Below are 47,795 nucleotides of genomic sequence, written 5' to 3' on the forward strand. Positions count from 1 at the left end.
CTGGCGTTCGCAGCGAACGGCGATTCATCATCCTTGGCTGGCCTCGATCAACATCTGGCCGACTTAGGCGGATATTTCCGGCGCACGTCCCATATAATGGCTGGCTCGTCCAGCCAGCAGGACGCGGCGCCACATCGCGGGATCACATCTCAGCGCGACAGGCCCCAGCCGCCGCAACCACTCGCGACCCGGGCCATGGCAACCCAGCCCAGCCCTCTCCAAGCGCAACGGGCCGCACCACCGCAACCACCCACGACCGCGGCCATGGCAACCCCAGCGCAACGACCCGGATCGGCGGGAGAGCCGACTCAGATATGGCCGGCCGCAGCGAGCTCGGCGACGAGCAACTGGATCGCCGGAGCGCAACGAAACGAATCGGCCGGCGTGAACCACGCGATCTCGCCGATCTCGGCAGAAGCGACCGGCGCCCCCGCGAACACGCCCCCCATGAAGCAGACCAGCCGCACCGACGTGCCGGGCGGACGGTTGTGGGCAGGGGCCACAATCTCCGTGTAGAGGGTGAGATCGGCAGGGTTCAGGACGAGCCCGACCTCCTCGCGTACCTCGCGGGCGGCGGCCTCGGCGTAGGTCTCGCCGGGCTCGGGCTTGCCGCCGGGCAGGTAGAAAGCGTCGGTGTAGTGGGGGCGCACGACCAGGACCCGCCGGTCCCGGACGCAGACCCACGCCGTCGCGATGATCGTGCTCGTCACCGGACGAGCCTATGGTCCGCGACTAGCATGTGGACTTTCGGGGAGGGAGGCCAGTGACGGGACCGGTATCGGATCCGTGGACGCTGGCCGTGCACGGCCGCGAGCGGGACGGGGAACGGGGATTCGAGCCGTTCGGGACGGCCGTGGCGATCTCGCCGAGGCGGGCGCTGACCTGCGCGCACGTCGTCGCGGGCCGGAGCGAGGTGTGGGTCTCGTTCCCCCGGGTGACCACCCTGTGGAAGGTGCGGCAGCAGGTCGAGCGGGTCGAGTACGACCCGGACGAGCCCGGAATCGCCGACGTGGCGGTGCTGCACTTCGCGGAGGACCTGCCGGCCGCGGTGGAGCCGGCCCGGTTGCGGGCGCCGGAGCCGGAGGCGCTGCTCGGGCTACGGTGGTGGGCGTTCGGCTTCCCGGCCAGCAGCCTGCCGCACGGCAACGAGGCGCAGGGCGTGGTGGGCGCCCGGCTGGCGCACGGCTGGGTGCGGCTGGACACCGATTCGCCGTACCCGGTGGAGCAGGGGTTCAGCGGCGGCGGGCTCTGGGTGCCGGACTACGGCGTGGTGGGCATTGTGGGCCGGGCGCGGATCACCGGCGACCGGCGCGGTGACGCGCAGGCGCTGACGATCGCGCAGGCCGACGTGTTCCTGCCCGGCGAGAAGCTGCGCGTGCTGGTCGACTGGACCGCGGCGGACGCGGGGCCGGTGGCGATGTCGTCCTGGGGCTGGGAGCTGGCGACCGACCGGGAGGCGGGCCGGCACTGGGTGCCGCGCGGGCGCGGGGTGACGACCGAGGCCGAGCGCGGATACCGGTTCCGGGGGCGGGCGGCGGCGCTGCGCGAGATCGTGGCGTGGCTGGAACGAAAAACACCCGACCGGCGCGTGCTCGTGGTGACCGGGTCGCCGGGGGTGGGCAAGTCGGCGGTGCTGGGCCGCATCGTGACGACGGCGGACGCGAAGCTCCGGGCCCGGCTGCCCGCCGGGGACGTGGCGGTGCGGGCGTCGCTGGGCTCGGTGGCCTGTGCGGTGCACGCGAAGGGCAAGACCGCGCTCGAGGTGGCCAAGGAGATCGCCACCGCGGCGTCGATTCCGCTGCCGCAGGAGCCCGAGGAGGTCGCGGTCGCCGTCCGCGAGCAACTGAGCGCCGGAAACAAACGGTTCAACGTCGTGATCGACGCGCTCGACGAGGCCGACACCGCCGAGGAGGCCCGCCTGATCCTCAGCAAGGTCGTGCTGCCCCTGGTGCAGACGTGCGCGGAAAAGGGCGTGCAGGTGGTGCTGGGCACGCGCCGCAACGACTCGCGGGGCAGCCTGCTGGCCGGGCTGGCCGGCGAGACCAAGGTCATCGACCTCGACGAGGGCCGCTACTCCGAGCTGGACGACCTGCGGGCGTACGCGTCGGCGACACTGCGGCTGATCGGCGACGAGCGGCCGGGAAACCCGTACGAGGACGAGGCCGTGGCCGACCCGGTGGCCCGCCGGATAGCCGAGCTCGCCGAAGGGAACTTCCTGGTCGCCGGCCTGGAGGCGCGCCGGCGCGGGATGTACGACACGACCGCGGCCGGCCCGGCGAGCGTGACCCTGACGCCGTCGGTCGACGCCGCGCTGGACGCGTTCGTGGCCCGGCTCGCGCCGGTCGGCGGCATGCCGGCCCGCGAGGTGCTGACCGCGCTCGCCTACGCCGAGGCGCCGGGCTGGACCACCGCGCTGTGGAAGGCGGCCGCCGAGGCGCTCGGCGGCCGGATCGCCGAGCCGGCGCTCGACCGGTTCGCCCGCTCGGCCGCCGCCAACTTCCTGGTGGAGACGTCGCAGGAGGGGCACGAGTCGGTGTTCCGCCTGTTCCACCAGGCGCTCAACGACGCCCTGCTGCGCCCGCGCGGCCCGGGCGGCGCCCGCGCCGACGAGCGCGCCCTGGTCGGCGCGTTCCTCGAGCTGGGCCACGAGCACGGCTGGTCGGCAGCCCCGCCCTACCTGCTGCGCTCGCTCGCCGGCCACGCGGGCCGGGCCGGCCTGATCGACGACCTGCTCGCCGACGACGACTTCCTGCTGCATGCCGACCTGCTGCGGCTCATCCCGGCCGCGGCCGAGGCCACGCGCGAACGCGAGCGCGCGCACCTGCTGCGGCTCACCCCGCAGGCGGTCGCCGCGCCGGCTCCGGAGCGGGCCGCGCTGCTCAACGTCGTGCAGGCGCTGCAGTTGCTGCCGCCGGCCATCGCCCACCCGGCCATGCCGTACCGGGCGCGCTGGGCGCACACCGCGCCGCGCGTCGAGCACGCCGCGCTGGAGGGGCACACCGACTGGGTCAACAGCGTGTGCGCGGTGAAGGGCTTGCTGGCCTCCGCCGGGGACGACGCCACGATCCGGCTGTGGAACCCGCTGACCGGCCACGAGCAGGCCGTGCTGACCGGCCATGCCGGACCGGTGAACAGCGTCTGCGCGGTGCGCGGCATGCTCGCCTCGGGCGGCAACGACGGCACGGTACGCCTGTGGAACCCGGCCACCGGCCGCCAGCAGAAGCTGCTCCGCGCGCACACCGGCCCGGTCACCGCGGTCTGCGCGGTCAAGGGCCTGCTCGCCTCGGCCGGCGGCAACACCGTGCGGATCTGGGATCCGGGCACCGGCCACGAGATCGCGGTGCTGACCGGCCACACCGATTGGGTCAAGGCGATCTGCGCGGTCAAGTTGCGCGGCCGCGAGCTGGTGGTGACCGCCAGCAAGGACCTGACCGTGCGGCTGTGGGATCCGGAGACCGGCGCCCAGGAGACGATCCTCGAGGAGGACGCCGCCTGGATGACCACGCTGCGGTCGGTCACCGTCGACGGCCGGTCGCTGCTGGCGGCGTCCACGATCGACGGCACCGTGCGCCTGTGGGATCCGGCGAGCGGCCAGGAGCAGGCGGTGCTGCGCGGGCACACCGGCCCGGTGAACGCGATCTGCGCGATCCGGGGCCGGCTGGCCACCGCGTCCAACGACACCACCGTACGGATCTGGGACCCGCACACCGGCCGGCAGGAGGCGATCCTCGAGGGCCACGCCGACTGGGTGAGCAGCGTCTGCGCCGTCGACGGCATGCTGGCCTCGGCCGGCGGCGACCGGATCGTGCGGTTGTGGGATCCGGCCACCGGCCACCGGCACGCGGCGGCCGAGGCACACGGCGAGCAGGTGCGGGCGGTCTGCCCGGCCGGGACCGGCCTGCTCGCCTCGGCCGGCGAGGACGGCATCGTGCGGCTGTCGCACCTGGCCGACGGGGCCGCGCGGCACGAGTTGCGCGGTCACCACGCCGGCGGGGTCAACGCGCTCGGCACGGTCCCGGTGCGCGGGCAGGCGCGGCTCGCCTCGGCCGGCGACGACGGCACCGTCCGGCTGTGGGAGCCGTCGAGCGGCCGTCCGCTGATCGTGCTGCGCGGTCACACCGACCGGGTGCGCGCGGTCGCGGCCGTGGTGACCAACGGGCGGGTGCTGCTGGCCTCCGGCGGCGACGACCAGACGGTACGGCTCTGGGATCCGGCCACCGGCCACCAGCAGGCGGTCCTCAAGGGACACAACGGCACGGTCAACGCGGTGACCGCGATCGGCGTGGCCGGCCGGGTGATGATCGCCTCCGGCGGCGACGACCGGACCGTACGCCTCTGGGATCTCGCCCCCGGCCGCCGCCCGCGCGTGCTCGCCGGCCACGCCGGCCCGGTCACCGCGGTCCGCGCGATCAACGGCCTGCTCGCCACCGCCGGCGACGAGACCGTGCGCCTGTGGAACCCGGAGTCCGGCCTGCTGGAGGCGGTTCTCGAGGGGCACACCGGCCCGGTCACCAGCCTCGCCGCGGTCGACGGCATGCTCGCGTCGGCCGGCGCCGACGGCACGGTCCGGCTCTGGGACACCCGCACCGCCCGGGCCACCACCATCCCCATCCACTTCCCGGTCAGCTCCTGCGCGGCCGTCGGCGGCGGCCTCGCCGTCGGGGGCACGGCCGGCCTCCTGGTGCTGGAGATCGCCCCGGCGTGACGACCTTCAACGAGTTCGTGGTCAAGGTGCACAGCCGGTGCAACCTGGCCTGCGACTACTGCTACGTCTACGAGTCGCCGGGCCAGTCGTGGCGCGACCAGCCCCGGGTGATGACCGACGAGACGTTCGCCGGTGTGTGCCGCCGGATCGCCGCGCATCGCGACGGGCCGGTCAGCCTGGTCTTCCACGGCGGGGAGCCGCTGCTGGCGGGCACGGCCCGGATCGAGCGCTTCGCCACGCTCGCCCGCGAGATCATCGGACCGGTGCGGCTGCGCCTGCAGACGAACGGAACCCTGGTCACCGCGGCGTTCGCCGCGGCCTGCGCGCGGCAGGGCATCCGGGTCGCCGTCAGCTTGGATGGTGGTCGCGCCGCCAACGACAAGCATCGGGTACGGGTGGGTGGCGGGTCGAGCTTTTCCCGCGTACGGGAAGGGATAGCCCTCCTGACCGCCCAGCGCGACGTCTTCGCGGGTTTGCTGTGCGTGGTGGACACGTCGAACGATCCCGTGCGGACCTACGAGGCGCTGGTCGGGCACCGGCCGCCGAGCGTGGACTTCCTGCTGCCGCACGCGAACTGGGCCGCGCCGCCGCCGCGACCGGGCACCTACGGGGACTGGCTGGTGGCGGTCTTCGAGCGCTGGTATCGCGCGCCGGCGCGGGAGACGCGGGTGCGGCTCTTCGACGACATCGTGACGCTGGTGCTGGGCGGGAGCGTGGCCTCGGAGAACGTCGGGCTGGCGCCGGTCCGGGTGGCGGTCTTCGAGACCGACGGGTCGCTGGAGCAGGTGGACGCGCTGAAGACGGCCTATCCGGGGGCGGCCGCGCTGCCGACCGACGACCTGGACGCGGCGCTGCGCTGGCCCGCGGTGGTGGCGCGGCAGATCGGGGCGGCGGCGCTGGCTCCGGAATGCCTGCGCTGCCCGGTGCGCGACGTGTGCGGCGGCGGGAATTACGTGCATCGCTACCACCCGGCGCGCGGCTTCCGGTCGCCCTCGGTCTACTGCGCCGACCTGCTGAAACTCGTCACACACATCGCGGCGGCGGTGCGCGCAGACGTGGCCCGGCTCAGCGCCTCACCCGGCGCCCGGTGAGCGCCTCGCCCGGCCTCTCCTTCGGCGCGTCTCCCGGCTCCCCGTGAGCGCCTCGCCCGGCCGAGCCCGCTCGGGTCAGTCGAGCACGATGACCGGGGTGCCGGGGCCGATGTGGTCGAGCAGGGTCTGCTGGGCGGCGGCGGGCAGGCGGACGCAGCCGTTGGAGACGCTGCGGCCGAAGGCGGACCGGCGATACCAGGCGTGGATGCCGGTGTGCGCGTCGCGCAGGCCCGGCGCGACGGCGTCCCGGTCGTCCGGCACCGCGCCGAGCACCAGGGCGTCCTTGCCGGCGTAGACCGCGCCGTGGGTACCGGTGCGGCCGAGCACGAAGGTGCGGCCCAGCGGGGTCGGCGTCCGGGTGCTGCCGATCGCCACGGTCCAGCTTCCTTCGCGTACGCCATCTCGCAGCCACGTCAGCTCGTGCGTGCCGCGCCGCACGATGAGCTGGTCGCGCAGCGGCCGCGAATGCCATCCGCTCGCCGGCAGCCAGCCGATGCGGCGGTTGGCCGACGGCAGTAGCACGGCCACCCAGCCCGGGCGGCGCGCCACGATCGGGACCGTGACCTCGACGCCGCGGATGTCCGGGGGCAGGAAGGCTCGGGGCCGGCCGCCCGGGGCGTCGTAGAGGGGCAGCTCCCTGGGGGCGTGCAGCCCTTCGGTGAGCGGCGTGGGGTCCGTTTGGCCGGGGTCCGCCGGGAACCCGCCGGGGACGTGCCGGTAGGTGATGGTGGGCAGCGTCTTCGGCGCCTTCACCGGCTTTATCGGCGCTTTCACCGGTTCGGCCGGCTTCTTGGTCTCCATCGGCGCCGCGGCCGGGGGTGCCACCGGGGCGGCCGCCGGGGCCGCTTCCCGGGACGCCGCCCGGCTCAGGCCCGCGATCACGCAGAACGACAGCACCAGCGCGCACACCGGAGCCGTCCGTCGGGTGCGGGCCAGGCTCACCCGCATACCTTAGGCACCGAGCGGGTGATCACGTGGCATTTCGCCGTCGCGCGGCAGCGGGTGATCGTGGCTGGCGCGTCGTAAGTCCCGCAGGGCCGGCCACTCCGCGGCCACGATCGAGAAGATCGCCGAGTCGCGGAGCCGGCCGTCCTCGCCCGGCGCCCACGAGCGGGACCAGCTGCGCAACACCCCCTCGAAGCGGGCGCCGGCCCGCTCGATGGCGGCGCGGGAGCGGGCGTTGCGGGCGTCGGTCTTGAGGTCGACCCGGGCGACGTGCCACTGCTCGAAGGCGAGCCCGAACAGCAGGCGCTTCGCCTCGGCGTTCACTCCGGTGCCCTGCGCCGAGGCGGCAAGCCAGGTGAAGCCGACCTCGACGGCGCAGAGCTCGTCCCGGTCGTCCCACAGCCGGGGGTTCCAGTAGGCGGTCGCCCCGACCGGCCGCCCCCGGAAGATCTGCGCAAAGGGCATCAGCGCGCCGGCCGCGGCCCGGGCCAGCTGGGCGTCGATGTAGTCGCCGACCTCGCCCGCCCGCGGCACCCAGGTGAATCCGTACGAGTCGCGGTCCTCCTCGGCGGCAACGGCGAGGCCGGCCGCGTGCCGATGCTCCAGCGGCTCCAGCCGGACCAGCGAGCCGTGGAGGACGGGCGCGGAAAGGCCGGCAGGGAAGGGCATGGCGAGACTCCGTTCACGGCCTACGGCCGGGTCCAGTCGAAGGTGCGTTTGACCGCTCGCTGCCAATTCTCGTACTCGCTCGTGCGCACCTCCGGGTCCATCGTGGGCAGCCACTGCGCGGCCCGGTGCCAGTTCTGGCGCAGCCCCTCCAGGTCGGGCCAGTAGTCGACGGCGAGCCCGGCCGCGTACGCCGCGCCCAGCGAGACCGTCTCGGCCGCGAGCGGCCGCACCACCGGCACGTCCAGCACGTCGGCGAGGAACTGCATGAGCAGGTGGTCGGCCGTCATCCCGCCGTCCACCCGCAGCGTCGTGAGGTCGAGCCCGGAGTCGGCGTTCATCGCGTCGACGACCTCGCGGGTCTGCCAGGCGGTGGCCTCCAGCACCGCGCGCGCCAGGTGGCCCTTGGTGATGTACGAGGTCAGCCCGACGATCACCCCGCGCGCCTCGCTGCGCCAGTACGGGGCGTACAGGCCGGAGAAGGCCGGGACGATGTAGCAGCCGCCGTTGTCGGCGACCGTGCGCGCCAGCGTCTCGATCTCGGGGGCGGTGGCGATCAGCTCGAGCTGGTCGCGGAACCATTGGACCAGCGAGCCGGTGATCGCGATGGAGCCTTCGAGGGCGTACGCGGTCGGCCCGCCGGCGATCTGGTAGGCCACCGTGCTGAGCAGCCCGTGTGTCGAGCGCACCAGCTCGTCGCCGGTGTTCAGCAGCAGGAAGCTCCCGGTCCCGTACGTGCATTTGGCCTCGCCCGGCGTGAAGCAGGTCTGCCCGAACAGCGCGGCCTGCTGGTCGCCGAGCGCGGCCCCGATCCGTACCCCCGGAAAGGCCGCCACGGCGGTGCCGAACACGCCGATCGAGGGCCGCACCTCGGGGAGCATCGCCCGGGGCACGCCGAAGAAGGCGAGCGCCGCCGGCGACCAGTCGAGGGTGTGCACGTCGAGCAGCATCGTCCGGCTGGCGTTGGTCACGTCGGTGACGTGCAGGCCGCCGGTGAGCTTCCAGATCAGCCAGGTCTCCATGGTGCCGAAGAGGATCTCGCCGCGCTCGGCGCGCTCGCGCAGCGCCGGGTCGCGGTCGAGCATCCAGCGCACTCGCGGGCCCGAGAAGTATGTGGCCATCGGCAGCGCGGAATCGTGCTCGACCGCGGCCGCCCCGGCGGAATCCGACAGCGTCCGCACCAGGGAGTCGGTGCGGGTGTCCTGCCAGACGATCGCGTGGCCGACCGGCGCGCCGGTGTCGCGCTCCCACAGCAGGGTGGTCTCGCGCTGGTTGGCGATGCCGACCGCGGCCACCTGCGCCTCGGTGATGCCGGCCCGGCGCAGCGCCTCGGGCCCGAGCCGTTCCACGTGGCGCCAGATCTCGGCGGCGTCGTGCTCGACCCAGCCGGGCTTCGGGTAGTACTGCTTGTGCTCCTGCTGGGCCAGGGAGACGAGCCGGCCGCGGCGATCGAACACGATGCACCGGGTCGAGGTGGTGCCCTGGTCGATGGCCACGACGTAGCGCTCGGTCATGATCCCCCTATCGGGTCAGCTCCCGCGAGATGGCGCGGGCCGCGTCCCGGACGTAGCCCACGAGGTGCTGGTGCGGGCGGTAATGGCTGTCGCAGATCCGCTCGACCAGGCCGCTGATGCCGATGGCGCCGACGACCAGGCCGCCGTACCCGCGGATCGGCGCGGCCACCGACGCGATGCCGGGGGTCATCTCCTCGGCCTCGAGGCTCCAGCCGTTGTCGCGCACCTGCTGGAGCTCGGCCGCGAGGGCCGCGGGCGTGCGGATGGTGCGGCGGGTGAATCGGTCGAGCTCCGTCGCGGGCACGGCGCCGGCCGCCCGGTACGCGAGGAGCACCTTGCCCAGCGCGGTGGCGTGCATCGGCAGCAGGGCGCCGACGTCGAGGGTCTGGAACGTGTCGTCCGGGCGGAACACGTGGTGGATGATCTGCACCTGTCCGTCGAGGACCGTGCCGATGCGCACGGCCTCGCCGCTACGCGCCGCGAGCGGGTCGGCCCAGTTGATCGCATGCGAGCGCAGCTCGTTGACGTCGAGGTGGCTGGTGGCCAGCCGCAGCAAGCCGGTGCCGAGCCCGTACCGGCCGGAGGCGCGGTCCTGCTCGACAAATCCGACATGTTGCAGAGTACGAAGAATGCCGTGCGCGGTGCCCTTGGCCAGGTCCAGCGAGCGGGCGATCTCGCCCAGCGCCAGGCGCCCCGACCCGCCCGCGAGCAGGCGCAGGACCGCCGCGGCCCGCTCGATGGACTGCACTGTTCCGGGCACGTTTCCGACTCTATGTCAGGGCGTGAACGCCGACCGTGGTCGAAATTCGACAATGCCGAACGCCGGTCATTGCCCGTGTCCTGCCCGCTACCTAGCGTCCGGTGAATCGGCCCGTCCGGTGAAACGAACAAGGAGGGCACATGGCAGAACGGCTGAAGATCCCGGGCTTGCTGGGCGAACTGCTCGCCGAGTTTGCCGGGACCATGATCCTCATCCTCTTCGGCGTCGGCGTCGTCGCGCAGGTCGTCGCGGGCGGCCTCGGCGACCACGACAGCATCGCCTGGGCCTGGGGCTTCGGCGTGGTGTTCGGCGTCTACGTGGCGGCCCGGCTCAGCGGCGCCCACCTCAACCCCGCGGTCACCATCGCGTTCGCGGCCTTCAAAGGCTTCAGCTGGCGCAAGGTGATCCCGTACTCGCTGGCGCAGATCCTCGGGGCGTTCGTCGCCGCCCTGCTGGTGCGCTGGAACTACAACGACGTCCTGCTCGCGAAGGACCCGGCCCTGACCATCAAGACGCAGTTCGTGTTCTCGACGCTGCCCGGCAACGGGTCGCTGCCGGTCAGCCACGGGAGCGCGTTCCTCGACCAGATCATCGGCACCGCCATCCTGCTGTTCCTGATCTTCGCCGTCGTGGACACGCTGAACACGGCGCCCGGGGCGAACATGGCGCCGTTCATCATCGGCCTGATCGTGGTGGCGATCGGCATGGCGTGGGGCACCAACGCCGGGTACGCGATCAACCCGGCCCGCGACCTCGGACCGCGACTCGCCAGCTTCCTGACCGGCTACGGTGGCGCCTGGCGGGACCAGACCGGGTATCTCTACTGGTGGATACCGATCGTCGCACCGATCATCGGTGGCGTGCTCGGCGCCGGCCTGTACCAGGTGCTGGTCGCGCGGTTCCTGCCCGCCGAGGGGCTGCCGGAGCCGGGCCGGGTTCCGTCGCCCGATGACAAGGACAACTTGGAGGCAACCCGTGGCTGACTTCGTCGGCGCAGTCGACCAGGGCACGACCAGCACCCGTTTCATGATCTTCGATCACGGCGGCAACGAGGTGGCCCGCCACCAGCTCGAGCACGAGCAGATCCTGCCGCAGGCCGGCTGGGTCGAGCACAACCCGGTCGAGATCCTGGACCGGACGATCACCGTCATCCGCACCGCCATGCAGAACGCGAAGTTGCAGGCGTCGGACCTGGCCGCGCTGGGCGTCACCAACCAGCGCGAGACCGCGGTGGTCTGGGATCGCACCAGCGGGCGGCCCTACTACAACGCGATCGTCTGGCAGGACACCCGCACCGACCGGATAGCGTCCGCGCTCGACCGCGACGGCCGCGGCGACGTGATCCGGCGCAAGGCCGGCCTGCCGCCGGCCACGTACTTCTCCGGCGGCAAGATCCAATGGATCCTCGAGAACGTCGACGGCGTCCGGGAGGCGGCCGAGCGCGGCGACGCCATCTTCGGCAACACCGACAGCTGGCTGTTGTGGAACATGACCGGCGGCGTCGACGGCGGCCACCACATCACCGACGTCACCAACGCCAGCCGCACGATGCTGATGAACCTGGAGACTCTCGACTGGGACGACGAGCTGCTCGGCTTCTTCGGGATCCCGCGCTCGATGCTTCCCGAGATCCGGCCCTCGTCCGACCCCAACACGTACGGCGTCGCGCGCTGGCCCGGGACGCTGGGCGGGGAGGTGCCGCTCACCGGCGACCTGGGCGACCAGCAGGCGGCCACGGTCGGGCAGGTCTGTTTCGCGCCCGGCGAGGCCAAGAACACGTACGGCACCGGCAACTTCATGCTGCTCAACACCGGCACCGAGCTGGTCCGGTCGGAGAACGGCCTGCTCACGACCGTCTGCTACCGGTTCGGCGAGGCGGCGCCGGTCTACGCCCTGGAGGGCTCGATCGCGGTGACCGGCTCGGCCGTGCAGTGGCTGCGCGACCAGCTCCACGTGATCCACTCGGCGGCCGAGAGCGAGACGCTCGCGGCGACCGTCCCCGACAACGGCGGCGTGTACTTCGTTCCGGCGTTCTCCGGCCTGTTCGCGCCGTACTGGCGCTCCGACGCCCGCGGCGCGATCGTCGGCCTGTCCCGCTTCAACACCGGCGCGCACATCGCTCGCGCCACCCTCGAGGCGATCTGCTACCAGAGCCGCGACGTGGTCGACGCGATGGCGCAGGACTCCGGCGTCACGCTGGACGTGCTCAAGGTCGACGGCGGCATCACTCAGAACGCGCTTTGCATGCAGCTTCAGGCGGACGTGCTCGGCGTGCCGGTCAGCCGCCCGGTGGTGGCCGAGACGACCGCGCTGGGCGCCGCGTACGCGGCCGGCCTCGCGGTCGGCTTCTGGAAGAACACCGACGAGTTGCGCGAGAACTGGAACGAGTCGCAGCGCTGGGAGCCGACGTGGACGGATGAACAACGCTCCGAGGGGTATGCCCGGTGGAAGAAGGCGGTGCAGCGGACTCTCGATTGGGTGGACGTGGACTGATGACTGCTCTTTCCCCGGAATATCGGGACTCGGCGCTGGCCGCGCTGGCCGGCGCCGAGCTCGACGTCCTGGTCGTGGGCGGCGGCGTGGTGGGCGCGGGCTGCGCCCTCGACGCCACCACCCGCGGCCTGTCCACCGGCCTGGTCGAGGCGCGCGACTTCGCCGCGGGCACATCCAGCCGATCCAGCAAGCTCATCCACGGCGGCCTGCGCTACCTCGAGATGCTCGATTTCGCGCTGGTCCGCGAGGCGCTACGGGAGCGCGGCCTGCTGCTGACCCGGCTGGCGCCCCATCTCGTCCGGCCGGTGCGGTTCCTCTACCCGCTGCGGCACCGGGCCTGGGAGCGGATCTACGCGGGCGCCGGGGTCACGCTCTACGACACCATGGCGCTCAACGGCGGGCTCCCCCGCCATCGCAACCTCACGCTGCGCGGCGCGCTGCGCGAGTGCCCGGCGCTAAAGAAGGACGCGCTGGTCGGCGCCCTGCAGTACTACGACGCCCAGGTCGACGACGCGCGACACACCATGTTCCTGGCCCGCACCGCGGCCGCGTACGGCGCGCAGGTCGCGTCCCGCGCCGAGGTCGTCGGCTTCCTGCGCGAGGGCGAGCGGGTCACCGGCGTACGCGTGCACGACCTCGAGCACGACCGCACCTTCGAGGTACGCGCCCAGCAGGTGATCAACGCGACCGGGGTGTGGACCGACGACACCCAGGCGCTGGTGGGCGAGCGCGGCCAGTTCCACGTCCGCGCCTCCAAGGGCATCCACCTGGTCGTGCCGCGGGACCGCATCCAGTCCAAGACCGGGATCATATTGCGTACGGAGAAGAGCGTGCTCTTCGTGATCCCGTGGGGCCGGCACTGGATCATCGGCACCACCGACACCGACTGGAACCTCGACAAGGCGCACCCGGCCGCGTCCAGCACCGACATCGACTACCTGCTCGAACACGTCAACTCGGTGCTGTCCACCCCGCTCTCGCGCGCCGACGTGCAGGGTGTGTACGCCGGGCTGCGGCCGCTGCTGTCCGGCGAGTCGGAGTCCACGTCACAGTTGTCGCGCGAGCACACCGTGGGCAGCCCGGTGCCCGGCCTGGTCGTGGTCGCGGGCGGCAAGTACACGACGTACCGGGTGATGGCCCGCGACGCCGTGGACGCCTGCGTGCACGGGCTGGGGCGCTCGGTCCCGGCGTCCTGCACCCAGGGCGTGCCGTTGCTCGGCGCGGACGGCTACACCGCGCTGTGGAACCGCCGCCGGGTCCTGGCCACCGAGTCCGGCCTGCACGTGGCCCGGGTCGAGCACCTGCTCTCCCGGTACGGGTCCCTGGTCACCGAGGTCCTCGATCTGATCGAGGCCGACCCGTCGCTGGCCGGCCCGCTCGACGGCGCCGAGGACTACCTGCGGGCCGAGATCGTGTACGCGGCGAGCCACGAGGGCGCCCGCCACCTGGAGGATCTGCTCACCCGGCGCACCCGGATCTCGATCGAGACGTTCGACCGGGGCGTGGCCGCCGCGCCGGTGGCCGCCGCGCTGGCCTCCGGCGTGCTGGGCTGGACCGACGAGCAGACCGCCCGCGAGGTCGAGAACTACCGCCTGCGGGTCGAGGCCGAGCGCCGCTCCCAGGATCAGCCCGACGACGAGACCGCCGACGCCGCCCGCCTGGGCGCCCCCGAGGTGGTCCCGCTCAGCGGTCGCTGACCGGCGCCCGAGGACGCGGAAGGCCGGCGCCCGAGGACGCGGAAGGCCGGCGGCAGGCAGCCGCCGGCCCTCCCGGCCGTTGCCGAGGTCTTGGCCGACCGGCCGTCGCTCAGGGTTGGCCGGCCGGCGTCGCTCAAGGGTTGGCCGGCCGGCCGTCGCTCAGCGCTTGGCCACCCAGCGCACCCGGCGGGTGCGCCACACGGCGACCAGGCCGAACAGGATCAGCGCGACGCCGATCACGGCGATCGCGAAGACCGGCGCGCCGGTGATCGGCAGGCCGCCGCCCTGGCCGCCGTTGTTCCCGTGCGACCCGCCGGCGGTGCCGCCCGGGGACGGGCTCGCCGACGGCGGCTTCGTGATGGCCGGCACCCGGTCGGCGCCGCCGTTGAACGCGTCCTTCTCGTCGGTCGTCCGGGCCACCTCGGTCAGCGACTTCTGCACGGTCGACGGCAGCGCCGGGTACTGCTGCGTGAAGTCGTTGTCGTTCAGCGGCTTCACCTTCACCGGCTGGGTGAAGTCCACGCCGCCGGCGGTGACCACGAACCCGTCCGGCGTCGTGTAGGTGACGCTGTTCAGCTCCTTCAGGTACTTGTTGTAGACGTCCTTCGGGTCCCACGGCTTGATCGCCTCGAGCGTGTCGACGTTGTTGCTGTCGATCCCGAAGTCCTCGGCCGTGCCGTTCTTGGCCATCCGCTGGCGGTACCACTCGGCCGCGACCCGGCTGATGTAGACCCGGCGCAGGTCGACGTACTCCGGCGACTCGTTCACCAGGCGGGTCAACTCCGGCACGATCACCGCGCGGTAGATCTCGCTGGCCTGTTTCGAGTCGCCCGGGCACGTGAAGTCGCTGCCCGGCATCTGGAAGTCGGCGCCCTCGCTCTTCACCTCGAGCGGCGCGTCCAGGATGTAGAGCTCCGACCCCGACTCGCGCACCGTGGCCTGCTTGGGCACGATCCAGTCCCGCTTGCAGAACTTCTCGAGGCCGGCCGCCTGCATCCGGGCCCAGAACTCCTTGCCGATCGGCTGGTTGGGGTCGAGCAGTTTGGTGCCCGACTCCTTGAGCGTCAGGTCCGACTCGAGCAGGACCCGGCCGGCGTCGGTCTGCGCCAGGTCGGCGTCGATGATCCGATCCGGTTCGTCCGGGTTCAGGTTCACCCAGAATTTCGACGGCTGGACCGTCATCCAGACATTCATTGCCGTGTACGCGTCATAGATCGCGCCCGCCCCGTCGGTGGACGGTTTGCCCGGCGTCGTCGGCGCCTTGAACGAGTACGTGTTGCCGGTGGCCCCGTCGGACACGTATCTCAGCTGCACCGCGGAGAAGTCGATGCCGCCCGGCCGTCCGGGTCCGGTGATCCGCTGCGCCGACCGGCCGACACCGCTCTCGATGTTCTCCGGGATGTTGATCCGCCCCGGCGCCCCGTTGGCCTTGAGCTGCTTGAGCGCCAGCGGCTTGTACCCGGTCTTCGCGTTGTTGGCCCGGTCGCGGATCGCCTTTATCTCGTCCGCCGAGTCGCCCGGCCGGCCGTTCCACTGCCACGAGTAGGTGAACTTCTCGCGGAGGCCGAGCGCGCGCAACTTGGGATCACACTTGTTGGCGCACGGCTCCAACTCGGAGAATCCCTCGACGATCGGCGAGGCCCGCGGCGCCTGGTACGACACCCGGCCGGTCGCCGGGTCGAACACGATCCGCTGCGACTTGCCGTTCATCTGGTCGATCAGCCGCTCCTCCGAGTGCGCGACGCTGTCGCTGTACCCGATGATGTACGTGCCGTCCCGCAGCTTCGCGATCGCGTAATTCGACCCGCTCGCGTTCTTGAACAGCTTGTCGGTGGTGCCGCGCGGCTTGTTCTGTTGCAGCCACAGCCGCGCTTTCTGCAGATTGCGGCTCAGCTCGTTGCAGCCGTAGACGACTTGCCCGTCGGCCGTGACCGGCGGGCACCCCGGATCCACCGCCGACAATGCGGCGACGGCCCGGCCGGCGAGCGCCGGGTCGGCCGGCAGCCCGCCGACCAGCGCCCAGAGCAGCAGCAGGACCGCCGCCAGGCGCCCCCACACGGCGGTCCTGGTGGTTCTTTCCATCGATTCCGTCGTCCCTTCTACCCGCGCCGCGAAGTAGCCCCCCGGCCGCGCGGAGTATCGGTTTCGAAGGCCCCGGCACGCGGGGCCTCTCATGCGTGGTCATCAATGCCACGCGGACTCGACGGATCCTAGATGGTCGTTTTCGCCGGGGTCATCCCCTACGACGTTCCGGACATTTCACTCGAAGTCCGAATAAGTGCCGTCGGCAAGCTCGTAGTACAGAGCGTCCCAGTACGTATCGGTCCGGTCCGTCGCCGGGTCGATCCCGGCGATCCCGTCCCGCACCCGCTGAGCCACGTCCGCGCAGGTCTCTAGGTCCCCGTGGGTCAGCTCCCGCTCGTGCTCCAGCACCAGCCGCACCGACCCGCCGAACTGCTCGATGCTCGAGTTCACGAAGTTCGGCGGCAGCCCGTCCGGTCGCGCGAGCTGAACCTCCCCTGTGGCCGAATCGAGACAAAACTCCCCGGCGAACAGCCCCGTCCCGTACCCGAACCGCAGCACCCGCCCGATCCCCGCCACCTCCGCCTCGGCCAGTTCCGGCCCCAGCACGAAGTTGACGCTCTCGTCCAGCTTCAGCATCGCGTCGGGCAACCCGGCGGCGAGAAACCGGTCGCGCAACTCCCCCGGCAACGACTCCCACCCCGGCACTTCTTCGACAGGCGCAGACATGCCGGCCATCCTAGGGCGATGGTGGTCGCGCCTCGGGCCCCCATGACCGACGCTGGGCGCGTTCCACTCGGCGCAGACCCTTCTCCGGCGTCCACTATTTGGCGATTGGGCTCACCATGCGGACGCACCGGGACTGGCGGGAGTCCCGCGTCCCAATTCGCTGGACAGGCCGCCCACTTCCCGAGACGAACGCCCGAAATATCCCTCTAAGTCAGCCAGTCGTTGATCAACGTCCCGCAGCGATGATGAGTATCCGTTCGGTGCAGGCGCGAACTTATCAAGATCGAGAACGGCGTGGCGCGGCGCAGGAACGGGGCAGCGCGGGGTGGGGCGCGCAGGCACACGGCGGGGTCGGCGCGGTGCGCGCGGCGCGGAAGCGGGGCGGTGCGCGCGGCGCGGAAGCGGGGCGGTGCGCGCGGCGCGGAAGCGGGGCGGTGCGCGCGGCGCGGAAGCGGGGCGGTGCCGGCGCGGAAGCGGTGCGGTGCGTACGCGCGGCGCGGGTCAGATCTCGCCGATCAGGTCGGCCACCGAGTTGACGATGCGGGACGGGCGGAACGGGTACTTCTCCGCCTCGGCGCGCGTGCTGATCCCGGTCAGCACCAGGATCGTCTCGAGGCCGGCCTCCAGGCCGCAGAGCACGTCGGTGTCCATCCGGTCGCCGATCATCGCGGTGCTCTCGCTGTGCGCCTCGATGGTGTTCAGCGCCGAGCGCATCATCATCGGGTTGGGCTTGCCGACGAAGTACGGCTCGACGCCGGTCGCCTTGGAGATCATCGCCGCCACCGAGCCGGCGGCGGGGAGCGCGCCCTCGTTGGACGGGCCGGTGGCGTCGGGGTTGGTGCAGATGAACCGGGCGCCGCCGTCGATCAGGCGGGTCGCCTTGGTGATCTGCTCGAAGCTGTACGTCCGGGTCTCGCCGAGCACCACATAGTCGGGGTTGAAGTCGGTCAGCACGTAGCCGGCCGCGTGCATGGCCGTGGTCAACCCGGCTTCGCCGATCACGTACGCCGTGCCGCCCGGCCGCTGGTCGGCGAGGAACTGGGCGGTGGCCAGCGCGGCCGTCCAGATCGACTGCTCGGGCACGTCGAAGCCCATCCGGTTGAGGCGGGCCTGCAGGTCGCGCGGGGTGTAGATGGAGTTGTTGGTGAGGATGAGGAAGGGCTTGCCGGACGCCTTCATCCGGTTGACGAACTCGGGCGCGCCCGGAACGGGCACACCCTCGTGGACGAGGACCCCGTCCATGTCGGTGAGCCAGCTCTCGATGGCCTTTCGCTTCTGGGGTTCATTCTGGGGTTTTCCGCCGCGGGTGGGCTCAGTCATGATGATGCCGCTCCTCGTCGCTGGGGTGCCGGACAGCAGCCGCCGGGGCAGTCGTCCCAGATCGGGAGCGTACCGAGTCGCCGTCGCGGCTGCCCGGCGGTGCGCTCCAGGACCAACTCGCGCACCAGGGCGACGAAGCGCGGGTCGGTGCCGGGGGTGGCCGCGCGGGCGTACCCGAGACCCAGTTTTTCCGCCGTCTCGGCGGCCTCGTTGTCGAGGTCCCAGAGGACCTCGAGGTGGTCGGAGACGAAGCCGATCGGGCTCACCACGACGTCGGTGACGCCCTCCTTGGCGAGGATGGCCAGGTGATCGTTGATGTCCGGCTCGAGCCACGGCACCTGCGGCGGTCCGGAGCGGCTCTGCCAGACGAGGTCCCACGGCAGGTCCGCGGCGGCCTCGGCGGCCACCAGGCGGGCGGTCTCGTCGAGCTGCGCGGTATATCTGCCCCCGGACGGGCCGGCCGTCTCGGCCATCGACACCGGGATCGAATGCGCGGTGAAGACCAGCCGCGTCGTTTGCCGCCGGCTGGGATCCAAGCTTTCCAGGGCTTCGCGTACGGCCGACACGTGCGGCCCGACGAAGCCGGGGTGGTCGTGGAACTGCCGCAGCTTGGAGATCACCGGCGCGCCGGGGCCGACCTTGGCCCGGGCGCGCGCGATGTCCTCCCAGTACTGCTTGCACGACGAGTACCCGCCGTACGCGCTGGTGGCGAAGCCCAACGCGTGGGTGACGCCGTCGTCGCGCATCCGGGCGACGGTGTCCTCGAGCATCGGGTGCCAGTTCCGGTTGCCCCAGTACGCCGGCAGGTCGATGCCGTTCGCCGCGAAGTCGGCCCCCACCGCGGCCAGCAGGTCGCGGCACTGCTGGTTGATCGGCGACACGCCCCCGAAGTGCATGTAGTGCTCGGCGACCTCGGCCAGCCGCTCCTCCGGGACGCCGCGCCCGCGCACCACGTTGCGCAGGAACGGCATCACGTCGCCGGGCTTCTCGGGGCCGCCGAAGGACAGCAGGACGAACGCGTCGTAGACCACCCGTCCATACTGCACCGGCTCAGGTGCCGACCGCGTGGAAGCCCCCGTCCACGTGGATCACCTCACCCGACGTGGCCGGGAACCAGTCGGAGAGCAGCGCGCACACGGCGCGGGCGGCGGGCTCGGCGTCGTCGAGGTCCCAGCCGAGCGGGGAGCGCTCGACCCAGGCCTCCTCGAACTTCTCGAAGCCGGGGATCGACTTGGCCGCCATGGTGCGCAGCGGGCCGGCCGAGACCAGGTTGCTGCGGATGCCCTGGGGGCCCAAGTGCAGCGCCAGGTAGCGCGAGGCGGACTCGAGGCCGGCCTTGGCCACGCCCATCCAGTCGTAGACCGGCCAGGCCAGGGTGGCGTCGAAGGTCAGGCCCACGATGCTGCCGCCGTCCGGCATCAGCGGCAGGCAGGCGGTGGCCAGCGACTTGTACGAGAACGTGGAGACCTGCAGCGCCTTGGCGACGTCCTCCCAGCCGGCGTTGAGGAACTCGCCGCCGAGCACGCTCTGCGGGCCGAACGCGATCGAGTGCACGATGCCGTCGAGGCCGTCGACGTGCTTGCGGACGTGGTCGGGCAGCGAGGCCAGCTGCTCCTCGTCGGTGACGTCGAGCTCGATCACCGGGGCCGGCTTGGGCAGGCGCTTGGCGATCCGCTCGACCAGCGACATCCGGCCGTAGCCGGTCAGCACGATCTCGGCGCCGTTCTCCTGGGCCACCTTGGCCACCGAGAAGGCTATGGAGGCGTCGGTGATGACGCCGGTGACCAGAAGTCGCTTGCCGTCGAGTAATCCAGACACGAAGTTTGTGCTCCTATAACAGTTAATGCCCCATGCCGAGTCCGCCGTCGACCGGGATCACCGCGCCGTTGATGTAGGCGGCGGCGTCCGAGGCGAGGAAGGTCACCGCGGCCGCCACCTCGTCCGTCGTGGCCAGCCGGCCCGCCGGGACGGCCTTGATGATCTCTGCCCGGCGGTCGTCGGACAAGACCGCCGTCATCTCCGTGTCGATGAACCCGGGCGCCACCACGTTCGCCGTGATGTTGCGGCTGCCCAGCTCCCGAGTGATGCTGCGGGCGATGCCGACCAGGCCGGCCTTGCTCGCGGCGTAGTTCACCTGACCGGGGCCGCCGTACAGGCCGACCACCGACGAGATGAAGATCATCCGGCCCCACCGGGCGCGCAGCATCTTGGCGCTGGCCCGCTTGGCGACCCGGAACGAGCCCTTGAGGTTGGTGTCGACGACCCGCTCGAACTGCTCGTCGCTCATCCGCAGCAGCAGCGTGTCGTCGGTGATGCCGGCGTTGGCCACCAGCACCTCGACCGGGCCCAGGTCCTTCTCGATCTGGGTGAAGGCGGCGTCGACCTGAGCGGAGTCGGTGATGTCGCACCGCACGCCGTACAGTCCCTCGGGCGCGCCGCTGCCGCGATGCGTCACCGCGATCCGGTCGCCCTGCTTCGCGAACGCCTGGGCGATCGCCAGGCCGATCCCCCGGTTTCCTCCGGTCACCAATACCGTGCGAGCCACGACGAAACGCTCCTCATACCCAGGTAGGGGGTGCCGGTTGGCACCACGGGGTCACGACGGCACGCCAGCATCGCCGTAACCTGCCGGGGTGGAGACTATCCGCCCGGCGACGAGGCGCAACGCTACCGGGCCGCTGCGCCGTCTGCTCTGGCAGCGGGAGGTGCCGCGGCCCGCGCCGGCGCGTCGTTTCTGGGCGTACCTGGGGCTGCTCGCCCTGCTGGGCCTGGTCGGTTTGGGCTTCGCCGCCGCGGAGTACCTCGAGAACAACCGCGAGCTGCCCGGGATCGTGATCGCGATCATCGCGGCCGGCTCGGTGCTGCCGGTCGCGGTGTGCGCGCGCTGGCCGGTGATGGCGTGGCGGATCGCGGCCCCGATGATGTTCCTCGGGGTGATCAACGCGGCGCCGGCCGAGCCCTGGCCGTGGAACCCGGTGCAGATCCTGGGCTTCCTGGTCGTCCTCGGCCGCCTCACGTTCACCCAGGATCCGGGCGTGGCGGCGGGGGCGACCCTGGTCAGCCTCGTCCCGGTCTTCCTGTACCCGAAGAGCGCGAACGCCGGCGGCGCCGCGGTCCTGCTGATCGCGATCGCGACGGTCGGCAACATCGTCTACCGGTTGCGGCGTACCCGGGAACGGGTCGCCGAGCAGGAGGAGCTCACCGAGGCCGAGCGGGCCAAGCGCTCGGTGCTGGAGGAACGGGCCCGGATCGCCCGCGAGATGCACGACGTGGTGGCCCACCACATGTCGATGATCGCGGTCCGCGCCGAGACCGCTCCCTACCGCGTCACCGACCTGCCCGCGAGCGCCCAGGAGGAGCTGGCCACCATCGCGACGGCGGCCCGGGCGGCGCTGACCGACATGCGCCGGCTGCTGGGGGCGCTGCGGGCCGAGGACGGCGAGGCGCCCACCATGCCGCAGCCGGGCGTGGCCGACCTCGACGACCTGGTCACGACCGCGCGGGCGGCCGGGGTCGACGTCACGCTCACCGCCGTGGACCTGGCCGGCGTGCCCGGGACGGTGGGCCTGGCGGCGTACCGGATCATGCAGGAAGCCCTGGCCAACGCGGCGCGGCACGCGCCCGGCGGCCCGGTGACCATCGACGCTCGCGGCTTTGCCGACCGGCTGGAGCTCACCGTGCGCAACAAGCGCACCGGGCCGTCGGCGCCGGGCGGCGGGCATGGTCTGATCGGGATGCGCGAGCGGGCCGCGCTGCTCGGCGGGGAGCTGACCGCCGGGCCCGACGGATCCGACTTCGTGGTGCAAGCGACATTGCCGTTCGGGAAGGCCTCAGCATGATCAAGATCCTGATCGCGGACGACCAGGCGATGGTCCGCGAGGGGTTCGGCGCGCTGCTCGCCGCCCAGCCCGACATGCTCGTGGTGGGCGACGCGCCCGACGGCGAGGCCGCGGTGGCCAAGTCGCGCTCGCTCAATCCCGACGTCGTGCTGATGGACATCCGGATGCCGGTGCTGGACGGCATCGAGGCGACCCGGCGGCTGGCCGGCGGTCCCAAGATCCTCATCCTCACCACGTTCGACCTCGACGACTACGTCTACGAGGCGTTGCGCGCGGGCGCCAGCGGCTTCCTGCTCAAGGACGCGCCCTCCGCCGACCTGATCAATGCGGTGCGGGTGGTCGCGGCCGGCGAGGCGCTGCTCGCGCCGTCGGTGACCCGGCGGCTGATCGCCGAGTTCGCCTCCCGCAAGGGCGCCCGGCCCCGGCCGGCCGCGCTGAACGCGCTGACGCCGCGCGAGACCGACGTGCTGCGGCTGATCGCGCGCGGCCTGTCCAACCAGGAGATCGCCGACGAGCTCGTGGTGGCCGAGCAGACCGTCAAGAGTCACGTCGGCCGCATCCTGACCAAATTCGACCTGCGCGACCGGGCCCAGGCGGTGGTCTTCGCGTACGAGACGGGCCTCGTCGTACCCGGGTAGGGGTTGGCAATGGGCTCCGCGGGGTGAGGATCGCGGGGGTTTCGCGGCCGGACCGTGCGGCTCATGCGAATCCTCCCGGCCTTCCTCGCCCTGTCCCTGCTCGCGCCGATCCCGGTCGTTCCCGTGGTCACGAACGCGCCGGCCGAGACTCACCTGCCCGCCTTCGCCGAGGCGTACCGCGAGACCGCGGTGCGCATGCTGGCCACCGGCTGCCCGTACGCGACGTGGGCCGCGCAGGGCCGGCGGTTCCTGTTCTTCGACCCGGCCGGCGACGGCCGGGCCGCCGAGGTGTTCGGCGATCTCGGCCGCGCGTCGCGGATCGCGATCCTGGTGCCGGGCGTGGACACCACCCTCGTCGACTTCGACCGGGGGCTCGGCGGGGTCGCGCGGCGGGCGCCCGGCGTGCAGGGCCGCACCCTCTATCAGCAGCTCAGCAAGCGCGACCGGGACGTCGCGGTGATCTCCTGGCTCGGCTACGACCCGCCCGAGGGCATCGGGCTGGCCGCCGCCACCGAGGGGCGCGCCCAGGACGGCGCCGGGCATCTGGTCACGTTCGTGCGGGACGTGCTGCGGCAGCGGCCCGGCGCGACGGTCACCCTGATCGGGCACAGCTACGGCTCGATCGTGGCCGGGCTCGCCGCCCGGCACCTGCCCGAGGTGCGCGACGTGGTCGCCCTCGGCGCGCCCGGCATCGGCGCCGCCCACGCCGCCGACCTCGGCGGGGCCCGGGTCTGGTCGGCGCTCGCGCCGCACGACTGGATCCGCCGCATCCCGCAGGTGCGGGTGCTCGGCCTCGGGCTCGGCCGGCGCCCCTCCTCGCCCGCCTTCGGCGCCACCGCGCTGCCGACCGACGGTGTGGCCGGACACGACTACTACCTGGTCGAGGGCAGTGCCACCCTCCGGGCGGTCACCGACATCGTCCTCTCGGGTGGTCCTCGCCACGAGGGGGACACCCGCGTTTCTTAAGTTGGCTTTAAGGGGTACAGTTCCGGACGGCTCGAGAACCGCCGAGGCCTTGCCCGGCAACGGTTTCCGAGAGACGTCGGCCCCTTGACTCCGGGAGGTGATCGCTGTGCGAGATAGCGATCCTCCTAGTCGTGGCCGGGTCTCGCGTCAGCGCGCCTGACCGCTGACGCCTTTCCGCCCCGCATCCCCGGTCCGCCGACCCCTCGGCGCGGCCGGCTCTCGTCGTGTGCGCCGCGACGCCGGGATGCGCGGGCGCCGGCCGCGACGTGACCTGAGCAAGCGCTTGCCCCCACGCCAGTTCACGAGAGCGGAGTCCGCCGTGAAGAACTTCGTCGCGCCCCTGAGCTTCACCCTCGCCGCCGCCTGGGTGATCGTGCTGTTCGTCCTGGTGCACAGCAACCCGTGACCCGCCCGCCCGTCAGGGCAGGCGGGACGTCCACACGAGACTCAGTGCCGCCGCCACGAGGCCGAACAGCAGCGCGGCCCCGGCGTACCACTGGGTCACCTCGCGTGGCTCGACGCGATGGCCGATCGAGCTGCCCATGTCCTCGTACACCTTCTTGAGCTCGCCGATCGACGCCGCCTCGTAGAAGAAGCCCTTCGTCTGCTCGGCCAGCTGCTGCAGCGACAACCGGTCCACCGGCACCCGCTGCAGGTTGCCGCGGATGTCCACCACGCCGGTGTCGGTGCCGAACGCGATCGTCGACACCGGCACGTTGGCCTGCGCGGCGGCGCTCCCGGCGTCCTCGATCGACCGGCCCGACGTCCGATATCCGTCGGAGAGCAGCACGATCCGGGCCGGCGGGGCGCCGTCGGCGCCGTCGGCGGGCACCGTGCGGATCGCGTCCAGCGACGTGAAAACGGCCTCGCCGGTCGCGGTCGCCTCGGCGAGCGTCAGCCCGTTGATCCCGGAGAGCACGGCCGAGCGGTCCTTGGTCGGCGAGACCAGCACGTTCGCCGACTTCGCGAACGACACCAGGCCCAGGTTGTAGCTCGGCGGCAGCTCGTCGACGAACGCCTTCGCCGCCTCCTGCGCCGCCTCGATCCGGGTCGGCGCCACGTCGTCGGCCTCCATCGACAGCGACACGTCGATGGCCAGCATGACGGTGGCCCGCTCGAGCGGCTCCTCCCGGTCGACCGACGGGCGGGCCAGCGCGGCGCCCAGGATGAACAGGCTGAGCAGGAACGCGGTCGCCGACACGTGCCGGCGCCAGCCCAGGCCCTTGGGCGCGATCGCGCGCAGCAGGTTGACGTTGGTGAAGCGCATCGCGTACGTCTTGCGGCGGAACTGCCGCCAGACGTAGACGCCGGCCATCGCGAGGACGGGCAGCAGCACGAGCAGCCACCACGGCTCCAGGAAGCGGATCATCGCGTCGTCCCCCGGGTGCGTGCGTGTCGCTGGGCGGCCACGAATCGGACCATGTCCAGCAGCCAGTCGGTGTCGGTGCGCAGGCGCAGGTGTGCGGCGCCGGCCGAGCGCAGGGCGCGGGCGATGGCGCCGCGCTGTTCGGCCGCCGCGTCGGCGTAGCGGCTGCGCAGTTTGGCGTCGGAGGTCTGCACCTCGTGCAGCTCGCCGGTCTCCGGGTCGGCGAGGGCCAGCACGCCCACGTCCGGAAGCTCCAGCTCGCGCGGGTCGACGACCTCGATCGCGAGCACGTCGTGCCGGACGCGGAGCTTGCGCAGCGGGCGCTCCCAGCCCTCGACCGGCGCCATGAAGTCGGAGATGACGCAGGCCACGCCCCGGCGGCGGGGCGGCCGGTTCAGCATGTCGATCAGCTCGCCGAGGTCGGCGCGTCCGGGCCGGATGTGGGTGCGGGCGATCGAGCGCAGCAGGCCCTGGGCCTCCTTGCGGCCCGGCCGGGCCGGCAGGCGGAAGACCGGCGGGTGCTCGGGCTGGGCGTCCTTCTTGCGGGTCTTTTTCGGTACGCCGGAGCCGGTGCCGACAACCGCACCGATCCGGTTGCCGCCGCGCACGGTCAGATGGGCCATCGCCGTGGCGGCCGCGATCACCAGGTCGCTCTTGAGCCAATGCGCCGTGCCGAACTCGAGGCTGGCCGACAGGTCGACCGCCAGCCAGGTCTCCAGCTCGCGGTCGGCGACCGTCCGGCGCACGTGCGGAAGCGTGGTGCGGGCGGTGACCGGCCAGTCCATCCGGCGCACGTCGTCGCCGGCGCGATACTCCCGGGACTCGCCGGCCTCGCTGCCCGGACCGGGCAGCAGGCCCACGTAGTCGCCCTGCAGCAGCCCGTCGAGTTTGCGGGTGACCAGCAGCTGCAGCCGCCCAAGGACGGCCTCGGCCCGGGCCGCCCCCTCGAGCGTCTCGGCGCCCGCGCCCAGCCCGCCGGCCGGCCCGGCCCCCGCGAGCGGCCCGCCCGCCGGCCCGGCGCCGGCGAGCGGGTCTAGTGCTGGCCGGGCCATGCGGGACCTGCTTGCGGGCCGGCGCCCACCCCGGCCGGCTGGTTGCCGTTGGGCGACGTGCCCTGGCGGGACGCCACCGACGGCATCGGGACGCTCTGCATGATGCGGGCGACGATGTGGTCGGCCGGGATGTCGTCGGCCAGCGCGTCGTACGACAGCACCAGGCGGTGCCGCAGGATGTCGGGCGCGATGTCCTGCAGGTCCTGCGGCAGCGCGTAGTCGCGGCCGCGCAGCAGCGCCAGCGCCCGGGTGGCCCGGACGATGCCGAGCGAGGCGCGCGGGCTGGCGCCGTACTGGATGAGCTGGGCGACGTCGGGCATGCCGTGCTGCGCCGGCGCACGGGTGGCCAGCACCAGCCGGACCGTGTAGTCGACCAGCGCGTTGTGCACGAAGACCTGGTCGGCGCGGCGCTGGAGGCCGAGCAGATCCTCCGGGGCGAAGACCTGCTTGGGCTCCGGCGGGCTCACCCCCATCCGGTAGACGATCTCGCGCTCCTCGGCGTCGGTCGGGTAGCCGACCAGGATCTTCATCAGGAAGCGGTCGCGCTGCGCCTCGGGCAGCGGATAGACGCCCTCCTGCTCGATCGGGTTCTGCGTCGCCATGACCAGGAACGGGTCGGGCACCTCGTGGGTCTGGCCGCCGATCGACACCTGGTGCTCGGCCATCACCTCGAGCAGCGCCGACTGCACCTTGGCCGGCGCGCGGTTGATCTCGTCGGCGAGCAGGAAGTTGACGAACACCGGGCCCAGCTCGACGTCGAACTTCTCGGACGTCTGACGATAGATCCGGGTGCCGACGATGTCGGCCGGGACCAGGTCGGGCGTGAACTGGACGCGGGAGAACGTGCCGCCGACGACCTTGGCGAGGGTCTCGACCGCCAGCGTCTTGGCCACCCCCGGGACGCCCTCGAGCAGGCAGTGGCCGCGCGCGAGCAGCGCCACGAACATCCGCTCGACCATCCGGTCCTGCCCCACGATGACGCGCTTGACCTCGAACATGGCCCGCTCGAGCTGCGTCGCGTCCTGGGCGGGAGGCACCGGGGCGCCTCCGGAACTCGGCTCGTTCTCGGGCGTGAGCGGCTGGGCCACCGGTCCTCCACAGCGGTCGGCAAAAGCAGCTTATGACGAACAAGACTTACACGACGCACCTGAAAGCGCGCTTGGTGTCCCCGCATAACGCGCTGACCACGGCACCCACCATGGTCCGCTCGTGTCGATCTTTCTGCGCAATGTGCGGAACTTGGCACCGACAGCGGGAGGATGCGGAATCGCGTGAAGCGTGTAACATCTGTCCCGTCGCCGGGCGACTTCCCCCGTGGTCGCCCGGCGGCGAGCCTAGGGAGCCCCTGTCCGCGGAGTGCGCGGACGGGGGCTCGCCTTATTTCTGCTCCGGGGGCCGAGCCCCCGGAAACCCCGCGGTGTCGTGGGGACGCTCTGTGCATCGGCGCCTGCACCCGCCCGAGACCCGGCCCTCCCCAGCAGGGCGTGGGACTCTCTGCGCGTGGCGTGCCTATTGTTGGGCGGTGATCGAGGAGCTTCCGGCGCAGTGCTCGGCCAAAGGGTGTCGTGCGGGGGCCGTCTGGGCGCTGCGGTGGAACAACCCGAAGCTGCACGCGCCCGACTACCGCAAGACCTGGCTGGCCTGTGACCAGCACCGGGAATCGCTCGGGGGCTTTCTCGAGGTGCGTGGTTTCCTTCGGGAAGTGACGCCCTTCGGTGCGATCTCTTAGGCTTCACGATGTGACTACGCCGTCCGGGCACGCAGTCGACGCCCTCGAACCCTGGCCCGACACCGTCGCCTGGCGGCCCGTGTCGCCCAAGCTGATCACTGTGGAGCTGATCGCCCGCGCCATCTGGGTGGTCGTGCTGCTGGCCGGGCTGGGCATCGGGTGGGCGCTCGCGCCGTACTGGATGTGGCCGGTCGGCATGGCGCTCGTCGTGGCGTACGCGATCTGGCGCTCGTTCGTCACGGTCCGGGCCGTCCGCGCCTGGGGCTATGCCGAACGCGACCAGGACCTGCTGGTGCGGCACGGGCTGCTGGTCCGGCGGCTGTCGATCGTGCCGTACGCGCGGATGCAGTTCGTCGATGTGACCGCCGGGCCGCTCGAACGCGCGTTCGGCCTGGCCACCGTGCAGCTGCACACGGCCTCGGCGGCCAGCGACGCCAAGGTGCCCGGCCTGCCGCCCGAGGAGGCGTCCCGGCTGCGCGACCGCCTCACCACCCTCGGCGAGGACCGGGCAGAGGGCCTGTGACCACGACACCCGCACCGGAGGGGCACGGCACGTCCGGGTTCTCCGCGCCGCCGGAGGAAGGTCCAGCCGCCGCCGGTGGCGCAGCGCCGCCCGGGCTCTCCGCGCCGTCCGAAAGACCAGCCGCCGGCAACGGCACGGCGGAGCCGCGGCGGCGACTTCATCCGCTCAGCCCGATCCTGCACGGGGCGAAGAGCATCGCCGTCGTCGTGGCGGCGCTCTCCTGGCAGACCCTGTCCCAGGTCGGGCTCGAGCGGTTCGCGCTGGTCGTGGTGGTGCTCGCGCTCGGCGTCGTGGTCTTCTCGGTGGTCAACTGGCTCACCACGGGCTATCACGTGGTCGGGCGCGAGCTGCGCATCTCCGACGGGCTGATCTGGCGCCGCAACCGGGCCATCCCGCTCGAGCGCCTCCAGGCCGTCGAGCTGCGCCGGCCGCTGCTGGCCCAGCTCACCGGCCTCGCCGAGCTGCGCCTCGAGGTCGTCGGCGGGAGCAAGACCGAGGCCCCGCTGGCCTACCTGACGGTCCGGGACGCCGCCGCGCTCCGGGAAAGGCTGCTGGCGCTCGCCGGGCGTACGCGTGCGGGGGAAGCGCAAGAAACCGCCGGGCCGCAAGCCGCGGCCGCCGCCCTGGAACGCGCCCTGGTCCGCGTCTCGAACCGCGACCTGGTGATCAGCCAGCTCCTCACCCCGCAGGCGTTCTTCCTGCCGGTCGGCGTGGCGTTCGTGGTGCTCCAGTTCGTGATGGAGGCCCAGTGGACCTTCATCGGGATCGCCAGCACCTTCACCGCCATGGCCGGCGTGCTGCTGCAGCCGGTGCGGCGGGTCCTGCAGGACTGGGACTTCCGGCTCGCGCGGGATCCGGGCGGACGGCTCGTGGTGCGCTACGGGCTGCTGGAGACCCGCAGCCAGATCGTGCCGCTGCACCGGGTGCAGTCGGTCGGCGTGACCTGGCCGCTGCTGTGGCGCGGGCAGCGGTGGATGCACCTGCGGCTCGACATCGCCGGGTACGCCGGCGAGCAGGGCTCGGACAGCAAGCGGTCGGATCGGCTGCTGCCGGTCGGGGAGTTCGAGACCGCGCGCGGGCTGGTCTGGGAGGTGCTGCCCGGGGTCGACCTGGCGACGCTGGCGACCACCCCGCCGCCGAAGCGGGCCCGGTGGCTGCACCCCTTCGAGCTGCGCTATCTCGGGGCCGGGCTGGCGCCGGAGGTGTTCGTGTCCCGGTGGGGCCTGCTGACGCGGGAGATGAGCGTGGTGCCGTACGCGCGGCTGCAGAGCGTGCGGGTGATCCAGGGACCGTTGCAGCGCCGGCTGGGCCTGGCGACCGTGTACGCGGACACCGCCGGCGGGCGGTCCGGGCAGGCCCGCGACCGGGATCTCGCGGAGGCGTGGGCGCTGGCCGAGCAACTCGCGGTGCGGGCCCGGCTGGCGCGGTCGTTCACCGCGCCGCCGGCCTCGCCCGAGCCCGAGACGTTCTGGCAGCGGCCGGTGCAGCCTTAAGCTCTTGGCATGGAGCTTCCGGAGTTCGCGCCCGGGATGAACGCCCGGGTGGAATTGACCGTCACCGACGCCGACACGGCCCAGGCCCTCGGCTCGGGCGACGTGCCCGTGCTGGGCACGCCGCGGGTCCTAGCGCTCGCCGAGGCCGCCACCGTCGCCTGCACCGCGCGGCAGATGCCGGGCGGCGTGACCACCGTCGGCGTCCGGGCCGAGGTCGAGCACCGGGCGCCGACTCCGGTGGGCCGGCACGTGACCGCGCTGGCCACGCTCGCCAAAGTGGACGGCCGCAAGCTGCTGTTCGAGGTCGTGGTCCGCGACGGCGAGGAGTTGGTCGCCGAGGTCCGCGTCGAGCGCATGATCCTCGACCGCCAGCGCTTCATCCAGAAAGCGTTGAGCTGAGCTGAGCTGAGCTGACTGGCTCCGCTTCGCTCCGCGGGCGGTTAGACGGGAGGTTAGGCCAGCGCTCCCCAGCGGGCGACCAGCTCCTCGTTTGTCGGCATCGCGGTCGCGCCGCCCTGGCGCTCGCAGACCAGGCCGGCCACCGCCAGCGCGAAGCGCACGTTGCGGCGCCAGCCGGCCAGGTCGGCCGGAACGCCCTCGGCCAGCAGCCGGCGCACCAGCGCCCCCATCACCGAGTCGCCCGCGCCGGTCGCGTCGATCGCCGCCACGCTCGGCGCCGGAAGCATCTCGGCCCCATCCCCGGTGGCGACGTAGGCGCCCCGCGACCCGCAGGTCACCACCACCGCCTTGGCGCCCAGCTCGCGGATCCGCTCGGCCGCGGCCGGGGGCTCGGAACCCTCGTAGAGCACCGCGGCGTCCGCCGAGCTCAGCTTGACCAGGTCGGCGGTGGCGAAGAACTCCTCCACCAGCTCGCGCAGGTTCTGCACCGCCTTGGCGTCCGGCAGCAGCGTGGGCCGCACGTTGGGGTCGAAGACCTTGATCGGCCCCGCGGCCGCCCAGGCCGCCCGCGCCGCCGTGCGGAACGGCTCCCGCAGCAGGCAGATCGACCCCGCGTAGATCACCTCGGCGTTCCGCAGGCCGTCCCGGTCGAGATCGCCGGCCTCGAGCAACGCGTACGAGGGCGGCTCGCCGTAGAACGTGAACGTCGGCTCCGCCCCCACGAACGTCGTCACCGCCAGCGTGGTCGGGACCGGCACCCGCTTGACCCCGCTCAGCCCCACTCCCGCCTCGCGCAGGAAAGCCGCCAGCCGATCGCCGAGGACGTCGTCGCTCAGCGTGCCGACATATCGCACGTCCCCGCCGAGCCGGGTGGCGGCGACCGCCACGTTCAGCGGCGCTCCGCCGATCGCCTGGCGATAGATCAGCTCCCCATCCAGATCCGCTTCGAGCAGATCGACCAGCGCTTCCCCGAGCACCACCGCGTAACCCATGGCCTCAGCCTTCCGTCCACGGCCGTTCCGCGCCAGTAGCCATGCGGCAGCTCACCCGGCGTCGGGCCCCACGGCGATGATCTTGGGGGTCCTGCCCTGCTCGCGGCGGGAGAATGGCGGTAACGTCGGGGGCGGATCGACTAGCGGGAGGCTACCCATGGCTGAGCAGGGGCAGAAGCAGGCTGCGGCAAAGACCGAGTCGCACGACCCGGATTTCCCGGAGGCGTTTCTGCAGTTCATGCGTGCCGGGTGGCGGGAGGATCCGCTCGAGGTCGCCGCGCTGCCGGAGGCGCCGAACTACGAGAAGCGGCGTTCGCAGCTGTCGGAGGCGTTCCCGGGCGAGACGCTGATCATCCCGAGCGGGAACGAGAAGGTCCGGGCGAACGACACGGACTACACGTTCCGGCCGGGCAGCGACTTCGTGTACCTGACGGGCGACCGCGACCCGGACAGCGTGCTGGTGCTGCGGCCGACCGGGTCGGGGCACGACGCGACGCTGTACACGAGGCAGCGCAACTCGAAGGACACCGACGCGTTCTTCCGCAGCCGCAACGGCGAGCTGTGGATCGGGCGGACCCACACCCTGCGCGAGAAGGCGACGGAGCTCGGCCTGCAGACGGCGCCGCTGGGCGAGCTGGGCGCGGTGCTGGCGGGGTCGGCGCCGGGGCGGACCCGGGTGCTGCGCGGGTTCGACGCGAACGTGGATCGGGCGATCCTGCAGTACGAGCCGGACCGGGAGAAGCCGCGCGACCGGGAGCTGGCCTGGGTGCTCTCGGAGCTGAAGCTGGTCAAGGACGAGTGGGAGATCGCCCAGCTGCAGGCCGCGATCGACGCGACGGTGCGCGGCTTCGAGGACGTGGCGCGGGTGTTGCCGGCCGACCGCGGGGTCAAGGAGCGGCTGCTCGAGGGCGTTTTCGCGCTGCGGGCGAGGCACGACGGCAACGACGTGGGCTACGGCTCGATCGTGGGCGCGGGGGCGCACGCGACGATCCTGCACTGGGTGCGCAACACCGGGGTCACCACGCCGGGCGAGCTGCTGCTGATGGACATGGGCGTCGAGGGCGACAACTTCTACACCGCCGACGTGACGCGGACGGTTCCGGTGAGCGGGACGTTCACCCCACTGCAGAAGCAGGTGTACGACATCGTGCACGCGTCGCAGCAGGCCGGCATGGACGCGATCAAGCCCGGGGTGAAGTTCCGCGACGTGCACAAGACGTGCATGCGGGTGCTGGCCGAGGGGCTGCACGACCTCGGGCTGCTGCCGGTGAGCGTCGACGAGGCGATGGACGAGAAGAGCACGGTGTACCGGCGGTGGACGCTGCACGGGTTCGGGCACATGCTCGGGATCGACGTGCACGACTGCTCGAACGCGCGCAACGAGAACTACCGCGGCGGGGCGCTGGCCGAGGGGTACGTCCTGACGGTGGAGCCGGGTCTCTACTTCCAGCCCGAGGACGACCTGGTGCCCGCGGAACTGCGCGGCGTCGGCGTGCGGATCGAGGACGACGTGCTGGTCACGGCGGACGGGTGCCGCAACCTGTCGGCGGGGCTGCCGCGATCGTCGGCGGAGGTCGAGGCGTGGCTGGCGGCGCAGCGCGAGGCCGGGCCGCGCCTGCCCGGGTGAGCCGTCGTGCCGGGTGAGCCAGGGGCGGGGTGGTGCACGAGTCGAGCGCCGCGCCGTTCGTGCTACGAGGCGTGGGCGTAGTCGGCGACGGACCAGCATTCGTCGCCGGCGGGGCCCTCGTCGCTCACGTTGATGACGACCTTGACCGGGTGGCCGTCCGTGCCGTCGAAGGTGGTGGTCACCTTGCCCCCGTCGTCGGTGGCGGTCTGGGCCATCTCGCGCAGCCCGGCCAGGGTCGGCACGTCGATCTCCTCGCCGTCCTGGCCGGTCACCGGGCCGAGGTCGACGTCGGAGCTCGCGGACGGCTGGACCGAGGCGCCGATCCGCTCGGCCCTGGTGACCGCGCCCGACTGGACGGTCACGTGGTAGCGGCCCAGCGGCGACGCGTCGTCGCAGCCGTGGGTCAGCGTGAAGGTGTACGCCGCCGGCTCGGTGAATGGCGGCGCCGACTCGACGACCGCCGCGGCGGGGGCCGAGGCGGACGCGGACGAGCCGTTCCAGGTGGGGCTCGCCGAGTGCGACGAGCATCCAGCGACGAACGCCACGAGCGCCACACCGCCGACGCCCCGAGCCAGACCGCCGAGTCGCACCACTGCCTCCACCCACACCACACCGAACACGAGCACGGAACGCGACAACGCTTCCCGCCGAAGGCAAGCACCGCAGCGAAGGCGAGGGAAGTTTCCCGCGCGGCGCAATGTAGCGCAGGCGCGCACGTGCCCCAGCGCCGGAGCCAGCCCAGCGGGTGGGTCAGAGGTCGGCGACGAAGACCGCCACCGAGCGGGCCGGCACGGTCAGCACGCCCTCCGATGCGGTGGCCGTGCGCAGGAGCGGGTCGGCCGAGGCGGTCTGGTCGGGATGGGTGTAGAGGGCGACCCCGGCCAGCTCGGGCGCCGACTGGACGGTCGGCTCCTCCCGCACGTTGAAGACGACCACCACGCGTCGCCAGCGGGGGTCGAGGCCCGTCCCGTCCAGGCACATCACGATCACGCCGGGTGTCTCGGCCGGGCCGCCGAGCGGGAAGGTCAGGCGGCGCTGCACCTCCTCGCCGGTCGGGAGGCCGAAGACCGGCGAGGAGCGCCGCACGCGGAGCAGCTCGCGGTACCGCTCGGCCGTCATGGCGATCAGCTCGGGCGAGGGCACCAGCGCCGGATCGGCGAGCAGCGGCGCCGCCCACGGCCATTGACCCTCGTTGTCGTGGGCCGGCGGCAGGCCCACCCCGAAGCCGTTGCCGTGCTCGGGATTCCAGCGGATCTGGTTGAACCAGTCGCCGGAGTTGAACGAGTTGCGGTCGAGCGATTTCGACCGGAGGCGCTCGCTGCCCAGCGCCAGGAAGCCGACGCCCTGGCCGAGGACGACCAGCGACAGGGCGAGGATCTGCATGCGGGCGCGATCCACCGGCGCGATGTTGCGGGGCAGCTTGAAGGCGAGCGCGTCGTACAGGATCTCGTTGTCGTGCGCGTCGACGTAGTTGACCGTCTCGCCGGGCGAGAGGGCGTAGCCGCTGGGCGAGCCGTTGTAGTCGATCTGGGCGCCGCTGTGCTCGGCCCCGGTGTGGGTGACGAAACGGTACGTCGACAGGCCGCCCGCCAGCCCCACCTTGATCTGGTCGTGCAGCCAGAGCGGGGTGCGCGAGCCGAGCCCGCTCGCGAAGCCCTGCGTCGTCGGGTCGGGCCCGTGCGAGCCTCCGCCGCGGGCCGCGTCGCGCAGGCGGTCGTTGAACGTGCCGATGCCGGTGCCGGCCATGTTGACCTGGGTGGCCTGGGTGAAGCGGGCGTCGTACGCCACCTCGCCGAAGTTCCAGCCCTCGCCGTACAGGTAGATGTCGCGGCCGTTCTCGAGGTGGTCGAGCGCGACCCGCACCTCGAGGATGTTGGCCCGCGGGTGGTGGCCCATCAGGTCGAAGCGGAAACCGTCGACCCGGTAGTCGCGCGCCCACGTGACGATCGAGTCGACGACGAGCCGGCCCATCATCATGTGCTCGGTGGCCGTGTTGGGGCAGCACGTCGACTCGGCGGTCGAGCCGTCGGGCAGCATGCGGTGGTAATACCCGGGGACGACCCGGTCGAGGACGGCGAACCGGTGCAGCCCGTCCTCGGTGGCGTGGTTGTAGACGACGTCCATGACCACGCGCAGGCCGGCCTCGTTGAGCGCCGCGACCATCCGGCGGAACTCGAGCACCCGGGACGCTCCGGACGGGTCGACGGCGAAGCTGCCCTCGGGGGCCGTGTAGTGCCACGGGTCGTAGCCCCAGTTGAAACCGTCCTCGTCGGCGACCGCCATGACCGCCTCCTGCTGGGCCGGCGAGTCGGGCGGCAGGGCGGCCAGGTCGCAGGCCGGCGCCTTTTGGTCGGCGCGCCGGTCGGGGACGGTGGCGAAGTCGGACGCCGGCAGCAGGTGCAGGTGGGTGAGGCCGGCGTCGGCGAGCGACCGCAGGTGACGCATGCAGGCCGCGTCGGGGCGGGTGAAGGCCGCATACGTCCCCCGCTCGTGCGCCGGGAGCGAGCGATCGGCGATGGAGAACTCGCGGATCGACACCTCGGCGATCTGCATGCGGGCGGGCGGGACGGCGGGCGGCTTGGCCGGCGTCGCCCAGCCGGGCGGCATGAGCGCCGGGTCGTCGAGGTCGACGAGCAGGCTGTGGGTGGAGTCGGGCGCCAGGGCCAGCGAATAGGGGTCGGTGACGCTGGTGGTGACGATGCGCTGGGCGGCCTGGTGCCAGACCTCGACGCGATATCGGTAGTAGCGCCCGAGCCACTTGCGCTTGCCCGCGATCGTCCAGACGCCGGTCACCGCGTCGCGCTCCATCGGCAGCACCTTGGGCTCGTCGGCCGGGGTGCGGAACAGCTCGAGCGAGACCGCGCGGGCGGTCGGCGCCCAGACCGACAGGTGTGGCCGGTCGTCGGTGACGACCGGGCCGAGCTCGGCGTCGGCGGCGTCGGCGTAGAGGTCGTCGAGGACTCCCGGCAGTTGCACGCCGGTCAGCGCGGTGACCCGGCCGTCGGCGTCGCGGCCGACCGCGAGCAGCTGGCCGCGCAGCAGGTGGCCGAGGGCCGCGTCGCCCAGCTCGCGGACCGAGAACGCGCGATAGGCCCGCAGGTGCGGAAAGCGGCGGCTCTGGGCCTGGAAGACGCCGCCCGGGCGGGGCGTCAGCGGCAGGGTGGTGAACTCGCCGGCGATCTCGTCGCCCGCGCGGCGCACCGTGCCGCCGGCCGAGGCGATCGCGCGCCGGACCGTGCCGCCGGCCGAGGCGATCAGCGTGAACGCGACGGCGCGCTCGGCGAACGGCTCGGGCAGCGCGATCGTCGTGCGGTCGAGGAAGACGGCGAGCGAACGGGCCGGGTCGAGCTCGGGGCCGAGCGTGCCGACATCGGGCAGGAGCGGCTCGCGAGTCTCGGCGAGCACCCAGGCCGTGCGGGCGACCGTCAGGTCGAGGCGCTGGTCGTCGGGGAGGTCCTTGGTGTCGCCGCGGTGCAGCACGAAGCGCAGGCCGGCCGCGTCGGGCCGGACCGGGACGCGAAAAACGGCGCCGAAGGCGTCGTAGGAATCCGGGAACATCGGCCGGTCCCACCGGGGCTTGCGCGGGGCCCCCTCCCAGGCGTGCAGCCCCCAACCGGCGTAGTCGCCGCCGGGCCGGCGGTAGTGGATCACCGCCACGTCGGGCTCGGCGACCGGCAAGCCGGCGGGCGGGGCGGTGTAGGGCGGGGCGGTGTAGATCGCCGGATCGCCCGGGCGCAGCCAGATCTCCGAAGCGGCGGAAGGGTCGACGTGCCGATCCTCGTCGACATCCTTGACCCCGGCGTGATCCACCAGGACGAACCCGACCTCACGCGCCTCATCGGCCAGCCGCACCCACGCGAATCGCCCGTAGGAGTCCTCGCCGACAAAAGGGGCGCCACCCGGATAGCCGTCGCTCTGGCCGGGCGCGAGGTCGCCCCACGCGTGCAGCCACCACGGTGCATACTCCCCGTCGGGCCGCGCATAGTGCACGATGAGCCACTGCGGCCGGCTGTGCGTGGTGGTCGCCGCGGGAGCGAGCTCGATCGTGGTCACCGGCTCATCCTTGCACCGGCGTACGACAGTTTCAGTGGGTCGCGACGACAGCGGTGATCCGCGGGCCGCTCGAGTCCGTACGGAGCAGGTAGTGGAAGCGCTCACCGGTGAGCGCCTGTCCGTCGCTGTCCAGATACTCCCATTGCACCGCGACCAGGGTCAGCGCCTCGGAGAGCTGCCGCACGTCGAGAAACTCGGCGTTCGCGGCGACGATCCGCTGGTCACGGTAGGAGGGGGCGGCGCCGAGGAAGGAGAGGGCCACCACGGCCGGCGAGGTGAAGGTGAAGCTGTAGGAGTCGGCGACGACCATGCCGGGCAGCGCGTAGCAACCGGCCACCGCCGCGATGTCGCCCGTGGTGAGGGCGACGCCGTAGCGATCGAAGAAGTCGGAGAGGAGAGCGCGGTCGACGGGGGCCTGCACGGGATTCGTGTACCCTCCGGCGAGACGGCGGTAAACACCATGAAGGTGCTTTTCCTGATCAACGATGCCTTTGGCATCGGCGGAACGATCAAGACGACGTTCAATCTGGGCGCCGCACTGGCGGCCCGTGGCCACCACATCGAGATCTTGAGCACCGGACGCCGCCGCGACGTGCCGAAACTCCCGGTCGATCCGGCGATCCGGCTGATGTCGCTGGTCGAGATGCGGACCGGCCACGCCGACCACGTCCAGGACGCGCCCGGCCGCGGCGAGCCGCCGAAGGTCTATCCGAAATCGGACTTCCGGGCGGCCGACTACGACCGCTACATCGAGGACCGTTACCGCCGCTACCTGCGCGCTTCCGACGCGGACGTGATCATCGCGACCCGACCGGGCCTGATCGCGTACCTCGCCGAGTTCGCGCCCAAGTCCAAGATCAAAATCGGTCAGGAGCATCTGGTACGGGGTCAGCACCGCGCCGCCCTGCGCGAGCGCATGCCGCGCTACCTCCGGGGGCTCGACGCCTTGGTCACCGTGTCCCGGCGCGACGCCGACGACTATCGCAAGAACGTGCGCTTACGCCGTACCCAATTGGCTTTTATCCCGAACGGCATCCCCGCGCCCGGCGTGCCCCCGTCCGATGGGCGAGCGAAGCTCGTCGTGGCCGCCGGCCGTCTCGTCAAGAGCAAGCGATACGACGTGCTGCTGCACGCCTTCGCCAAGGTCGTCGCGGAACGGCCGGACTGGCAGCTGCGGATCTACGGCGACGGGACGGAGGCGCCGGCGCTGCGGGCGCTGGTGCTCGAGCTCGGGCTGCACAACCACGTGCGGATGATGGGGCAGATCGCGCCGATCGAGCCGGAATGGGCGAAGGGGTCGATCGCCGCCGTCGCGTCCGATCGGGAGCCGTTCGGGATGACGCTGGTGGAGGCGATGCGGTGCGGGGTGCCGGTGGTCAGCACCGACGCGCCGTACGGGCCCGGCGAGATCCTCCGGGACGGCGAGGACGGCCTGCTCACGCCGGTCGGCGACCCGGACGCGATGGGCGACGCGCTGCTGCGGCTGATCAACGACGAGGATCTGCGCCGGCGGATGGGCGCGGCGGCGTTACGCAACTCCGCCCGCTACGACCCCGCGCTCGTGGCAACCCAGTACGAAGACCTGTTCTCCGAACTCTCCGGACGGAAGCGGCGTCTCTGGCCGGCCCGTCTCTGGCCGGCCCGGCGCCGCGAGCCCATGGCGGTGCTGGGCCCCGCGCCCTCGGTGACCCTGCCGGCGCTGGATTGGGACGGAGTCGCCGCGCTGCCGGAGGACGTCCGGATCTTTCCGGACAACCGGGTGCGCAGGCTCGACGGCACCCCGGTTCTGGCCGGCCTCCGGGACACTCGCCACCTGGTCGACGGCCCGGCCGGCGCGCGGATCCAGCTGCCCTTCCGCGACAAGGACGGCACCCTGGCGGTCCGGGTCTGGGACCAGCCCGTCTACGCGGAGGTCGGCGACGTCGACTCCGACGCGGACGGCGTGCACCTGACCGGACGCCTCCACGGCGCCCAGTTCGAGACGCCCACCCTGACCGCCACCCACGGCGCCACCACCCGCGAACTCGCGGTGACCGCCGACGGCGCCACCTTCCGGGCCACGATCCCGGCTCTCCCGCCCGGCGCGTGGACGTTCCGGCTCCGCCATGCCGCCACGGCCGAGCCGGTCACCCTGGGCAGGTTCCGGGACGACATCCTCGACAAGCGGACCGCGTTCGTGCTTCCGCCGGCCACGACGGGCGATGGGACCCTGTATCCGGGGTATACGGAGAACAACGAGTTCACGGTCCGCGCGACATGACCACCCCGCCTTGCAACGGCTTACAAGACGGACGTACGGTTTATGGGAGGCGCGAACCGAGAGTTAGGTTCGCCTAACTCGGAGAGCGCCCTAGCCGGTGCGAAAGACTGACGTTGACTTCCAGTCGCTGGGTGTGAAGGAGATGACGTGGCCAGCCTCGACACCTTTGGTGCGAAGAGCGAGCTGCGCGTCGGAGACGCGAGCTACGAGATTTTCACGATCGACAAGGTCGAGGGGCACGAGCGTCTGCCCTACTCCTTGAAGATCCTCCTGGAGAACCTGCTCCGGACGGAGGACGGCGCCAACATCACCGCCGACCACATCCGGGCCCTGGGTGGGTGGGACCAGACCGCCGACCCGAGCGTCGAGATCCAGTTCACCCCGGCGCGGGTCCTGATGCAGGACTTCACCGGCGTGCCCTGCGTGGTCGACCTGGCCACGATGCGCGAGGCCGTGCAGGATCTGGGCGGCGACCCCACCAAGGTCAACCCGCTCGCCCCGGCCGAGCTGGTCATCGACCACTCGGTCATCGCCGACCTGTTCGGCCGCGAGGACGCGTTCGCGCGCAACGTGGAGCTGGAGTACCAGCGCAACCGCGAGCGCTACCAGTTCCTGCGCTGGGGCCAGACCGCGTTCAACGAGTTCAAGGTCGTCCCGCCCGGCACCGGCATCGTGCACCAGGTCAACATCGAGTACCTGGCCCGCACGATCATGGCGCGTGCAGGGGAGTCCGGAGTCAGCCAGGCGTACCCGGACACCGTCGTCGGCACCGACTCGCACACCACGATGGTCAACGGCCTGGGCGTGCTGGGCTGGGGCGTCGGCGGCATCGAGGCCGAGGCGGCCATGCTGGGCCAGCCGGTCAGCATGCTGATCCCGCGGGTCGTCGGCTTCAAGCTCGCCGGCGAGATGCCGGCCGGCACCACCGCGACCGACCTGGTCCTCACGATCACCGAGATGCTGCGCGAGCACGGCGTGGTCTCGAAGTTCGTCGAGTTCTACGGCCCCGGCGTGAGCGCGGTGCCGCTGGCCAACCGGGCCACCATCGGCAACATGTCGCCCGAGTACGGCTCCACCGTCGCGATCTTCCCGATCGACGACGAGACCATCAAGTACCTTCGTTTGACCGGGCGGAGCGACGCCCAGGTCGCGCTGGTCGAGGCGTACGCGAAGCGGCAGGGCCTCTGGCTCGACCCGAACGCCGAGCCCGACTACTCCGAGAAGCTCGAGCTCGACCTGTCGACGATCGTGCCGTCGCTGGCCGGCCCGAAGCGCCCGCAGGACCGCGTCCCGCTGAACAGCGCCAAGCCGATGTTCCGCGAGGCGCTGACCAACTACGTGCAGGCCACCGGCCACGCCGACGAGGCCAGCGAGGAGTCCTTCCCGGCCTCCGACGCGCCGGCCAACGCGGTGCAGGACGACACCGACAAGCCGCACGTGTTCTCCGCGGCCAAGGGCTCGAACGGCCGCCCGTCCAAGCCCACCCGGGTGGTCGACGAGGACGGCACCGAGTTCGAGCTCGACCACGGCGCCGTGGTGATCGCCGCCATCACCTCCTGCACCAACACCTCCAACCCGCAGGTGATGATCGGCGCCGCCTTGCTGGCCAAGAACGCGGTCGACCGCGGCCTGACCCGCAAGCCGTGGGTCAAGACGACCCTCGCCCCCGGCTCCAAGGTCGTCATGGACTACTACGACCGGGCCGGCCTGACGCCGTACCTGGACAAGCTCGGCTTCAACCTGGTCGGCTACGGCTGCACCACCTGCATCGGCAACTCCGGTCCGCTGCCCGAGGCGATCTCCGCGGCGATCAACGAGGAGGACCTGACCGCGGTCAGTGTGCTCTCCGGCAACCGCAACTTCGAGGGCCGGATCAACCCGGACGTCAAGATGAACTACCTGGCGTCGCCGCCGCTGGTGGTGGCGTACGCGCTGGCCGGCACGATGGACCTGGACATCACGTCCGAGCCGCTGGGCACCGGCAGCGACGGCCAGCCGGTCTACCTCAACGACATCTGGCCGAGCGCCAAGGAGATCGACGACGTGATCGCCTCCGCGATCGGCGCGTCCGGCTTCTCGTCGGCGTACTCGGACGTCTTCGCGGGCGACGAGCGCTGGCAGTCGCTGCCCACCCCCGAGGGCCAGACCTTCGAGTGGGCGGACGACTCCACGTACGTCCGCAAGCCCCCGTACTTCGACGGCATGGCCGCCGAGCCCACCCCGGTGCGGGACATCTCGGGCGCCCGGGTGCTCGCCAAGCTCGGCGACTCGGTCACCACCGACCACATCTCGCCGGCCAGCTCGATCAAGCCGGACTCCCCGGCCGGGAAGTATCTGGCCGAGCACGGCGTCGGGCGCTACGAGTTCAACAGCTACGGCTCCCGCCGCGGCAACCACGAGGTCATGATCCGCGGCACGTTCGCCAACATCCGGCTGCGCAACCAGCTGGTCCCGGGCGTCGAGGGTGGCTTCACGATCAACCACCTGACCGGCGACCAGACCACGATCTACGACGCGAGCGTGGCCTATCAGGAGGCGGGCGTCCCGCTGGTCATCCTGGCCGGCAAGGAGTACGGCTCCGGCTCGTCGCGCGACTGGGCGGCCAAGGGCACCATGCTGCTGGGCGTGCGCGCGGTCATCGCCGAGAGCTTCGAGCGCATCCACCGCTCCAACCTGATCGGCATGGGCGTGCTGCCGCTGCAGTTCCCGCCCAAGACCAACGCCGAGTCGCTCGGCCTGACCGGCACCGAGACCTTCACCATCACGGGCGTCACCGCGCTCAACGACGGCGAGATCCCCGGCACCGTCACGGTCCGCACCGACACCGGCGTCGAGTTCGAGGCGGACGTCCGCATCGACACCCCCGGCGAGGCCGACTACTACCGCCACGGCGGCATCCTGCAGTACGTCCTGCGCAAGATGCTGCACAGCTGATGCCGCGCTGATCCCCAGAGGCCCGCTCGTCCCCGCGACGAGCGGGCTTCTTTCTACCTTTCCTCGCCCTGTTCCCGGCCGCGCCCGCGACCTTGATGAGTTGCCGCGCGCCGCGTACCCCAAGTCATCAGGCTCCCCTGCCCCGCCCAAGCGCGCCCACGACCTTGATGAGTTGCCGCGCGCTCCGAACGGCAAGTCATCAGGGCTGAGGCGGCGCCGGTGGGTGGCGCTCGACACGATCGGCGGCGGAAGCGACTCCGGCGCTGGTGACAGAGCCGCGGATGAATAGGCTTCGGGAATGGATGACAAGACAGTGCTGGACCGGATCCACGGTCTGGTCGATGAGGAGCACAAGCTGCGCCAGCAGTTGGGCAAGGGCGAGATCTCGTCGAACGAGGAGCACGCCCGTCTCAAGGAGCTGGAGGCGGCCCTGGACCAGTGCTGGGACCTGCTGCGCCGGCGCCGGGCCGCCCGCGAGGTGGGCAACGACCCGAACACCGAGCAGGCCCACAGCGTCACCGAGGTCGAGGGCTACCTGCAGTGACCCTTGTTCACGACGGTGGAGACGAAGTGGGCGACATGCGCTGGGCGGCGGCTCACGGTAGGTCGTGAACAAGACTCAGTGACGCGGCCCGGCCGCGGCCGCCGAGTGGTGGGCGGCCGCGGGCCGGGACGCGTGCGCCGGGTCATCGCCGCCCTCCCCGGATAACAAGGCGGGTCATCGCAGGCCCGCCTCGTGCAGCAGGCGGTCCAGCAACTCGTCGGCGTCGACCCGCAGGCCGCGCTGGGTGAACCAGCCGGCGACGTTGCGCACGTCGCGGGCGATGAAGTCGCCGCCCTGCGGGTTGGCGACCACGTCCACGATCTGCGGCAGGTCGATCAGCACCAGCGTGCCGTCGTGCACCATCGTGTTGTACGGCGACAGGTCGCCGTGCGCCACCTGCGCGCGGGCCAGCACCGACAGCGCGTCGGTCATCTGCCGCCACAGGTCGGCCAGCTCATCGGGCTGGGCCCGCACCTGCGCGAGCCGGGGCGCCGCCTCGCCGGTGTCCCAGTCGCCGATGAACTCCATCATCAGCTCGGTGCCGATCAGCTGCACCGGGTACGGCACCCGGACCAGGCCGCTAGCCTGCCCGATCTGCCACAGCCGGCCGAGCGCGTCGAACTCGGCGGCCGCCCACTGCCCGGCGATCACCTGCTTGCCGAACGAGGAGCGGTTCGCCATGGCCCGGTTCTCGCGGGAGCGGCGGACCCGCCGGCCCTCGAGGTAGCCGGCGTCGCGGTGGAACAGCCGGTGGTCGCCGTCGCGGTAGCGCTTGGCGGCCAGCATGCTGACCTTGTCGGTGTCGGGAATGTGCCGGCGGACCAGGAAGACGTCGGCTTCCTTGCCGGTCTTGAGCATGCCCAGCTCGTCGTCGACCGCGGCGTGCTCGGTGCGCACCCAGTCTGGGCGGGGCTGGGGGCCGTGCAGGGCGCCGTCCCAGGTGGACCAGTTGTCACCGGTCTCGGGCAGGTCGGGCTCTTCGAAAAGGCGGGGCTCGAGGCGCCCGCGTTTCAGGAAGTCGGGCTCGTCGTCGTCGAACTTGCGGCGGCGGCGGAAAGTCTCGTGCGAACGCACTGGAGGGTCTCCTCGGAGAAAGAAGGAAGGAAGATCTGGACAGCAGGCATCGCAAAGACGGCCATGTGGTCCACCCCCTTCTTTCTCGAAGCAACGCGCACAGCTTGCCCGAGCGCCGGAAAGCGCCGCAACCGATTTATTGCGCAGCCATGATCGCCGACAACCCCTGGATCACGTTGCCCACCACGCGGGTCGGCGCGAACCGGTTGTCCACCCACTCCCGCCCGCGGTGCAGCCACACGCTGGGCAGCCCCATCGCCGCCGCCCCGCCGATGTCGGCCTCGGGGCTGTCGCCCACCACCCAGGCGCCGCCGAGCCGCATCCGCACCCGCTGCGCGGCGAGCGCGAAGATGCGCGGGTTGGGCTTGCTCACCCCGGCCTGTTCCGAGATCACCCAGTCGGCGACATAGCGGTCCAGACCGGTACGGCGGATCCGGCTGTCCTGGATCTCGGACTGCCCGTTGGTGACCACGACCGGCACCAGGCCCGCGTCGCCCGCGATCCGGAGCGCGCAGCCGACCAGCGGGTCGAGCTTCTCGAACGCCAGCGGACCCTCGTGCAGCTCCTCGAGCAGGTCGATGGTCGGGACGCTCAGTTGATACCGGTCGCGGATGAGATCGGCCAGATCCCACCGGGACGTCAGCCCGTCGGCATCAACGGACAGTAACCAGTCCAAGTCGTCCTGTGGCGCCCCGATCTCGTCGAGGAATCCCTTGGCCCACAGCCTGAACGCACCGCTGCGATCGAGCAGGGTGTCGTCGAGAGCGATCAGGACAAGAGGCACTCGCGCACTTTACGTGAGCTAGGGCGTAAGCGAACAGTCCAGGACTGTTACCAACTTCCGGGCCGGATGGCGAAATTTGCATCATCCGGTCAGGACGCCGTCCGCCGTTGACAAGACGTACGTACGGATTGCAGAGCGAACCGCCTGCGTGACACGATCCAGGACGTGCCCAGAGTAAGTCAGGACCAGCTCGAAGCGCGACGCCATGAGATCCTCGCGGCGGCGCGCGACTGCTTCGCCCGGTTCGGCTATGAGGGCGCGACGGTACGCCGTCTGGAGGATGCCACCGGCCTGTCCCGCGGCGCGATTTTCCACCATTTTCGCGACAAGGACTCCCTGTTCCTGGCCGTGGCCGAGGACGACGCGGCCGCCATGGTCGAGACCGTCGCCCGCAACGGCCTCGTCCAGGTGATGCGTGACCTGCTCGACCGCGCCGGCGGCAGCGAGGGCGACACGGCCGGCTGGCTCGGCACCCAGCTCGAGGTCTCCCGCCGGCTGCGCACCGACCCGGCGTTCGCCAAGCGCTGGGCCGAGCGCTCCGCGGCCATCGCCGACGCCACCCGCGACCGCCTCCAGCGCCAGCGCGAGGCCGGGGTGCTGCGCGACGACGTGCCGGTCGACGTCCTCACCCAGTTCCTCGAACTGGCCTACGACGGCCTCGTCCTGCACCTGGCCACCGGCCGCCCGCCGGGCGATCTGAGCCGCGTCCTCGACCTGGTGGAAGAGGCGGTACGGCGCCGGTGAGGAAAAGCTCGACACCGTCTGCACAATGAGGGCCATGGAGGACACCTGGGGGATTCCTGGCCCGACCTTTCTCATCGGGTACGTCATCGCGCTGATCGCGATCGCGGTCATCGCCGCGGTCAACCGCAAGGCCCTCTTCCGGGGCGACCGCAACGCCCGGGTCGACGATCTCGGCCCGCAGCAGATCGCCTATCTCAACGGCGGCGACCGGCTCGCCGTCTACTCCTCGATCGGCGGCCTCCGCGCGGCCGGCGTCCTCGGCACCGGGGCCGGGAAGACGCTCGTCCAGACCGGGCCCGTCCCGTCCGGCGTCACTCCGCTCGACTCGGCGATCCACCACGCCGCCGGCAACCAGGCGCGCACCCGGTACCTCCTGGAGGACCAGTGGGTCCGCGCGGCCCTCGACGACCTGCGGGCCGGCCTCGAGCGCCGCGGCCTCGCCGTCTCCCGCGACACGGTCAAGCAGGCCCGCATGTGGGCCTGGGCGACCGGCGCGCTCACCCTGATCGGCGTCCTGCGGCTCTTCGCCGGCATCGCCAACGACAAGCCGGTCGAGTTCCTGTTCATCCTGATCGGCGTCGCGGTGCTGACGACCATCGTCTTGGCCCGCACCAAGCGGGTCGCCACCACGGCCGCGATCACCGGCCTGCGCCAGCTTCGTGTGCAGCACGGATACCTGGCGCCGCAGCAGTCCCCGGCCTATGCCACCTACGGCGCGGCCGGGGCGGCGATGGGCGTGGCCCTGTTCGGGGCCGCCTCGCTCTACGCCATGGACCCGGCCTTCGCGGCCGAGGCGGAGATCCAGCGGATCGCCGCGGGCGGTCTGGCCGGCGGATCGTCCGGCACCGCGGGCAGCTGCGGGAGCAGCAGTTCCTGCAGCGGCGGGAGCTCGTGCGGCGGCGGGGGCGGCTGCGGCGGGGGCGGTGGTTGCGGTGGCTGATGACGCGTACGGGGTGGGCATCGGCTGGCGCCCCGAGATCTCCGGTTTCGTCGCCGGCCTGCCCGGCCTGCGCTTCGCCGAGGTGGTCGCCGAGTCGGTGCACGCGCACGGTGACCTGCCCGAGGGGCTCCCGCAACTGCTCGACCGCGGCGTGACGGTCGTGCCGCACGGGGTGCGCCTGTCGCTGGGCGGTGCCGAGCCGGTCGAGCCGGAGCGGGTCACCCACCTGGCCGCGGTCGCCGAGCGTCTGGGCGCGCCGCTGGTCAGCGAGCACATCGCGTACGTGCGGGCGGCCGGCGTCGAGGCCGGCCACCTGCTGCCGATCCCGCGGTCCCGGGAGGCGATCGACGCGGTAGTCGCCAACGTCGCCCGCACCCGCCGGGAGTTGTCGGTGCCGATCGCGCTCGAGCCGATCGCGGCGCTGTTCGACTGGCCCGACAACGAGCTGTCCGAGGCCGACTTCCTCACCGAGATCCTCGACCGCACGGACGCGCTGCTGCTGCTCGACGTGGCGAACGTGTACGCGAACGCCCGCAACCGCGGCGAGGACCCGCTCGAGCTGCTCGGCAAGCTGCCGCTCGATCGGGTGGCCTACGTGCACGTGGCGGGCGGCGCCGAGCATCAGGGCCTCTACCACGACACCCACACGGACGCGGTGCCGCGGGCGGTGCTCGACCTGGTCGCCGAGCTGTGCGCGCGGCATCGCCCGCCGGCGCTGATGCTGGAACGCGACGGCGACTACCCGCCCGCCGGCGAGCTGCGGGCCGAGCTGGACGCGATCGCCGCCGCCTCGGGATATCCGGCGATCACATGACCGGGGACGCACGCGGCGGTGACCACCCGGGACAGCCCGGCGGCGCACCGGAGAGCCTGGCCACCCGCCAAGCCCGGCTCGTCGACGCGTTGACCTCGGGCCAACCCGTACCCGATGGATTTGATCTTCGAAAGGTCGACGCCGCGCGAGTCGCGCTGCTGCGCAAGCGCGCCGGTGAGGTCGCGCGGCAATGGCCGATGCTGGCCGCCTCGTTCGGCGAGCGGTGGAAGCCCTCGTTCGCCGCATGGGCGGCGGCGCGCCCGACGCAGGGTTCGTTGCGGGACGGCTGGGACCTCGCGCGCGACCTGCTCTCCCGCGATGCCCTGCCGGCGACGGCGGGCGAGGAACTGGCCGAGCGCGAGGCCCGGTGGAGCTATGACGGCGCTTCCGCGCCGAGGCCACGTCGTGGTCCGGCGGTGCGATCCGCGGCCGGCGCCGTCGTGCTGCAAATAGCCGGACGCGTACGGGTCATCCGCCGCGCCGCCTGATCAGGCGGCCGGGACCTTGTCGAGGAAGCCCAGCACCTGCTTGATGTGGCCGTCCTCGTCGAGCTCGGCCACGTCGAAGCCGACCACCAGCGGCTCGCCCGGCACCGCACCGAGGTTCCAGGTGAAGCGGGCCTGGTCGTGGTGTGCGTCGACCGCGCCGCCCGGGCTGAACGTGAAGCCGGGGAACTGCTGCTGCACGGCGCCGACCAGGCCGTCCAGGGCGTCCCGGCCGGTCACCGCGGCCAGCGGGTCGACGTAGCGGACGTCCTCGGCGAACAGGTCGTCGATCCGCTTGCGCCGGGCGGCCGCGTCGGTCTCGTTCCAGACCGCCAGGTACCGCTCCACCACGCTGTCGAAGTCGCTCATCGTCTTTCCTTCCGTCGTTGTTCTGACGGGGACCACCCTGACCCGGAATAGGTAGGGCCGTCGATTACGCCGGAGGTAATGGCGGGCGTTCCCGCGCCGCGCCTAGACGAGTGATGACCGGGGTTACCTGCGTGGATGGGGGTGGCTGCGGGGTGACGGGTGAGGGTCTCCATGATCGACGTTGCTGAGCAACGATGACCATGGAGGCCATGTGCACGTCGATTTGGA

General features: G+C 72.0%; 42 protein-coding genes. 21 read left to right on the forward strand and 21 right to left on the reverse strand.

Going from position 1 to position 47,795, the window contains the following annotated elements:
• Positions 1-308: 308 nt before the first annotated feature.
• Positions 309-710 (reverse strand): NUDIX hydrolase, encoded by a 402-nt coding sequence (locus ACFQS1_RS36375; protein WP_378976827.1) that lies wholly within the window; start codon positions 708-710, stop codon positions 309-311.
• Between the two features lie 53 nt (positions 711-763).
• Between ACFQS1_RS36375 and ACFQS1_RS36380 the strand changes: the two genes are divergently transcribed.
• Entirely contained in the window at positions 764-4,705 is a 3,942-nt protein-coding gene (locus ACFQS1_RS36380) for a trypsin-like peptidase domain-containing protein (RefSeq protein ID WP_378976829.1), read from the forward strand.
• Positions 4,702-5,796 (forward strand): FxsB family cyclophane-forming radical SAM/SPASM peptide maturase, encoded by a 1,095-nt coding sequence (locus tag ACFQS1_RS36385; RefSeq protein WP_378976831.1) that lies wholly within the window; start codon positions 4,702-4,704, stop codon positions 5,794-5,796. Before ACFQS1_RS36380 ends, ACFQS1_RS36385 begins: the two co-directional genes overlap by 4 nt.
• Positions 5,797-5,871: 75 nt before the next feature.
• Here ACFQS1_RS36385 and ACFQS1_RS36390 read toward each other — a convergent pair whose 3' ends face one another.
• From ACFQS1_RS36390 to ACFQS1_RS36405, 4 genes are read right to left on the reverse strand one after another with little or no spacing between them, the layout of a single operon-like run.
• Positions 5,872-6,738 (reverse strand): L,D-transpeptidase, encoded by an 867-nt coding sequence (locus tag ACFQS1_RS36390; protein WP_378976833.1) that lies wholly within the window; start codon positions 6,736-6,738, stop codon positions 5,872-5,874.
• Between the two features lie 9 nt (positions 6,739-6,747).
• Positions 6,748-7,410: a GNAT family N-acetyltransferase gene (locus ACFQS1_RS36395; protein WP_378976835.1), complete on the reverse strand. Its 663-nt coding sequence runs from the start codon at positions 7,408-7,410 to the stop codon at positions 6,748-6,750.
• Positions 7,411-7,430: 20 nt separating this feature from the next.
• Positions 7,431-8,921 carry a glycerol kinase GlpK gene (gene glpK, locus ACFQS1_RS36400; RefSeq protein ID WP_378976837.1) on the reverse strand — a complete coding sequence of 497 codons (1,491 nt, stop codon included), beginning with the start codon at positions 8,919-8,921 and terminating at the stop codon, positions 7,431-7,433.
• Between the two features lie 7 nt (positions 8,922-8,928).
• Positions 8,929-9,681 (reverse strand): IclR family transcriptional regulator, encoded by a 753-nt coding sequence (locus ACFQS1_RS36405; protein WP_378976839.1) that lies wholly within the window; start codon positions 9,679-9,681, stop codon positions 8,929-8,931.
• A gap of 140 nt (positions 9,682-9,821) precedes the next feature.
• Here ACFQS1_RS36405 and ACFQS1_RS36410 point away from each other — a divergent pair, with 140 nt between their 5' ends.
• Genes ACFQS1_RS36410 through ACFQS1_RS36420 form a run of 3 tightly spaced genes read left to right on the forward strand, consistent with a single transcriptional unit; the run spans position 9,822 to position 13,871 of the window.
• Positions 9,822-10,664 carry an MIP/aquaporin family protein gene (locus ACFQS1_RS36410; RefSeq protein ID WP_378976841.1) on the forward strand — a complete coding sequence of 281 codons (843 nt, stop codon included), beginning with the start codon at positions 9,822-9,824 and terminating at the stop codon, positions 10,662-10,664.
• The gene (gene glpK / locus ACFQS1_RS36415; protein ID WP_378976843.1) at positions 10,657-12,174 is read left to right on the forward strand and encodes a glycerol kinase GlpK; all 1,518 of its coding nucleotides are present in this window, start codon (positions 10,657-10,659) and stop codon (positions 12,172-12,174) included. The genes ACFQS1_RS36410 and glpK (ACFQS1_RS36415) overlap by 8 nt, the downstream gene beginning before the upstream one ends.
• Complete coding sequence (locus ACFQS1_RS36420) at positions 12,174-13,871, forward strand: glycerol-3-phosphate dehydrogenase/oxidase (protein ID WP_378976845.1); 1,698 nt, start codon at positions 12,174-12,176, stop codon at positions 13,869-13,871. The genes glpK (ACFQS1_RS36415) and ACFQS1_RS36420 overlap by 1 nt, the downstream gene beginning before the upstream one ends.
• 159 nt (positions 13,872-14,030) lie before the next feature.
• On the opposite strand, the gene ACFQS1_RS36425 is transcribed toward ACFQS1_RS36420, so the two are convergent.
• From ACFQS1_RS36425 to fabG, 6 genes are all read right to left on the reverse strand, one after another.
• On the reverse strand, positions 14,031-15,953 hold the full coding sequence (locus tag ACFQS1_RS36425) for a nucleic acid/nucleotide deaminase domain-containing protein (protein WP_378976847.1): 1,923 nt from the start codon (positions 15,951-15,953) through the stop codon (positions 14,031-14,033).
• 177 nt (positions 15,954-16,130) lie between these two features.
• Positions 16,131-16,622, reverse strand: a complete 492-nt coding sequence (locus tag ACFQS1_RS36430; RefSeq protein WP_378976849.1) for an SUKH-4 family immunity protein — start codon at positions 16,620-16,622, stop codon at positions 16,131-16,133.
• 501 nt (positions 16,623-17,123) lie between these two features.
• Complete coding sequence (locus ACFQS1_RS36435) at positions 17,124-17,942, reverse strand: HAD-IIA family hydrolase (RefSeq protein ID WP_378976851.1); 819 nt, start codon at positions 17,940-17,942, stop codon at positions 17,124-17,126.
• Positions 17,939-18,973 (reverse strand): ferrochelatase, encoded by a 1,035-nt coding sequence (locus tag ACFQS1_RS36440; RefSeq protein ID WP_378976907.1) that lies wholly within the window; start codon positions 18,971-18,973, stop codon positions 17,939-17,941. Before ACFQS1_RS36440 ends, ACFQS1_RS36435 begins: the two co-directional genes overlap by 4 nt.
• A gap of 19 nt (positions 18,974-18,992) precedes the next feature.
• Positions 18,993-19,760: an enoyl-ACP reductase FabI gene (gene fabI / locus ACFQS1_RS36445; protein ID WP_378976853.1), complete on the reverse strand. Its 768-nt coding sequence runs from the start codon at positions 19,758-19,760 to the stop codon at positions 18,993-18,995.
• A gap of 22 nt (positions 19,761-19,782) precedes the next feature.
• A complete protein-coding gene (gene fabG, locus ACFQS1_RS36450) occupies positions 19,783-20,487 on the reverse strand; it encodes a 3-oxoacyl-ACP reductase FabG (RefSeq protein ID WP_378976855.1) in 705 nt (234 codons plus the stop codon).
• An 88-nt stretch (positions 20,488-20,575) separates the two neighbouring features.
• Here fabG and ACFQS1_RS36455 point away from each other — a divergent pair, with 88 nt between their 5' ends.
• The 4 genes from ACFQS1_RS36455 (at position 20,576) to ACFQS1_RS36470 (ending at position 23,791) form a co-directional block, all read left to right on the forward strand.
• A complete protein-coding gene (locus ACFQS1_RS36455; RefSeq protein ID WP_378976857.1) occupies positions 20,576-21,781 on the forward strand; it encodes a sensor histidine kinase in 1,206 nt (401 codons plus the stop codon).
• A complete protein-coding gene (locus tag ACFQS1_RS36460; RefSeq protein WP_378976859.1) occupies positions 21,778-22,419 on the forward strand; it encodes a response regulator in 642 nt (213 codons plus the stop codon). The genes ACFQS1_RS36455 and ACFQS1_RS36460 overlap by 4 nt, the downstream gene beginning before the upstream one ends.
• A gap of 63 nt (positions 22,420-22,482) precedes the next feature.
• Positions 22,483-23,385, forward strand: a complete 903-nt coding sequence (locus ACFQS1_RS36465) for an alpha/beta hydrolase (protein ID WP_378976861.1) — start codon at positions 22,483-22,485, stop codon at positions 23,383-23,385.
• A 226-nt stretch (positions 23,386-23,611) separates the two neighbouring features.
• A complete protein-coding gene (locus ACFQS1_RS36470) occupies positions 23,612-23,791 on the forward strand; it encodes a hypothetical protein (RefSeq protein WP_378976863.1) in 180 nt (59 codons plus the stop codon).
• A gap of 12 nt (positions 23,792-23,803) precedes the next feature.
• Here ACFQS1_RS36470 and ACFQS1_RS36475 read toward each other — a convergent pair whose 3' ends face one another.
• The 3 genes from ACFQS1_RS36475 to ACFQS1_RS36485 are packed head-to-tail and all read right to left on the reverse strand — an operon-like array spanning position 23,804 to position 26,891.
• Positions 23,804-24,754 carry a VWA domain-containing protein gene (locus tag ACFQS1_RS36475; RefSeq protein ID WP_378976865.1) on the reverse strand — a complete coding sequence of 317 codons (951 nt, stop codon included), beginning with the start codon at positions 24,752-24,754 and terminating at the stop codon, positions 23,804-23,806.
• Positions 24,751-25,803, reverse strand: a complete 1,053-nt coding sequence (locus ACFQS1_RS36480) for a DUF58 domain-containing protein (protein ID WP_378976867.1) — start codon at positions 25,801-25,803, stop codon at positions 24,751-24,753. Before ACFQS1_RS36480 ends, ACFQS1_RS36475 begins: the two co-directional genes overlap by 4 nt.
• A complete protein-coding gene (locus tag ACFQS1_RS36485) occupies positions 25,785-26,891 on the reverse strand; it encodes an AAA family ATPase (protein ID WP_378976869.1) in 1,107 nt (368 codons plus the stop codon). Before ACFQS1_RS36485 ends, ACFQS1_RS36480 begins: the two co-directional genes overlap by 19 nt.
• Before the next feature lie 434 nt (positions 26,892-27,325).
• On the opposite strand from ACFQS1_RS36485, the gene ACFQS1_RS36490 reads away from it, so the two are divergent.
• The 4 genes from ACFQS1_RS36490 to ACFQS1_RS36505 are packed head-to-tail and all read left to right on the forward strand — an operon-like array spanning position 27,326 to position 29,947.
• Positions 27,326-27,532, forward strand: coding sequence for a hypothetical protein (locus ACFQS1_RS36490; RefSeq protein WP_378976871.1), 207 nt, complete (start codon positions 27,326-27,328; stop codon positions 27,530-27,532).
• A 10-nt stretch (positions 27,533-27,542) separates the two neighbouring features.
• Positions 27,543-28,055 (forward strand): PH domain-containing protein, encoded by a 513-nt coding sequence (locus ACFQS1_RS36495; protein WP_378976873.1) that lies wholly within the window; start codon positions 27,543-27,545, stop codon positions 28,053-28,055.
• Positions 28,052-29,548 (forward strand): PH domain-containing protein, encoded by a 1,497-nt coding sequence (locus ACFQS1_RS36500; RefSeq protein ID WP_378976875.1) that lies wholly within the window; start codon positions 28,052-28,054, stop codon positions 29,546-29,548. Before ACFQS1_RS36495 ends, ACFQS1_RS36500 begins: the two co-directional genes overlap by 4 nt.
• Before the next feature lie 9 nt (positions 29,549-29,557).
• Positions 29,558-29,947, forward strand: a complete 390-nt coding sequence (locus ACFQS1_RS36505; RefSeq protein WP_378976877.1) for a thioesterase family protein — start codon at positions 29,558-29,560, stop codon at positions 29,945-29,947.
• A gap of 53 nt (positions 29,948-30,000) precedes the next feature.
• Here ACFQS1_RS36505 and ACFQS1_RS36510 read toward each other — a convergent pair whose 3' ends face one another.
• Positions 30,001-30,939: a carbohydrate kinase family protein gene (locus ACFQS1_RS36510; RefSeq protein WP_378976879.1), complete on the reverse strand. Its 939-nt coding sequence runs from the start codon at positions 30,937-30,939 to the stop codon at positions 30,001-30,003.
• 157 nt (positions 30,940-31,096) lie between these two features.
• On the opposite strand from ACFQS1_RS36510, the gene ACFQS1_RS36515 reads away from it, so the two are divergent.
• Positions 31,097-32,566, forward strand: a complete 1,470-nt coding sequence (locus ACFQS1_RS36515) for an aminopeptidase P family protein (RefSeq protein WP_378976881.1) — start codon at positions 31,097-31,099, stop codon at positions 32,564-32,566.
• Between the two features lie 62 nt (positions 32,567-32,628).
• Here the strand turns inward: ACFQS1_RS36515 and ACFQS1_RS36520 are convergent, their stop codons facing one another.
• The 3 genes from ACFQS1_RS36520 to ACFQS1_RS36530 all read right to left on the reverse strand — a co-directional run bounded on the left by ACFQS1_RS36520 (position 32,629) and on the right by ACFQS1_RS36530 (position 37,040).
• Complete coding sequence (locus ACFQS1_RS36520) at positions 32,629-33,156, reverse strand: hypothetical protein (protein ID WP_378976883.1); 528 nt, start codon at positions 33,154-33,156, stop codon at positions 32,629-32,631.
• Between the two features lie 160 nt (positions 33,157-33,316).
• A complete protein-coding gene (gene pulA, locus ACFQS1_RS36525) occupies positions 33,317-36,619 on the reverse strand; it encodes a pullulanase-type alpha-1,6-glucosidase (RefSeq protein ID WP_378976885.1) in 3,303 nt (1,100 codons plus the stop codon).
• A gap of 31 nt (positions 36,620-36,650) precedes the next feature.
• Positions 36,651-37,040, reverse strand: a complete 390-nt coding sequence (locus ACFQS1_RS36530; protein ID WP_378976887.1) for a hypothetical protein — start codon at positions 37,038-37,040, stop codon at positions 36,651-36,653.
• A gap of 39 nt (positions 37,041-37,079) precedes the next feature.
• Here ACFQS1_RS36530 and ACFQS1_RS36535 point away from each other — a divergent pair, with 39 nt between their 5' ends.
• From ACFQS1_RS36535 to ACFQS1_RS36545, 3 genes are all read left to right on the forward strand, one after another.
• Positions 37,080-38,879: a glycosyltransferase family 4 protein gene (locus ACFQS1_RS36535; protein ID WP_378976889.1), complete on the forward strand. Its 1,800-nt coding sequence runs from the start codon at positions 37,080-37,082 to the stop codon at positions 38,877-38,879.
• Positions 38,880-39,026: 147 nt separating this feature from the next.
• Entirely contained in the window at positions 39,027-41,813 is a 2,787-nt protein-coding gene (gene acnA, locus ACFQS1_RS36540; protein ID WP_378976891.1) for an aconitate hydratase AcnA, read from the forward strand.
• A gap of 298 nt (positions 41,814-42,111) precedes the next feature.
• On the forward strand, positions 42,112-42,357 hold the full coding sequence (locus ACFQS1_RS36545; protein ID WP_378976893.1) for a DUF2630 family protein: 246 nt from the start codon (positions 42,112-42,114) through the stop codon (positions 42,355-42,357).
• 174 nt (positions 42,358-42,531) lie between these two features.
• On the opposite strand, the gene ACFQS1_RS36550 is transcribed toward ACFQS1_RS36545, so the two are convergent.
• On the reverse strand, positions 42,532-43,431 hold the full coding sequence (locus ACFQS1_RS36550; protein ID WP_378976895.1) for a serine protein kinase RIO: 900 nt from the start codon (positions 43,429-43,431) through the stop codon (positions 42,532-42,534).
• A 136-nt stretch (positions 43,432-43,567) separates the two neighbouring features.
• Positions 43,568-44,215, reverse strand: coding sequence for an HAD family hydrolase (locus ACFQS1_RS36555; RefSeq protein ID WP_378976897.1), 648 nt, complete (start codon positions 44,213-44,215; stop codon positions 43,568-43,570).
• A gap of 165 nt (positions 44,216-44,380) precedes the next feature.
• Between ACFQS1_RS36555 and ACFQS1_RS36560 the strand changes: the two genes are divergently transcribed.
• The 4 genes from ACFQS1_RS36560 to ACFQS1_RS36575 are packed head-to-tail and all read left to right on the forward strand — an operon-like array spanning position 44,381 to position 47,201.
• A complete protein-coding gene (locus ACFQS1_RS36560) occupies positions 44,381-44,959 on the forward strand; it encodes a TetR/AcrR family transcriptional regulator (protein WP_378976899.1) in 579 nt (192 codons plus the stop codon).
• 34 nt (positions 44,960-44,993) lie between these two features.
• Positions 44,994-45,899 (forward strand): TIGR04222 domain-containing membrane protein, encoded by a 906-nt coding sequence (locus ACFQS1_RS36565; RefSeq protein WP_378976901.1) that lies wholly within the window; start codon positions 44,994-44,996, stop codon positions 45,897-45,899.
• Entirely contained in the window at positions 45,892-46,713 is an 822-nt protein-coding gene (locus ACFQS1_RS36570) for an MbnB/TglH/ChrH family RiPP precursor modification enzyme (protein ID WP_378976903.1), read from the forward strand. Before ACFQS1_RS36565 ends, ACFQS1_RS36570 begins: the two co-directional genes overlap by 8 nt.
• Entirely contained in the window at positions 46,710-47,201 is a 492-nt protein-coding gene (locus tag ACFQS1_RS36575) for an SCO6045 C-terminal-like domain-containing protein (protein ID WP_378976905.1), read from the forward strand. Before ACFQS1_RS36570 ends, ACFQS1_RS36575 begins: the two co-directional genes overlap by 4 nt.
• Here ACFQS1_RS36575 and ACFQS1_RS36580 read toward each other — a convergent pair whose 3' ends face one another.
• Positions 47,202-47,567: a nuclear transport factor 2 family protein gene (locus tag ACFQS1_RS36580; RefSeq protein ID WP_378976906.1), complete on the reverse strand. Its 366-nt coding sequence runs from the start codon at positions 47,565-47,567 to the stop codon at positions 47,202-47,204.
• Positions 47,568-47,795 lie beyond the last annotated feature (228 nt).

The sequence above is a fragment of the Paractinoplanes rhizophilus genome, from assembly GCF_042664765.1.
Lineage (GTDB): Bacteria > Actinomycetota > Actinomycetes > Mycobacteriales > Micromonosporaceae > Actinoplanes > Actinoplanes rhizophilus.

Bases quoted from the DNA above. Each gene is read 5' to 3' on its own strand.
- glpK (WP_378976837.1), bottom strand. From the start codon at position 8,921: ATGACCGAGCGCTACGTCGTGGCCATCGACCAGGGCACCACCTCGACC.
- ACFQS1_RS36410 (WP_378976841.1), top strand. From the start codon at position 9,822: ATGGCAGAACGGCTGAAGATCCCGGGCTTGCTGGGCGAACTGCTCGCC.
- ACFQS1_RS36395 (WP_378976835.1), bottom strand. From the start codon at position 7,410: ATGCCCTTCCCTGCCGGCCTTTCCGCGCCCGTCCTCCACGGCTCGCTG.
- ACFQS1_RS36420 (WP_378976845.1), top strand. From the start codon at position 12,174: ATGACTGCTCTTTCCCCGGAATATCGGGACTCGGCGCTGGCCGCGCTG.
- ACFQS1_RS36425 (WP_378976847.1), bottom strand. From the start codon at position 15,953: ATGGAAAGAACCACCAGGACCGCCGTGTGGGGGCGCCTGGCGGCGGTC.
- ACFQS1_RS36580 (WP_378976906.1), bottom strand. From the start codon at position 47,567: ATGAGCGACTTCGACAGCGTGGTGGAGCGGTACCTGGCGGTCTGGAAC.
- ACFQS1_RS36435 (WP_378976851.1), bottom strand. From the start codon at position 17,942: ATGACTGAGCCCACCCGCGGCGGAAAACCCCAGAATGAACCCCAGAAG.
- ACFQS1_RS36545 (WP_378976893.1), top strand. From the start codon at position 42,112: ATGGATGACAAGACAGTGCTGGACCGGATCCACGGTCTGGTCGATGAG.
- ACFQS1_RS36510 (WP_378976879.1), bottom strand. From the start codon at position 30,939: ATGGGTTACGCGGTGGTGCTCGGGGAAGCGCTGGTCGATCTGCTCGAA.
- ACFQS1_RS36505 (WP_378976877.1), top strand. From the start codon at position 29,558: ATGGAGCTTCCGGAGTTCGCGCCCGGGATGAACGCCCGGGTGGAATTG.
- ACFQS1_RS36460 (WP_378976859.1), top strand. From the start codon at position 21,778: ATGATCAAGATCCTGATCGCGGACGACCAGGCGATGGTCCGCGAGGGG.
- ACFQS1_RS36465 (WP_378976861.1), top strand. From the start codon at position 22,483: ATGCGAATCCTCCCGGCCTTCCTCGCCCTGTCCCTGCTCGCGCCGATC.
- ACFQS1_RS36535 (WP_378976889.1), top strand. From the start codon at position 37,080: ATGAAGGTGCTTTTCCTGATCAACGATGCCTTTGGCATCGGCGGAACG.
- ACFQS1_RS36575 (WP_378976905.1), top strand. From the start codon at position 46,710: ATGACCGGGGACGCACGCGGCGGTGACCACCCGGGACAGCCCGGCGGC.
- ACFQS1_RS36430 (WP_378976849.1), bottom strand. From the start codon at position 16,622: ATGTCTGCGCCTGTCGAAGAAGTGCCGGGGTGGGAGTCGTTGCCGGGG.
- ACFQS1_RS36480 (WP_378976867.1), bottom strand. From the start codon at position 25,803: ATGGCCCGGCCAGCACTAGACCCGCTCGCCGGCGCCGGGCCGGCGGGC.
- ACFQS1_RS36515 (WP_378976881.1), top strand. From the start codon at position 31,097: ATGGCTGAGCAGGGGCAGAAGCAGGCTGCGGCAAAGACCGAGTCGCAC.
- ACFQS1_RS36565 (WP_378976901.1), top strand. From the start codon at position 44,994: ATGGAGGACACCTGGGGGATTCCTGGCCCGACCTTTCTCATCGGGTAC.
- ACFQS1_RS36475 (WP_378976865.1), bottom strand. From the start codon at position 24,754: ATGATCCGCTTCCTGGAGCCGTGGTGGCTGCTCGTGCTGCTGCCCGTC.